The 57,671-nt window shown below is 50.0% G+C and carries 55 protein-coding genes and 1 other annotated feature (1 of these 56 cut by a window edge); of the genes, 44 read left to right on the forward strand and 11 right to left on the reverse strand.

All coding sequences use genetic code 11. The features are described 5' to 3' along the window. The first annotated feature begins 104 nt into the window (after nucleotides 1–104). From wcaE to ugd, 36 genes are all read left to right on the forward strand, one after another. Nucleotides 105–851 (forward strand): colanic acid biosynthesis glycosyltransferase WcaE, encoded by a 747-nt coding sequence (gene wcaE / locus ENTMO_RS0113800; protein WP_010431935.1) that lies wholly within the window; start codon nucleotides 105–107, stop codon nucleotides 849–851. 16 nt (nucleotides 852–867) lie between these two features. Continuing rightward, nucleotides 868–1,422, forward strand: coding sequence for a colanic acid biosynthesis acetyltransferase WcaF (gene wcaF, locus ENTMO_RS0113805; protein WP_010431937.1), 555 nt, complete (start codon nucleotides 868–870; stop codon nucleotides 1,420–1,422). A 21-nt stretch (nucleotides 1,423–1,443) separates the two neighbouring features. Beyond that, entirely contained in the window at nucleotides 1,444–2,565 is a 1,122-nt protein-coding gene (gene gmd, locus ENTMO_RS0113810) for a GDP-mannose 4,6-dehydratase (protein ID WP_010431938.1), read from the forward strand. Between the two features lie 2 nt (nucleotides 2,566–2,567). Continuing rightward, the gene (fcl, locus tag ENTMO_RS0113815; protein ID WP_010431940.1) at nucleotides 2,568–3,533 is read left to right on the forward strand and encodes a GDP-L-fucose synthase; all 966 of its coding nucleotides are present in this window, start codon (nucleotides 2,568–2,570) and stop codon (nucleotides 3,531–3,533) included. A 2-nt stretch (nucleotides 3,534–3,535) separates the two neighbouring features. Next, entirely contained in the window at nucleotides 3,536–4,015 is a 480-nt protein-coding gene (locus ENTMO_RS0113820; protein ID WP_010431942.1) for a GDP-mannose mannosyl hydrolase, read from the forward strand. Then, nucleotides 4,012–5,235, forward strand: coding sequence for a colanic acid biosynthesis fucosyltransferase WcaI (gene wcaI, locus ENTMO_RS0113825; protein WP_010431944.1), 1,224 nt, complete (start codon nucleotides 4,012–4,014; stop codon nucleotides 5,233–5,235). Before ENTMO_RS0113820 ends, wcaI begins: the two co-directional genes overlap by 4 nt. A 3-nt stretch (nucleotides 5,236–5,238) precedes the next feature. After that, complete coding sequence (cpsB, locus tag ENTMO_RS0113830; protein WP_010431948.1) at nucleotides 5,239–6,675, forward strand: mannose-1-phosphate guanyltransferase; 1,437 nt, start codon at nucleotides 5,239–5,241, stop codon at nucleotides 6,673–6,675. Between the two features lie 110 nt (nucleotides 6,676–6,785). Then, on the forward strand, nucleotides 6,786–8,156 hold the full coding sequence (gene cpsG, locus ENTMO_RS0113835) for a colanic acid biosynthesis phosphomannomutase CpsG (RefSeq protein WP_010431951.1): 1,371 nt from the start codon (nucleotides 6,786–6,788) through the stop codon (nucleotides 8,154–8,156). Nucleotides 8,157–8,202: 46 nt separating this feature from the next. Beyond that, nucleotides 8,203–9,597 (forward strand): undecaprenyl-phosphate glucose phosphotransferase, encoded by a 1,395-nt coding sequence (wcaJ, locus tag ENTMO_RS0113840; protein ID WP_010431954.1) that lies wholly within the window; start codon nucleotides 8,203–8,205, stop codon nucleotides 9,595–9,597. Nucleotide 9,598: 1 nt separating this feature from the next. Next, nucleotides 9,599–11,077 (forward strand): colanic acid undecaprenyl disphosphate flippase WzxC, encoded by a 1,479-nt coding sequence (gene wzxC, locus ENTMO_RS0113845; protein WP_010431957.1) that lies wholly within the window; start codon nucleotides 9,599–9,601, stop codon nucleotides 11,075–11,077. Nucleotides 11,078–11,092: 15 nt separating this feature from the next. Then, nucleotides 11,093–12,373 (forward strand): colanic acid biosynthesis pyruvyl transferase WcaK, encoded by a 1,281-nt coding sequence (gene wcaK / locus ENTMO_RS0113850; RefSeq protein ID WP_010431960.1) that lies wholly within the window; start codon nucleotides 11,093–11,095, stop codon nucleotides 12,371–12,373. Continuing rightward, complete coding sequence (gene wcaL, locus ENTMO_RS0113855) at nucleotides 12,370–13,590, forward strand: colanic acid biosynthesis glycosyltransferase WcaL (protein ID WP_010431964.1); 1,221 nt, start codon at nucleotides 12,370–12,372, stop codon at nucleotides 13,588–13,590. The genes wcaK and wcaL overlap by 4 nt, the downstream gene beginning before the upstream one ends. A 12-nt stretch (nucleotides 13,591–13,602) precedes the next feature. Next, nucleotides 13,603–14,994 carry a colanic acid biosynthesis protein WcaM gene (gene wcaM / locus ENTMO_RS0113860; RefSeq protein ID WP_010431967.1) on the forward strand — a complete coding sequence of 464 codons (1,392 nt, stop codon included), beginning with the start codon at nucleotides 13,603–13,605 and terminating at the stop codon, nucleotides 14,992–14,994. A gap of 177 nt (nucleotides 14,995–15,171) precedes the next feature. Then, a complete protein-coding gene (gene galF, locus ENTMO_RS0113865) occupies nucleotides 15,172–16,068 on the forward strand; it encodes a GalU regulator GalF (RefSeq protein ID WP_010431970.1) in 897 nt (298 codons plus the stop codon). A 433-nt stretch (nucleotides 16,069–16,501) separates the two neighbouring features. Then, nucleotides 16,502–17,692, forward strand: a complete 1,191-nt coding sequence (locus ENTMO_RS0113870) for a UDP-N-acetylglucosamine 4,6-dehydratase (RefSeq protein WP_010431973.1) — start codon at nucleotides 16,502–16,504, stop codon at nucleotides 17,690–17,692. A 15-nt stretch (nucleotides 17,693–17,707) separates the two neighbouring features. Beyond that, nucleotides 17,708–18,850 (forward strand): LegC family aminotransferase, encoded by a 1,143-nt coding sequence (locus ENTMO_RS0113875; RefSeq protein ID WP_010431976.1) that lies wholly within the window; start codon nucleotides 17,708–17,710, stop codon nucleotides 18,848–18,850. 5 nt (nucleotides 18,851–18,855) lie between these two features. Next, entirely contained in the window at nucleotides 18,856–20,019 is a 1,164-nt protein-coding gene (neuC, locus tag ENTMO_RS0113880; RefSeq protein ID WP_010431979.1) for a UDP-N-acetylglucosamine 2-epimerase, read from the forward strand. A gap of 6 nt (nucleotides 20,020–20,025) precedes the next feature. Next, nucleotides 20,026–21,099, forward strand: a complete 1,074-nt coding sequence (gene neuB / locus ENTMO_RS0113885) for an N-acetylneuraminate synthase (protein WP_010431983.1) — start codon at nucleotides 20,026–20,028, stop codon at nucleotides 21,097–21,099. Beyond that, a complete protein-coding gene (locus ENTMO_RS25305) occupies nucleotides 21,092–21,727 on the forward strand; it encodes an acetyltransferase (protein ID WP_010431986.1) in 636 nt (211 codons plus the stop codon). The genes neuB and ENTMO_RS25305 overlap by 8 nt, the downstream gene beginning before the upstream one ends. A 20-nt stretch (nucleotides 21,728–21,747) precedes the next feature. Then, nucleotides 21,748–22,806 carry a nucleotidyltransferase family protein gene (locus ENTMO_RS0113890; RefSeq protein WP_029485106.1) on the forward strand — a complete coding sequence of 353 codons (1,059 nt, stop codon included), beginning with the start codon at nucleotides 21,748–21,750 and terminating at the stop codon, nucleotides 22,804–22,806. After that, complete coding sequence (locus ENTMO_RS0113895) at nucleotides 22,806–23,768, forward strand: Gfo/Idh/MocA family protein (RefSeq protein ID WP_010431992.1); 963 nt, start codon at nucleotides 22,806–22,808, stop codon at nucleotides 23,766–23,768. The genes ENTMO_RS0113890 and ENTMO_RS0113895 overlap by 1 nt, the downstream gene beginning before the upstream one ends. Before the next feature lies 1 nt (nucleotide 23,769). Beyond that, entirely contained in the window at nucleotides 23,770–24,489 is a 720-nt protein-coding gene (locus ENTMO_RS0113900; RefSeq protein WP_010431994.1) for an acylneuraminate cytidylyltransferase family protein, read from the forward strand. Further along, a complete protein-coding gene (locus ENTMO_RS0113905; protein ID WP_010431996.1) occupies nucleotides 24,473–25,240 on the forward strand; it encodes an oxidoreductase in 768 nt (255 codons plus the stop codon). The genes ENTMO_RS0113900 and ENTMO_RS0113905 overlap by 17 nt, the downstream gene beginning before the upstream one ends. Nucleotides 25,241–25,334: 94 nt before the next feature. After that, nucleotides 25,335–26,924 (forward strand): capsular polysaccharide export protein, LipB/KpsS family, encoded by a 1,590-nt coding sequence (locus ENTMO_RS0113910; protein ID WP_010431999.1) that lies wholly within the window; start codon nucleotides 25,335–25,337, stop codon nucleotides 26,922–26,924. Next, nucleotides 26,917–28,119, forward strand: coding sequence for a lipopolysaccharide biosynthesis protein (locus tag ENTMO_RS0113915; protein WP_010432001.1), 1,203 nt, complete (start codon nucleotides 26,917–26,919; stop codon nucleotides 28,117–28,119). Before ENTMO_RS0113910 ends, ENTMO_RS0113915 begins: the two co-directional genes overlap by 8 nt. 19 nt (nucleotides 28,120–28,138) lie before the next feature. Next, complete coding sequence (locus ENTMO_RS0113920) at nucleotides 28,139–29,395, forward strand: O-antigen polymerase (protein ID WP_010432003.1); 1,257 nt, start codon at nucleotides 28,139–28,141, stop codon at nucleotides 29,393–29,395. A 53-nt stretch (nucleotides 29,396–29,448) separates the two neighbouring features. Beyond that, a complete protein-coding gene (locus ENTMO_RS0113925) occupies nucleotides 29,449–30,549 on the forward strand; it encodes a glycosyltransferase (protein WP_010432005.1) in 1,101 nt (366 codons plus the stop codon). Nucleotides 30,550–30,569: 20 nt separating this feature from the next. Next, on the forward strand, nucleotides 30,570–31,604 hold the full coding sequence (gene fnlA, locus ENTMO_RS0113930; RefSeq protein WP_010432006.1) for a UDP-N-acetylglucosamine 4,6-dehydratase/5-epimerase: 1,035 nt from the start codon (nucleotides 30,570–30,572) through the stop codon (nucleotides 31,602–31,604). Between the two features lies 1 nt (nucleotide 31,605). Then, nucleotides 31,606–32,709, forward strand: coding sequence for a UDP-2-acetamido-2,6-beta-L-arabino-hexul-4-ose reductase (wbjC, locus tag ENTMO_RS0113935; RefSeq protein ID WP_010432007.1), 1,104 nt, complete (start codon nucleotides 31,606–31,608; stop codon nucleotides 32,707–32,709). After that, nucleotides 32,709–33,839, forward strand: coding sequence for a non-hydrolyzing UDP-N-acetylglucosamine 2-epimerase (gene wecB, locus ENTMO_RS0113940; protein ID WP_010432008.1), 1,131 nt, complete (start codon nucleotides 32,709–32,711; stop codon nucleotides 33,837–33,839). Before wbjC ends, wecB begins: the two co-directional genes overlap by 1 nt. Then, nucleotides 33,839–35,050 carry a glycosyltransferase family 4 protein gene (locus ENTMO_RS0113945; RefSeq protein WP_010432009.1) on the forward strand — a complete coding sequence of 404 codons (1,212 nt, stop codon included), beginning with the start codon at nucleotides 33,839–33,841 and terminating at the stop codon, nucleotides 35,048–35,050. Before wecB ends, ENTMO_RS0113945 begins: the two co-directional genes overlap by 1 nt. Then, nucleotides 35,037–35,435: a WbuC family cupin fold metalloprotein gene (locus tag ENTMO_RS0113950; protein ID WP_010432010.1), complete on the forward strand. Its 399-nt coding sequence runs from the start codon at nucleotides 35,037–35,039 to the stop codon at nucleotides 35,433–35,435. Before ENTMO_RS0113945 ends, ENTMO_RS0113950 begins: the two co-directional genes overlap by 14 nt. A gap of 113 nt (nucleotides 35,436–35,548) precedes the next feature. After that, a complete protein-coding gene (gene gndA, locus ENTMO_RS0113955) occupies nucleotides 35,549–36,955 on the forward strand; it encodes an NADP-dependent phosphogluconate dehydrogenase (protein WP_010432011.1) in 1,407 nt (468 codons plus the stop codon). Nucleotides 36,956–37,049: 94 nt separating this feature from the next. Next, on the forward strand, nucleotides 37,050–38,138 hold the full coding sequence (rfbB, locus tag ENTMO_RS0113960) for a dTDP-glucose 4,6-dehydratase (protein ID WP_010432013.1): 1,089 nt from the start codon (nucleotides 37,050–37,052) through the stop codon (nucleotides 38,136–38,138). Continuing rightward, on the forward strand, nucleotides 38,135–39,016 hold the full coding sequence (rfbA, locus tag ENTMO_RS0113965; RefSeq protein WP_010432015.1) for a glucose-1-phosphate thymidylyltransferase RfbA: 882 nt from the start codon (nucleotides 38,135–38,137) through the stop codon (nucleotides 39,014–39,016). The genes rfbB and rfbA overlap by 4 nt, the downstream gene beginning before the upstream one ends. Nucleotides 39,017–39,255: 239 nt before the next feature. Next, nucleotides 39,256–40,422 (forward strand): UDP-glucose 6-dehydrogenase, encoded by a 1,167-nt coding sequence (gene ugd, locus ENTMO_RS0113970; RefSeq protein WP_010432017.1) that lies wholly within the window; start codon nucleotides 39,256–39,258, stop codon nucleotides 40,420–40,422. A 52-nt stretch (nucleotides 40,423–40,474) separates the two neighbouring features. Here ugd and ENTMO_RS0113975 read toward each other — a convergent pair whose 3' ends face one another. Next, complete coding sequence (locus ENTMO_RS0113975; protein WP_010432020.1) at nucleotides 40,475–41,479, reverse strand: NAD-dependent epimerase; 1,005 nt, start codon at nucleotides 41,477–41,479, stop codon at nucleotides 40,475–40,477. Between the two features lie 193 nt (nucleotides 41,480–41,672). On the opposite strand from ENTMO_RS0113975, the gene wzzB reads away from it, so the two are divergent. After that, a complete protein-coding gene (gene wzzB, locus ENTMO_RS0113980; RefSeq protein WP_010432023.1) occupies nucleotides 41,673–42,653 on the forward strand; it encodes an LPS O-antigen chain length determinant protein WzzB in 981 nt (326 codons plus the stop codon). 39 nt (nucleotides 42,654–42,692) lie between these two features. Here the strand turns inward: wzzB and hisIE are convergent, their stop codons facing one another. From hisIE to hisL, 9 genes are all read right to left on the reverse strand, one after another. Beyond that, nucleotides 42,693–43,304, reverse strand: coding sequence for a bifunctional phosphoribosyl-AMP cyclohydrolase/phosphoribosyl-ATP diphosphatase HisIE (hisIE, locus tag ENTMO_RS0113985; RefSeq protein WP_010432027.1), 612 nt, complete (start codon nucleotides 43,302–43,304; stop codon nucleotides 42,693–42,695). Beyond that, nucleotides 43,298–44,074, reverse strand: coding sequence for an imidazole glycerol phosphate synthase subunit HisF (hisF, locus tag ENTMO_RS0113990; RefSeq protein WP_010432029.1), 777 nt, complete (start codon nucleotides 44,072–44,074; stop codon nucleotides 43,298–43,300). The genes hisIE and hisF overlap by 7 nt, the downstream gene beginning before the upstream one ends. Then, nucleotides 44,056–44,793, reverse strand: coding sequence for a 1-(5-phosphoribosyl)-5-[(5-phosphoribosylamino)methylideneamino]imidazole-4-carboxamide isomerase (hisA, locus tag ENTMO_RS0113995; RefSeq protein WP_010432033.1), 738 nt, complete (start codon nucleotides 44,791–44,793; stop codon nucleotides 44,056–44,058). The genes hisF and hisA overlap by 19 nt, the downstream gene beginning before the upstream one ends. Beyond that, nucleotides 44,793–45,383, reverse strand: a complete 591-nt coding sequence (hisH, locus tag ENTMO_RS0114000) for an imidazole glycerol phosphate synthase subunit HisH (RefSeq protein ID WP_010432035.1) — start codon at nucleotides 45,381–45,383, stop codon at nucleotides 44,793–44,795. The genes hisA and hisH overlap by 1 nt, the downstream gene beginning before the upstream one ends. Beyond that, complete coding sequence (gene hisB, locus ENTMO_RS0114005) at nucleotides 45,383–46,450, reverse strand: bifunctional histidinol-phosphatase/imidazoleglycerol-phosphate dehydratase HisB (RefSeq protein WP_010432038.1); 1,068 nt, start codon at nucleotides 46,448–46,450, stop codon at nucleotides 45,383–45,385. Before hisB ends, hisH begins: the two co-directional genes overlap by 1 nt. Then, on the reverse strand, nucleotides 46,447–47,508 hold the full coding sequence (gene hisC, locus ENTMO_RS0114010; protein ID WP_010432041.1) for a histidinol-phosphate transaminase: 1,062 nt from the start codon (nucleotides 47,506–47,508) through the stop codon (nucleotides 46,447–46,449). The genes hisB and hisC overlap by 4 nt, the downstream gene beginning before the upstream one ends. Further along, nucleotides 47,505–48,809 (reverse strand): histidinol dehydrogenase, encoded by a 1,305-nt coding sequence (gene hisD / locus ENTMO_RS0114015; protein WP_010432044.1) that lies wholly within the window; start codon nucleotides 48,807–48,809, stop codon nucleotides 47,505–47,507. The genes hisC and hisD overlap by 4 nt, the downstream gene beginning before the upstream one ends. A 5-nt stretch (nucleotides 48,810–48,814) precedes the next feature. After that, complete coding sequence (gene hisG / locus ENTMO_RS0114020; RefSeq protein ID WP_010432047.1) at nucleotides 48,815–49,714, reverse strand: ATP phosphoribosyltransferase; 900 nt, start codon at nucleotides 49,712–49,714, stop codon at nucleotides 48,815–48,817. 45 nt (nucleotides 49,715–49,759) lie between these two features. Next, nucleotides 49,760–49,883 (reverse strand) — a sequence feature (His leader region). Beyond that, nucleotides 49,859–49,909: a his operon leader peptide gene (hisL, locus tag ENTMO_RS26170; protein ID WP_099516347.1), complete on the reverse strand. Its 51-nt coding sequence runs from the start codon at nucleotides 49,907–49,909 to the stop codon at nucleotides 49,859–49,861. It overlaps the preceding feature by 25 nt. Before the next feature lie 173 nt (nucleotides 49,910–50,082). On the opposite strand from hisL, the gene ENTMO_RS0114025 reads away from it, so the two are divergent. From ENTMO_RS0114025 to ENTMO_RS0114035, 4 genes are all read left to right on the forward strand, one after another. Beyond that, complete coding sequence (locus tag ENTMO_RS0114025) at nucleotides 50,083–50,907, forward strand: SDR family oxidoreductase (protein ID WP_010432050.1); 825 nt, start codon at nucleotides 50,083–50,085, stop codon at nucleotides 50,905–50,907. A 41-nt stretch (nucleotides 50,908–50,948) separates the two neighbouring features. After that, nucleotides 50,949–51,878, forward strand: coding sequence for a LysR substrate-binding domain-containing protein (locus ENTMO_RS0114030; protein ID WP_010432053.1), 930 nt, complete (start codon nucleotides 50,949–50,951; stop codon nucleotides 51,876–51,878). A 219-nt stretch (nucleotides 51,879–52,097) separates the two neighbouring features. Next, nucleotides 52,098–52,160 (forward strand): membrane protein YoeI, encoded by a 63-nt coding sequence (gene yoeI, locus ENTMO_RS26175; RefSeq protein ID WP_099458931.1) that lies wholly within the window; start codon nucleotides 52,098–52,100, stop codon nucleotides 52,158–52,160. After that, entirely contained in the window at nucleotides 52,150–53,508 is a 1,359-nt protein-coding gene (locus tag ENTMO_RS0114035; RefSeq protein ID WP_010432055.1) for an APC family permease, read from the forward strand. Before yoeI ends, ENTMO_RS0114035 begins: the two co-directional genes overlap by 11 nt. A 110-nt stretch (nucleotides 53,509–53,618) precedes the next feature. Here ENTMO_RS0114035 and sbcB read toward each other — a convergent pair whose 3' ends face one another. Further along, a complete protein-coding gene (gene sbcB, locus ENTMO_RS0114040; protein ID WP_375336639.1) occupies nucleotides 53,619–55,055 on the reverse strand; it encodes an exodeoxyribonuclease I in 1,437 nt (478 codons plus the stop codon). 198 nt (nucleotides 55,056–55,253) lie between these two features. Here sbcB and dacD point away from each other — a divergent pair, with 198 nt between their 5' ends. From dacD to ENTMO_RS0114055, 3 genes are all read left to right on the forward strand, one after another. Next, nucleotides 55,254–56,420: a serine-type D-Ala-D-Ala carboxypeptidase DacD gene (gene dacD, locus ENTMO_RS0114045; protein WP_010432061.1), complete on the forward strand. Its 1,167-nt coding sequence runs from the start codon at nucleotides 55,254–55,256 to the stop codon at nucleotides 56,418–56,420. Between the two features lie 118 nt (nucleotides 56,421–56,538). Further along, nucleotides 56,539–57,012, forward strand: a complete 474-nt coding sequence (gene sbmC / locus ENTMO_RS0114050) for a DNA gyrase inhibitor SbmC (RefSeq protein ID WP_010432063.1) — start codon at nucleotides 56,539–56,541, stop codon at nucleotides 57,010–57,012. Between the two features lie 91 nt (nucleotides 57,013–57,103). Further along, nucleotides 57,104–57,671 carry the 5' portion of an FUSC family protein gene (locus ENTMO_RS0114055; RefSeq protein WP_010432066.1) on the forward strand. The gene runs 491 nt beyond the window's last position, so 568 of the gene's 1,059 nt are visible here — the first part of the coding sequence; its start codon is at nucleotides 57,104–57,106; the stop codon falls past the right edge of the window.

The raw sequence follows: 57,671 nt of genomic DNA on the forward strand, positions 1-57,671 counted from the left end.
TAGCGAATCCTCAGGAGCGTACTTTAGTACGTGACTGGGGTGAGCGAGGAAGCCAACGCACAGGCAACTTGAAGTATGACGGGCATGACGAAATGAGGTGATTTATGTTTCTAAGCGTCATTACTGTCGCCTTTCGTAACTACGAAGGGGTGGTAAAAACCTGGCGCTCGCTGCGCAACCCGGCGCGCGATCCGAGCCTCACCTTTGAGTGGATCGTGGTTGATGGCGGTTCGAACGACGGTACGGCTGAGTTTCTGGAAAAACTCAACGGTGAGTTCAACTTACGTTACATCAGCGAGAAAGATAAAGGCATTTACGACGCGATGAATAAAGGCATCGCGATGGCGCAGGGGCGTTACGCCATCTTCCTGAATTCTGGCGATGTGTTCCATGACGACGTGGCCCTGTTTGCCCGTCAGCTCGCCCGCCAGAAAGAGGATGCCTTGTATATCGGCGATGCCCTGCTCGATTTTGGTGACGGAAATAAAGTGCTGCGCAGCGCCAAGCCGGGCTGGTATATCTACCACAGCCTGCCGGCAAGCCATCAGGCCATTTTCTTCCCGGTCGAGGGCCTGAAAAAACAGCCTTACGATTTGCAGTATAAAGTGTCTTCAGATTATGCACTGACTGCCAGCTTGTACAAATCAGGTTATCCATTCCGTCGAATTAAAGGGCTGGTATCTGAATTTTCCATGGGCGGTGTGTCAACTTCAAATAATCTGGAATTGTGCCAGGATGCAAAAAACGTGCAGCGTAAAATATTACGCGTGCCGGGGTTCTGGGCGGAATTGTCTTATTTTTTACGCCTGAAAACGACAGGTAAAGCGAAAGCCTTATATAACAAAGCCTGAAATATAAGGAAGCCTAATGCAGGAACTTAACGGATTCTCCGTGCCGAAAGGCTTTCGGGGCGGGAACGGTATTAAGGTGCAGTTGTGGTGGGCGGTTCAGGCGACATTATTTGCCTGGTCTCCGCAAATACTGTATCGCTGGCGAGCCTTTTTATTGCGTCTCTTTGGCGCAAAAATCGGAAAAAACGTAGTGATTCGCCCCTCGGTGAAAATTACCTATCCCTGGAAATTAACGCTTGGGGATTACGCCTGGGTAGGGGATGACGCGGTGTTATATACCCTGGGCGAGATTACGATTGGCGCAAATTCGGTGGTGTCGCAGAAGTGTTATTTGTGCACCGGCAGCCATGATTTTATGAGTCAGCATTTTGATATTACCGCTTCGCCAATTGTGATTGGTGAAAAATGCTGGCTGGCAACAGATGTCTTTGTTGCACCTGGTGTTTCTGTTGGCGATGGCACGGTAGTCGGTGCCCGCAGCAGCGTTTTTAAATCGCTACCGGCAAATACAATTTGCCGTGGCAACCCCGCAGTGGTGATACGCGAACGCGTTGAAACTGAAAAACTTTGATAAGTACAGAGGAATATAAACATGTCTAAAGTCGCTCTCATCACCGGCGTTACCGGACAAGATGGTTCTTACCTGGCAGAACTGCTGCTGGAAAAAGGGTATGAAGTACACGGTATTAAACGTCGTGCCTCTTCGTTCAACACCGAGCGTGTTGACCATATCTACCAGGATCCTCACTCCGCGAACCCGAAATTCCATCTGCATTACGGCGATCTGACCGATTCCTCAAACCTGACCCGCATCCTGCAGGAAGTGCAGCCGGATGAAGTGTACAACCTGGGCGCGATGAGCCACGTTGCGGTCTCCTTCGAATCCCCGGAATACACCGCCGACGTTGACGCCATGGGTACCCTGCGTCTGCTGGAAGCCATTCGCTTCCTGGGCCTCGAGAAGAAAACCCGTTTCTACCAGGCGTCCACCTCCGAGCTGTACGGCCTGGTGCAGGAAATTCCACAGAAAGAGACCACGCCGTTCTACCCGCGCTCTCCGTATGCGGTCGCTAAGCTGTACGCCTACTGGATCACCGTAAACTACCGTGAATCCTACGGCATGTACGCCTGTAACGGCATTCTGTTCAACCACGAATCCCCGCGTCGCGGCGAAACCTTCGTGACCCGTAAAATCACCCGCGCGATTGCCAACATCGCTCAGGGTCTGGAATCTTGCCTGCACCTCGGCAACATGGACTCCCTGCGTGACTGGGGCCATGCGAAAGACTACGTGAAAATGCAGTGGATGATGCTGCAGCAGGACAAACCAGAAGACTTCGTGATCGCGACAGGCGTGCAGTATTCCGTGCGTCAGTTCGTTGAAATGGCTGCCGCGCAGCTGGGCATCAAACTGCGCTTCGAAGGTACCGGCGTGGAAGAGAAGGGCATTGTGGTTTCCGTGACGGGTCACGACGCACCGGGCGTGAAGCCGGGCGACGTTATCGTTCAGGTTGACCCACGCTACTTCCGCCCTGCTGAAGTGGAAACCCTGCTGGGCGACCCAACCAAAGCGCATGAAACCCTGGGCTGGAAACCAGAGACCACTCTGCAGGAGATGGTTTCCGAGATGGTGGCCAAAGATCTTGAAGCAGCGAAAAAACACTCCCTGCTCAAGTCTCATGGCTACGAGGTTGCCATCGCGCTGGAGTCCTGAGAATGACAAAACAACGTATTTTTGTCGCCGGTCATCGCGGAATGGTGGGTTCCGCGATTGTTCGCCAGCTGGAACAGCGCGGTGACGCAGAGGTGATTGTCCGCACGCGCGACGAGCTGAATCTGCTCGACAGCAAAGCGGTGCAGGATTTCTTTGCCAACGAACGTATTGACCAGGTGTATCTGGCGGCGGCGAAAGTGGGCGGCATTGTTGCCAACAACACCTACCCGGCAGATTTCATCTACGAGAACATGATGATCGAGAGCAACATCATTCACGCGGCGCACCTGCACAACGTGAATAAGCTGCTGTTCCTCGGTTCATCCTGTATTTACCCGAAAATGGCGAAGCAGCCGATCGCCGAAAGCGAGCTGCTGCAGGGCACGCTGGAAGCGACCAACGAGCCGTACGCGATTGCCAAAATTGCCGGGATCAAGCTGTGTGAGTCCTACAACCGTCAGTACAACCGTGACTATCGCTCGGTGATGCCGACCAACCTGTACGGACCGCACGACAACTTCCACCCGAGCAATTCGCACGTGATCCCGGCGCTGCTGCGCCGCTTCCACGAGGCGACCGCCGAGAACGCGCCGGACGTGGTGGTGTGGGGGCGCGGTACGCCAATGCGTGAGTTCCTGCACGTGGACGACATGGCGGCGGCCAGTATTCACGTAATGGAGCTGGATCGCGAGGTGTGGCAGGAGAACACCGAGCCAATGCTGTCGCACATCAACGTCGGTACCGGCGTTGACTGCACCATCCGCGAGCTGGCGCAGACTATCGCGCAGGTGGTGGGCTACAAAGGCCGCGTGGTGTTTGACGCCACCAAGCCGGACGGCACGCCGCGCAAACTGCTGGACGTGACCCGCCTGCATCAGCTGGGCTGGTATCACGAGGTGTCACTGGAGCAGGGGCTGGCCAGCACCTACCAGTGGTTCCTGGAAAACCAGCACCGCTTCCGGGGGTAATGATGTTTTTAAGTCAGGAAGATTTTGCCACGGTAGTGCGTTCTACTCCGCTGATCTCAATCGATTTGATCGTGGAGAACGAACGCGGCGAGTTCTTGCTGGGGAAACGAACCAATCGTCCTGCACAGGGCTTTTGGTTCGTGCCCGGCGGGCGCGTGCAGAAGGATGAGACGCTCACCGATGCGTTTGAGCGTCTCACTCTGGCGGAGCTGGGCCTGCAGTTGCCGATGGCGGCTGGCCAGTTTTACGGGGTCTGGCAGCACTTCTATGACGATAACTTTTCAGGCACCGGGTTCTCCACGCACTACATCGTGCTGGGGTTCCGCCTGAAGGTGAATGAGGCAGTTCTGCATCTGCCTGATTCTCAGCATGACGACTACCGCTGGCAGACGCGAGAGGCGCTGCTGGCGAGCGATAACGTTCACGATAACAGTCGAGCGTACTTCCTCGCAGAACGTCAGGCCGAGGTGCCGGGTTTATGAAGATCCTTGTGTATGGCATTAACTATTCGCCGGAATTAACCGGCATCGGGAAATACACCGGCGAGATGGTCGAGTGGATGGCGAGCCAGGGACATGACGTGCGGGTCATTACCGCGCCGCCGTACTACCCGGAGTGGAAGGTGGGCGAGCGCTACTCAAGCTGGCGCTACCGCCGCGAAGAGGGCGCAGCGACCGTGTGGCGCTGCCCGCTCTACGTGCCAAAACAGCCTTCGACGCTGAAACGTTTAATTCATCTGGGCAGCTTTGCCCTGAGCAGTTTTTTCCCGCTGATGGCGCAGCGTCGCTGGAAGCCGGATCGCATTATCGGTGTGGTGCCGACGCTGTTTTGCACGCCAGGCATGCGCCTGCTGGGCAAACTTTCCGGCGCGCGCACCCTGCTGCACATTCAGGATTATGAAGTGGACGCCATGCTCGGCCTGGGAATGGCGGGCAAGGGCAAGGGCGGCAAGGTGGCGAAGCTCGCCAGCGCCTTTGAGCGCAGCGGGCTGCACAACGTGGATTACGTCTCGACCATCTCGCGCTCGATGATGAACAAGGCGCAGGAAAAGGGCGTCCCGGCGGAGAGAGTCATTTTCTTCCCGAACTGGTCCGAAGTGGCGCGTTTCCGCGATGTGACAGAGCAAGACGCTCATGCGCTCCGCGCGCAGCTCGGATTGCCTGAAGACCAAAAAATCATTCTTTACTCGGGCAACATCGGCGAAAAGCAGGGGCTGGAGAGCGTCATTGAAGCGGCGCAGCAGCTTAGCGAACATCCGTGGACGTTTGTGATTGTCGGGCAGGGCGGTGGAAAAGCGCGGCTGGAAAAAATGGCCCTCGAACGCGGCCTGACCAACGTGAAATTTTTCCCGCTCCAGTCTTACGAGGCGCTACCTGCCCTGCTGAAGATGGGCGACTGCCATCTGGTCGTGCAAAAGCGCGGCGCGGCGGATGCGGTGCTGCCGTCCAAGCTGACCAACATTCTGGCGGTGGGCGGCAACGCGGTGATTACGGCAGAAGCCGAAACAGAATTAGGCCAGCTGTGTAACAGCTATCCCGGCATTGCCGTTTGCGTGGAGCCAGAATCCGTTCCCGCGCTGGTAGCCGGTATTGAGCAGGCACTCGCCATGCCAAAAGAGAACACGGTGGCACGTGAATATGCCGAACGCACGCTCGAAAAAGAGAACGTGCTGAGCCAATTTATTGCAGATATACGGGGATAAATCATGAGTCAAACCACGTTGTATCCGGTTGTGATGGCAGGTGGCTCTGGTAGCCGGTTGTGGCCGCTGTCCCGCGTGCTCTATCCAAAACAGTTCCTCTGCCTGAAAGGGGACCTCACCATGCTGCAAACGACGGTCAACCGTCTGCACGGCGTGGAGTGTGAAAGTCCGGTCGTTATTTGTAACGAACAGCACCGTTTTATCGTTGCCGAGCAGCTGCGCCAGCTGAACAAACTCACAGAAAACATCATTCTGGAGCCTGCCGGTCGTAACACTGCCCCTGCGATCGCCCTGGCGGCGCTGGCGGCAAAACGCAGCAGCCCGAACTGCGACCCGCTGATGCTGGTACTGGCGGCTGACCACGTCATTCAGCAGGAAGAGGCGTTTCGCGACGCGGTCCGTGCGGCCATTCCTTACGCGGAAAGCGGCAAGCTGGTGACCTTCGGCATCGTGCCGGACCTGCCGGAAACCGGCTATGGCTACATCCGTCGCGGCAGCGTAACACCGGGCGAAGGCGACAGCGTGGCGTTTGACGTGGCGCAGTTCGTCGAGAAACCGAATCTGGAAACCGCGCAGGCCTACGTGGCCAGCGGGGAATATTACTGGAACAGCGGCATGTTCCTGTTCCGCGCCGGACGCTACCTGGAAGAGCTGGAAAAATACCGTCCGGACATCCTGAGCGCCTGCGCGAAAGCGATGGCGGTGGTCGATCCTGACCTCGACTTTATTCGAGTGGATGAGCAATCTTTCCTCGCCTGCCCGGAGGAGTCCATTGACTATGCGGTCATGGAGCGCACGGCGGATGCCGTCGTGGTTCCGATGGACGCGGGCTGGAGCGATGTGGGGTCCTGGTCATCCCTGTGGGAGATCAGCGCGCATACCCCGGAGGGTAACGTCCATCACGGTGATGTGATTAGCCACAAAACGGAAAACAGCTATGTTTATGCCGAATCCGGCCTGGTCACCACGGTTGGGGTGAAGGATCTGGTGGTCGTGCAGACCAAAGATGCGGTGCTGATTGCCGACCGTAACGCCGTGCAGGACGTTAAAAAAGTGGTTGAACAAATCAAGCCCGATGGTCGTCACGAGCCCCACATTCACCGCGAAGTCTACCGTCCGTGGGGCAAGTATGACTCCATCGACTCCGGCGACCGCTATCAGGTGAAGCGTATTACCGTGAAGCCGGGTGAAGGGCTGTCCGTACAGATGCACCACCATCGCGCCGAGCACTGGGTGGTGGTGGCGGGAACCGCAAAAGTCACCATCGACGGCGAAATCAAACTGCTGGGCGAAAACGAATCCATCTACATTCCGCTGGGGGCCACGCACTGTCTGGAGAACCCGGGGAAAATTCCGCTCGACTTAATTGAAGTGCGCTCCGGTTCGTATCTGGAGGAGGACGATATCGTTCGCTTCCAGGATCGTTACGGACGGGTGTAGCGCCTCTGCTTCCTGCCCGGTGGCGCTGCGCTAACCGGGCCTACGAATGAAAAAAAAGAATTTGGCCATTAATTGGTCAGGGCCAACTGTTGCCTGAAAAAGGGGTCATCATGGAAAAGTTAACCTGTTTTAAAGCCTACGATATTCGCGGCAAGCTGGGCGAAGAGCTGAATGAAGATATTGCGTGGCGCATTGGCCGCGCATACGGCGAATATTTAAAGCCACAAACTATCGTGCTGGGCGGCGACGTGCGCCTGACCAGCGAGTCCCTGAAGCTGGCTCTGGCGAAAGGGCTGCAGGATGCGGGCGTGGACGTGCTGGATATCGGCCTTTCCGGTACAGAAGAGATCTATTTTGCCACCTTCCACCTGGGCGTGGACGGCGGTATTGAAGTGACCGCCAGCCACAACCCGATGGACTACAACGGCATGAAGCTGGTGCGCAAGGGCGCGCGTCCGATCAGTGGCGATACCGGCCTGCGCGACGTGCAGCGTCTGGCCGAAGCCAACGACTTCCCGCCGGTGAACGACGCGAAGCGCGGCAGCTACAAGCAGATCAATTTGCAAAAAGAGTACATCGACCACCTGCTGGGCTACATCAACGTGGCAAACCTGAAGCCGCTGAAGCTGGTCATCAACTCCGGTAACGGCGCGGCCGGTCCGGTGGTGGATGCCCTGGAAGCCCGCTTTAAGGCGCTGAACGTGCCGGTCACCTTCATCAAAGTGCATAACACCCCGGACGGCAACTTCCCGAACGGTATTCCTAACCCGCTGCTGCCGGAGTGCCGCGACGACACCCGTAACGCGGTGATTGAGCACGGTGCCGATATGGGGATCGCCTTTGACGGTGACTTCGACCGCTGCTTCCTGTTCGACGAAAAAGGGCAGTTCATCGAGGGCTACTACATCGTCGGCCTGCTGGCGGAAGCCTTCCTCGAGAAAAACCCTGGGGCGAAGATCATTCACGATCCGCGCCTCTCCTGGAACACCGTCGATGTGGTGTCCGCGGCGGGCGGTACGCCGGTGATGTCCAAAACTGGGCACGCCTTTATCAAAGAGCGCATGCGTGAAGAAGACGCCATTTACGGCGGCGAGATGAGCGCTCACCACTACTTCCGTGATTTTGCCTACTGCGACAGCGGGATGATCCCGTGGCTGCTGGTGACCGAGCTGCTGTGCCTGAAAGGGCAGACCCTGGGCGAGCTGGTGCGTGATCGCATGGCGGCTTTCCCGGCGAGCGGTGAGATCAACAGCAAGCTGGCGCAGCCTGCCGACGCGATTGCCCGCGTGGAACAGCACTTTGCCATTCACGCGCTGGAAATTGACCGTACCGACGGCATCAGCATGGCGTTCCCGCAGTGGCGCTTCAACCTGCGCTCGTCCAATACCGAGCCGGTGGTGCGCCTGAACGTGGAATCCCGTGCCGACACGGCGCTGATGGAAGCACGAACGAAGGACATTCTGGCGCTGTTGAATCAGTAATATTTGCCCCTCCCGGTGGGAGGGGGAACCGAATACAGGAACAACGATGACGAATCTAAAAAAACGCGAACGAGCGAGAACGAATGCATCGTTAATCTCTATGGTGCAGCGTTTTTCTGATATCACCATCATGGTCGGCGGATTGTGGGCGGTGTGTCGGATTAGCGGGCAACCGTTCTTATATATGCATCTGCTGATGGCATTGATTGCGCTGGTCGTGTTTCAGATGATCGGCGGGATGACCGATTTTTCCCGCTCGTGGCGTGGGGTGAAAATCACCACCGAGCTGATGTTGTTGCTGCAAAACTGGACCTTAAGCCTGATTTTCAGCGCCGGGCTGGTGGCATTCAGCCATGATTTTGATAACCGCCTCGTGACCTATCTCTGCTGGTACCTGTTGACCAGCGTGGGCATGGTGGTGTGCCGTTCGCTGATCCGCTTCGGTGCGGGCTGGCTGCGCAATCGGGGTTACAACAGACGCTATGTGGCCGTAGCAGGGGATTTGCCCGTCGGCCAGGTGCTGCTCGACAGCTTCCGCAAAGAGCCTTGGTTAGGTTTTGAAGTAGTGGGGATCTACCACGACGCGAAGCCGGGCGGCGTCCCGTCTGAGTGGGCTGGCAACTACGAGCAGCTTATCGACGACGCGAAAGCAGGGAAGATCCACAACGTCTATATCGCCATGCAGATGAAAGACGAATCCCGCATTAAGAAACTGATGCGCGAGCTGGCGGATACCACCTGTTCGGTGATCCTGATCCCGGATGTCTTTACCTTCAACATCCTCCATTCTCGCATTGAAGAAGTGAACGGCGTGCCGGTAGTGCCGCTGTACGATACGCCGCTGTCCGGTATTAACCGCGTGCTCAAGCGCGTGGAAGATATTGTTCTCTCTTCGCTGATCCTGCTGCTGATTTCGCCTGTACTGTGCTGCATCGCGCTGGCGGTGAAAATCAGTTCACCCGGGCCGATTATCTTCCGCCAGACGCGCTACGGCATGGACGGCAAGCCGATCATGGCGTGGAAATTCCGCTCTATGAAGGTGATGGAAAACGACAAGGTGGTGACCCAGGCGACGCAGAACGATCCGCGCGTGACCCGCGTGGGGAACTTCCTGCGCCGGACCTCGCTGGACGAGCTGCCGCAGTTCATTAACGTCTTCACCGGCGGCATGTCGATTGTTGGCCCGCGTCCTCACGCGGTAGCCCATAACGAGCAGTACCGTTCACTGATTGAAGGCTACATGCTGCGCCATAAGGTGAAGCCAGGCATCACCGGCTGGGCGCAGATCAACGGCTGGCGCGGCGAGACCGACACGCTGGAAAAAATGGAAAAACGTATTGAGTTCGATCTGGAGTACATCCGTGAGTGGAGCCTCTGGTTCGATATCAAGATTGTTTTTCTGACTATCTTCAAAGGTTTCGTGAACAAAGCGGCGTACTAAGATGAGCTTACGTGAAAAAACCATCAGCGGCGCCAAGTGGTCGGCCATGGCCACCATCGTCATCATCGGCCTTGGGCTGGTGCAGATGACGGTGCTGGCGCGCATCATCGATAACCACCAGTTCGGTCTGCTGACCGTCTCGCTGGTGATTATCGCGCTGGCCGATACGCTGTCTGACTTCGGGATCGCCAACTCGATTATCCAGCGCAAAGAGATCAGTCATCTGGAGCTGACCACGCTCTACTGGCTTAACGTTGGGCTGGGGATCTTCGTGTTCGTACTGGTGTTCCTGCTGAGCGACACCATCGCCCGCGTGCTGCACAACCCGGATCTGGCTCCGCTGATGCGTACGCTGTCGTTTGCTTTTGTGGTGATCCCACACGGGCAGCAGTTCCGCGCGCTGATGCAAAAAGAGCTGGAGTTCAACAAGATCGGCATGATTGAAACAAGTGCCGTGCTGGCGGGCTTTACCTTCACCGTGGTGAGCGCCCATTTCTGGCCGCTGGCGATGACCGCCATCCTCGGTTACCTGGTTAACTCTGCCGTGCGTACGCTGCTGTTCGGCTACTTTGGCCGCAAGATTTACCGTCCGGGGCTGCATTTCTCTCTCGCTTCCGTCTCGTCCAACCTGCGCTTTGGCGCGTGGCTGACGGCGGACAGCATTATCAACTACGTTAATACCAACCTCTCGACGCTGGTGCTGGCGCGCATTCTGGGCGCGAGCGTGGCGGGGGGCTACAACCTGGCCTACAACGTCGCGGTCGTACCGCCGATGAAGCTGAACCCGATTATCACCCGCGTGCTGTTCCCGGCGTTTGCCAAGATTCAGGACGACACCGAAAAGCTGCGCGTTAACTTCTACAAGCTGCTTTCCGTAGTGGGGATTATTAACTTCCCGGTGCTGCTGGGGCTGATGGTGGTCTCCAGCAACTTCGTGCCGCTGGTGTTTGGTGAGAAGTGGAACGGCATCATCCCGATCCTGCAGCTGCTGTGTGTGGTAGGGCTACTGCGATCCGTGGGAAATCCGATTGGTTCCCTGCTGATGGCAAAAGCGCGCGTGGATATCAGCTTTAAGTTCAACGTGTTTAAAACCTTCCTGTTTATTCCGGCAATCATCGTGGGTGGACACATGGCGGGCGCTATCGGCGTTACGCTCGGGTTCCTGCTGGTACAAATTATCAACACCGTGCTGAGCTACTTCGTGATGATCAAGCCAGTGCTGGGCTCCAGCTACCGTCAGTACATCCTGAGCCTGTGGCTGCCGTTTTATCTCTCCTTACCGACGCTTGCGGTCAGCTATGGCCTGGGCGTGGTGCTCAGCGGTCATCTGCCGCTGGCGGCGCTGCTGGCGGTGCAGGTCGCCGCGGGTGCGCTGGCGTTCGGCGTGATGATTGTGCTGTCGCGCAACGCGCTGGTGGTTGAGATGAAGCGCCAGTTTTGCCGTAACGAAAAAATGAAAACGCTGCTTCGCGCAGGCTAATTTTAAGAGGCCATTATGAAATTACTTATTCTTGGCAACCATACCTGCGGCAACCGTGGCGACAGCGCCATCCTGCGCGGTTTATTGGATGCAATTAACACCCTTGAGCCCGAGACAGAAGTGGATGTGATGAGCCGTTATCCGGTCAGCTCATCCTGGTTACTGAACCGCCCGGTCATGGGCGACCCGCTCTACAGCCAGATGAAACAGCACAACAACGCCGCGGGCGTGATGGGGCGCGTGAAGAAAGTCCTGCGCCGTCGCTACCAGCATCAGGTGCTGCTTTCCCGCGTGACCGATACCGGCAAGCTGCGCAATATCGCCATTGCCCAGGGCTTTACGGATTTTGTCCGTCTGCTCTCCGGCTATGACGCCATTATTCAGGTCGGCGGTTCGTTCTTCGTCGATCTTTACGGTGTGCCGCAGTTTGAGCATGCGCTCTGCACCTTTATGGCGAAAAAGCCGCTGTTTATGATCGGCCACAGCGTCGGGCCATTCCAGGATCCGCAGTTTAACCAGCTGGCGAACTACGTGTTTGGTCATTGCGACGCGCTGATCCTGCGCGAGTCCGTGAGCCTGGACCTGATGAAGCGTAGCGAGATCGACACGTCAAAAGTTGAGCACGGCGTGGACACCGCCTGGCTGGTGGATCACCAGGTCGACAATTTCCAGCCGAGCTACGCGGTACAGCACTGGCTCGACGTAGCGGCGAAACAGAAAACCGTCGCCATCACCCTGCGCGAGCTCGCGCCATTTGATAAACGTCTTGGCACCACGCAGGCGGCGTATGAGAAAGCCTTCGCCGACGTGGTGAACCGCGTGCTGGACAGCGGATACCAGGTGCTGGCGCTCTCCACCTGTACCGGTATCGACAGCTACAACAAAGATGACCGCATGGTGGCACTTAACCTGAGTCACCTGGTGAACGATCCTTCGCGCTACCACGTGGTGATGGACGAGCTGAACGACCTGGAGATGGGCAAACTGCTCTCCGCCTGCGACCTCACCGTTGGCACGCGCCTGCACTCGGCCATTATCTCCATGAACTTCGGCACGCCAGCGATTGCCATTAACTACGAGCACAAATCAGCGGGCATTATGCAGCAGCTTGGCATGCCGGAAATGGCGGTCGATATTCGTCATCTTCTCGACGGTTCGCTGGGTGCTATGGTCGGCGACACGCTGGGACAGCTGCCTGCGATTAACGAACGCCTGGCCGTGGCGGTGAAAGCCGAGCGCGAAAAAGGGATCGGCATGGTGAAATCGGTGCTCGACCGCGTCGGGGAGGAGAAATGAAGGTTGGTTTCTTCTTACTGAAATTTCCGCTGTCGTCTGAGACCTTTGTACTGAACCAAATCACCGCGTTTATCGATATGGGATATGACGTGGAGATTATCGCCCTGCAAAAGGGGGATACGCAAAACACCCATGCGGCGTACACCCAGTATGGGCTGGAAGCCAAAACCCGCTGGCTGCAGGATGAGCCAGGTGGGCGGCTGAACAAACTGCGCTACCGCGCCAGCCAGACGCTGCGCGGGCTGCACCGTCCCTCGACGTGGCGAGCGCTGAACGTGTCACGCTACGGGGCGGAATCCCGCAATCTGATCCTCTCCGCCATTTGCGGGCAAACGGCGCAGCCGTATCGTGCGGATGTGTTTATCGCCCACTTCGGCCCGGCGGGCGTGACCGCCGCGAAGCTCCGCGAGCTGGGGGTAATTGACGGCAAAATCGCGACCATTTTCCACGGTATCGATATCTCCAGCCGGGAAGTGCTGAACCACTATACCCCGGAGTATCAGCAGCTTTTCCGCCGCGGTGACATGATGCTGCCCATCAGCGAACTGTGGGCCGGTCGGCTGAAAAAGATGGGCTGCCCGAGCGAAAAAATTACCGTTTCGCGGATGGGCGTCGATATGGAGCGCTTCACCCAGCGCCCGGTGAAGGTGCCGGGGAAACCGCTGCAGATTATCTCGGTCGCGCGTTTAACCGAGAAGAAAGGGCTGCACGTCGCGATTGAAGCCTGTCGTCAGCTAAAAGCGCGTGGGGTGGATTTCCACTATCGCATTTTAGGTATCGGCCCCTGGGAGCGCCGACTGCGCACGCTGATCGAACAGTACCAGCTGGAAGGCTGCGTGGAGATGCCGGGCTTCAAGCCAAGCCATGAGGTGAAGGCGATGCTCGACGAGGCGGATGTTTTCCTGCTGCCCTCCGTGACCGGTGCGGACGGTGATATGGAAGGTATTCCGGTCGCGCTGATGGAGGCCATGGCCGTGGGGATTCCTGTTGTATCTACGCTGCACAGCGGGATCCCGGAACTGATCAGATCGGAGTATTCCGGCTGGCTGGTGCCTGAAAATAATGCTTTCGCCCTGGCCGATCGCTTAGCGGCCTTCAGCGACATCGACCAGCAAGAGCTGGTACCGGTGCTGCAAAATGCCCGACAAAAAGTCGAAACAGAATTTAACCAGCAGGTGATTAATCGCCAGTTAGCGAGCCTGCTGCAAACGCTGTAACGCCGAGGTTGTATGCTGAAAAAGATTACCCGACGCCATTTTGTCTCTTCCTTATCCGTCCTGGCGGCAATGCCGTTGCTGTCGCCGCGCGCCGCGCGGGCAGCCACCGGGAGGACGGTCTCTGTGGAACAGTACAACAACAGCGACTGGATCGCCGCTTTTAAGCAGGCGTTCTCCGAGGCCGACACCGTTGTGGTACCCGCCGATCTCGTCTGCGATAACATCAATACCGGGATTTTTATCCCCGACGGTAAAACGCTCCTGATACGGGGTGGGCTCAAAGGCAACGGGCGCGGGCGCTTTGTGCTTCAGGAAGGCAGTAAAGTCATTGGTGAGGGAGATGGGCGCACGCACAACATCACGTTGGATGTCCGCGGCTCCGATTGCGTCATCAAAGGTCTGGCGATGAGCGGCTTTGGCCCCGTCACGCAGATCTACATCGGCGGCAAAAAGCCGAGGGTGATGCGCAACCTTCTCATCGATAATATCAACGTGAGCCAGGCCAACTACGCCATTTTGCGACAGGGCTTCCATAATCAGGTGGACGGTGCGCGCATTACCAACAGTCGATTTAGCCACCTGCAGGGTGACGCGATTGAGTGGAATGTGGCGATCAACGACCGTAACATTCTGATCTCTGACCATGTGATCGACAACATCAACTGCACCAACGGCAAAATCAACTGGGGGATTGGCATCGGGCTTGCGGGAAGTACCTACGACAATGACTACCCTGAAAAGCAGACCGTGAAGAACTTCGTGGTGGCCAATATAACGGGCAGCAACTGTCGTCAGTTAGTTCATGTCGAAAACGGTAAGCACTTTGTTATTCGCAATATTAAGGCTAAAAACATTACCCCCGACTTCAGCAAAAAAGCGGGAATAGATAACGCCACGGTAGCGATTTACGGCTGTGATAATTTCGTTATTGATAATGTCGACATGGTCAATAGTGCTGGAATGTTAATCGGTTACGGCGTAATTAAAGGCAACTACCTGTCGATACCGCAGAATTTTAAGCTCAACGATATTCGCCTGGATAATCGGCAACTTGCCTATAAGCTGCGCGGAATACAAATTTCATCCGGCAACGCGACCTCGTTTGTCGCCATCACTAACGTTGACATGCAGCGCGCGACGCTTGAGCTGCACAACAAGCCTCAGCATCTTTTCTTGCGTAACATCAACGTGATGCAGGAAGCGGCCGTGGGACCGGCGCTAAAAATCAAATTCGATTTGCGTAAGGACGTGCGGGGCAAGTTTATGGCCAAAGACGAAACGCTGCTGTCGCTGGCAAACATTAAGGCCGTCAATGAAAAGGGGCAAAGCTCGGTGGATATTGACCGGGTTGACCAGCATGTTGTGAATACGGAACGGCTGAATTTTGCGCTGCCGAGTAGATAATCACCCGCGGGTAATTTTTGCGACGATTCCTGGTTGGATAATGTGATCTATTCAGATTACAACTACTGTAATTTGTGGTGCCTGGGCGTAACATGAATCCAGAATTACAGCAAAACGTACTGGCGAAAACAGGTTTAAAAGCTATAATTCGTCAACCATTTTAAGGTGGAAGATATAATGATTAATTTGAAAGCAGTCATTCCGGTAGCGGGTCTGGGCATGCATATGCTGCCAGCCACCAAGGCAATTCCCAAAGAGATGCTGCCGATCGTCGACAAGCCGATGATTCAGTACATCGTCGACGAGATTGTTGCTGCAGGGATCAAAGAAATCGTTCTGGTCACGCACTCCTCGAAGAATGCGGTTGAAAACCACTTCGACACCTCTTACGAACTCGAAGCGTTGCTTGAGCAGCGCGTTAAGCGTCAGCTGTTGGCAGAAGTTCAATCTATCTGCCCGCCTGGCGTGACTATCATGAACGTGCGCCAGGCGCAGCCGCTGGGTCTGGGCCACTCGATTCTGTGCGCGCGTCCGGTCGTGGGTGATAACCCGTTCATCGTCGTTCTGCCGGATATCATTATTGATACCGCATCTGCGGACCCGCTGCGTTACAACCTGGCGGCAATGGTGGCGCGTTTCAACGAGACGGGCCGCAGCCAGGTGCTGGCGAAGCGCATGGATGGCGATCTCTCTGAGTACTCTGTCATTCAGACGAAAGAAGCGCTGGAGACGGAAGGGCAGGTGAGCCGCATTGTTGAGTTCATCGAAAAGCCGGATCAGCCTCAGACGCTGGACTCCGACCTGATGGCCGTTGGCCGCTATGTTCTGAACGCGGATATCTGGGCCGAGCTGGAAAAAACGGAGCCAGGCGCCTGGGACCGTATCCAGTTGACCGATGCGATCGCTGAACTGGCGAAAAAACAGTCCGTAGATGCCATGCTGATGACCGGCGACAGCTACGACTGCGGTAAGAAAATGGGGTATATGCAGGCGTTTGTGAACTACGGCCTGCGTAACCTGAAGGAAGGAGCGAAGTTCAGAAGCCGCATTGAGAAGTTGCTGGCTAACGACTGATTTGTCTCTGTCTGTTTGAAAAAGCGGCAGTTATCATTTGGTGTGTGTAAACATAACCAAAATGGTAACTGCCGTTTTTTGTTATTAATTCTAGTGATAACATGGAGTTATCTGATTCAAATGTGGACTGATTTGTAACGATTTGTGCTTGTTTCCGAGTCCATTTAGGACGACAATTAACGCCAGTTTTTCGAGTTGTCCAGTGCCGGCGATAGTCCAGTGGCAGACAACAAAAATGGAAGTTTCCAATCTCACTCAGTGCACTGGTAGCTGTTAAGCCAGGGGCGGTAGCGTGCCTAATTGTAAACGAAGGCTTTCGTGAAATCCCTGTTTGTGCGTAAAAATATCATGAGATCTATTGAGGCGACTTGAGTCAGTTAAATCTTACTCAAGCGGTTTTTATTGTAATAACTCGCAACCAACTGGATTAAAAATGGATAATATTCTCCAACTCATTGGGCGTAATAAAGCATTGTTCAGTGAAGATGTCTCAGGAAATGAAATAGAATTAAAGCGAATTGTTTCCGAATCTCGTTTTTTGGTGCTAGGTGGAGCGGGGTCTATTGGTCAGGCTGTTACTAAAGAAATATTTAAGCGTAACCCAAAAAAACTACACGTAGTTGATATAAGCGAAAACAATATGGTTGAATTGGTTCGTGATATCCGCAGTTCGTTTGGCTATATTGAAGGTGATTTTCAGACCTTTGCGCTTGATATCGGTTCTGTAGAGTATGATGCGTTCATCAAAGCTGATGGTAAATATGACTACGTGCTGAATTTATCTGCACTTAAACATGTTCGGAGTGAGAAAGATCCCTTTACCCTGATGCGTATGATTGAGGTCAATATCCTCAACACTGATAAAACCATTGAACAGTCTATTGCTGCGGGAGTTAAAAAATTCTTCTGCGTATCGACCGATAAGGCCGCGAACCCGGTCAATATGATGGGTGCTTCAAAGCGTATTATGGAGATGTTCCTGATGCGTAAAAGCGAGCAAATCGCCATTTCAACCGCACGTTTCGCGAACGTTGCCTTTTCTGATGGCTCTCTTCTGCATGGGTTTAATCAACGCCTTCAGAAGCAGCAGCCGCTAGTGGCACCCAATGATATCAAACGTTACTTTGTTACTCCTCAGGAGTCCGGTGAGCTCTGTCTGATGTCATGTATTTTTGGTGATAATCGTGATATTTTCTTCCCTAAACTGAGCGAAGCACTGCATCTCATCTCTTTTGCCGATATTGCCGTCCTTTACCTTAAGCAACGTGGCTACGAACCTCACCTTTGTGAAAATGAAGATGAGGCTCGCGAGCTGGCGAAGACGTTACCAGCCGAAGGAAAGTGGCCATGCTTGTTTACTTCAAGCGATACAACCGGTGAGAAAGATTTTGAGGAATTTTTCACCGAAAATGAGATGCTCGATATGGAACGTTTTACCAACCTGGGCATCATTAAAAATGAACCGTTATATGACCCAGCTCTACTGTCCCATTTTGAAAAACGAATTGAAGAGATGAAAAAATCTTTGGAATGGAATAAAGACGATATAGTTAAGCTGTTCTTTGAAATGATCCCTGACTTTGGTCATAAAGAAACAGGCAAATATCTCGATAGCAAAATGTAAGCAAGGCATCCCCGAATGAATATCAAATCAATTATCGAATTTGTTCGCGACGTATACAAGACGGATGAATTTATTCCTTTGCATGCGCCAATATTCAATGGCAACGAAAAAAATTATGTCTTGGATACACTGGACAGTACATTTGTATCAAGCGTCGGCAAATACGTCGATGATTTCGAGCGAAAGATGGAGTCATATACCGGAACGGCACGAGCTGTTGCAACGGTTAACGGAACGGCCGCTCTGAGTGCAGCGCTCTATCTTGCGGGTGTTAAGCGGGGCGATCTTGTCATCACCCAGGCATTAACTTTTGTCGCAACCTGCAATGCTCTTTATCATCTTGGCGCGGAACCGGTATTTACCGATGTTTCCCCAATAAGCTTAGGCCTGTGTCCTGTCGCGCTTGAGGACTGGTTATCTGAAAACACTGAACTGACAGAACAAGGCTGCGTACACCGCAAAACGCGGCAGGTTGTGCGAGCTGTAGTGCCTATGCATACCTTCGGTCATCCGGTTGAGCTTGATGAGCTTATTGCGGTATGTCAGAAGTGGCACCTTGTTCTTGTTGAGGATGCTGCAGAAAGTCTGGGATCATTCTACAAGGGCAAACATACCGGTACGCTCGGTGAGTATGGTGCGCTAAGTTTCAATGGCAATAAAATTATTACCACTGGTGGCGGCGGAATGGTGTTCTGTCGTTCACCAGAAGCGGGCGTTCGTGCAAAGCATGTCACAACAACTGCTAAGGTGCCGCATCCTTATGAGTTTTATCACGATGAACCGGGTTTCAACTATCGCATGCCGAATCTTAACGCAGCGCTTGGCTGTGGGCAGATGGAACGCCTGGATTCTTTCCTGAAACAGAAGCGCGATTTGGCAAAGCGTTATGAAGCGTTCTTTGCAGGTTCAGAATTTAATTTTGTTAAAGAGCCAGACTATGCACAATCTAATTATTGGTTGAATGCTGTCATTTGCGAAAACCTGGATGCGCGTGATGCCATGCTGGCAGAAATGAACGACGCTAAAGTTATGGTCCGCCCAATCTGGAAACTAATGCATCGCTTGCCAATGTTTGAAAAGGCAATGCGTGATGACCTCAAAAATTCTGAACAGATCGAAGCTCGTTTGATCAATATACCTAGCTCTCCGATGGAATGACAGAAATGGGATCAGCAAAACGCAAAGTAGCGGTATTCACAGGTACGCGTGCTGAATATGGCTTACTCTACTGGCTATTGAAAGATATCCAGGAGGACAACGAGCTGGAGCTTCAGCTACTCGTGAGTGGTATGCATCTCTCACCCGAGTTTGGAAATACCTGGCAGCAGATCGAGAAAGATGGATTTTTGATTGATGAAAAGATCGAAATTCTACTTTCTTCAGATACACCAGTAGGTACTGCGAAAAGTATGGGACTTGGGGTGTTGGGTTTTGCTGATGCTTTGAACAGATTAAAACCTGATGTTTTGGTCATACTCGGGGATCGTTTTGAAGCGCTTGCCGCAGCACAAACGGCCATGATCCTTCGCATTCCCATCGTGCACCTGCATGGTGGCGAAATTACTGAAGGTGCTTATGATGATGCGATCCGACATGCGATAACAAAACTAAGCTATTTACATGGGACCTCAACAGAGGTGTACCGGAATCGCGTTATACAGCTTGGTGAACATCCATCGCGTGTTGTTAACGTTGGTGCAATAGGGCTGGATCATCTTAAACGTGGGCATTTTATGTCCGTAGATGAATTAGGCCTGTCACTGAAATTTCCGCTTAAAAAGCCATTCTTGTTGGTGACATATCACCCTGTTACGCTGGGTAAAGAACCAGCAGAAGCGAGTTTTAATGCGTTATTAGCTGCACTTGATGAGTTCCCAGACCATCAGATCATCTTGACCTATCCCAATGCGGATGACGGTGGGAGAAAGATCATTCCATTGCTTGAAGCCTACGCGACTAAACAACCTGAGCGTGTGCTTGCGATTCCCTCGCTGGGTCAGGTGCGTTATCTAAGTGCCGTGAAGCACGCTGCTGCTGTGGTGGGTAACTCCTCCAGCGGCATTATTGAAGTTCCTGCATTTGACGTTCCTACTGTAAACATCGGTGACAGGCCAAAAGGTCGACTGGCTGCCCTTAGTGTGTTGAATTGTACTGCGACGACAGAATCGATAACCCAAGCTTTACATGTTGCAGTGTCGCGCAGTTACAAAAATCGCGATGAAGACATTGTGAATCCATATGGCCAGGGGAATGCAAGTTCAAAAATCATTGAAATGATAAAGTCCATGCATTTTGTTCCCGGTAAGACCTTTTACGATATTAAGTGAAACTCTATGACGCTTATCATTGCTGAAGCCGGTGTTAATCACAACGGCAACGAAAAACTGGCTTTTGAACTTGTTGATGCTGCTTACAAGGCCGGGGCTGATATTGTTAAATTCCAGACATTTAAAGCGAAGAACCTTGTGACTGAACAGGCGAAGCAGGCCGATTATCAGGTTGCGAATACTCAACGGCAGGAATCGCAGCTAGACATGTTGAGCCGCCTTGAGTTGTCCTGGGAAACGCATCATGCATTGATTAAGCATTGTAACGAATTGGGAATAGAATTTCTCTCTACGGCCTTTGACTCAGAAAGCCTGAATTTTTTGGTCAATGAACTGGGGATCAAACGCTTAAAATTACCTTCTGGTGAACTCACCAATGCCCCTCTGGTGCTTGAGCATGCCAGGACTGGTTGTGACATTATCGTATCAACGGGTATGGCCACCCTTTCTGAAATAGAAGCTGCATTGGGCGTGATCGCTTTTGGGTATACCTGTTCAGAGGGTGTTGTACCTTGTACCACCGCCTTTGAAAGTGCATATGCAAGCCTCGAAGGACAGAAGGCTCTGAAAGAAAAGGTAACTATCCTTCACTGCACAACTGAATATCCTGCGCCAATGAACGAGATTAACCTTAGGGCAATGGATTCCTTAAGAGAAGCGTTCGACCTGCCTGCTGGTTATTCCGATCACAGTGAAGGTATAACTATTCCTATCGCAGCAGTTGCACGAGGTGCGGTGATCGTTGAGAAACATTTCACCTTAGACAAAAACATGGAAGGTCCTGATCATAAAGCCTCACTGGAGCCTGACGAGTTGGCAGCAATGGTGAAAGCTATCCGGCAGATTGAAGTTGCGTTAGGAAACAAAGTTAAAAAACCAACTGTTTCAGAAATAAAAAACAAGTCGGTTGCAAGAAAAAGTCTGGTAGCCGCAAAGAAGATCAGTGCGGGAGAACCTTTCACATCATCGAATATTACGATCAAAAGACCTGGAAACGGTATGTCGCCTTATAGCTACTGGGATATGCTGGAGAAATTATCGACAAAAGAGTATTTACCGGGAGACTTGATTATTGAATAACAAACCTGTCGTTCTAATAGGCGGTGGTGGGCATGCCAGTGTACTTCTTGATATTCTGCATTCAAATAAGCGTGATGTTATTGCCGTCGTGAGCCCACAGGACGTTTCAGAACGGTCGATTTTTTCAGGATTGAAAATACTACACTCAGATGACGATATCTTCCATTACTCAAGTGAAGACATCGAATTAGCTAACGGCATTGGTTTGATTCCGCGATCATCACTCAGAAAGAATGTCTCAGAATTCTATGTTTCTCATGGATACCGGTTTGCAAGCATTATTGCGCCAGATGCATTAATATCAACACACGCCATCCTCACTGATGGCGTGCAGATTCTTTCCGGAGCGATAGTAAACGCAGGGACTACTATAGGTTGTCATTCAATCATTAATACCCGAGCAGTTATTGAGCACGATTGTCATTTAGGTGATTACTGTTTTATTGGTCCTGGAGCGGTGCTATGTGGTCAAGTAAACACCGGTGAATCAGTATTTGTTGGAGCGGGTTCCACAATAGTTCCAGGAATGAAACTAGGAAGTAACTCTATAGTGGGTGCAGGTGCCCTATTGGTACAGTCATTAGAAAATGGACAAGTTTGTTATCCGGCAAGATCGGTAATCAAATAATGTCTTACAAAAGGTAATTCATGATGCAGCATTGGAAAAATGTGCTGATCCGACCGGACAGTACACTGCGTGAAGCTCTAGAAATTATTAACCGTGAGGCTCTACGCGTCGCATTAGTTATTGATGATAATAACTACCTGTTAGGCGTTATCACTGATGGTGACATCAGAAGAGGACTACTGAATAATCTGGTTCTTTCAGCAAAAGCTGAGTTGGTAATGAATACTCAGCCTGTTACAGCGGCAAGTAACGTTTCTTCTGCTGAATTAAATTCAATGATGAAAGCAAAAGGAATTTTGTCTATACCCATTCTTGATGATGGGAAAGTTGTTGGTCTGGAAACTATCCAGTCAGTAAATGACAAGAAAAAATATCCAAACCCTGTCTTTATTATGGCCGGTGGTTTTGGAACAAGGTTAAAACCTTTAACTGATACCTGCCCAAAACCTATGCTGTGTATAGGCGGGAAGCCAATATTAGAAACTGTTATTCGTAGTTTTGTTAAGGCAGGCTTCAATAATTTCTATATTTCTACGCACTATATGCCTGAAACCATCAAAGAACATTTTGGCGATGGTGAACGTTTTGATTCCAAAATTAATTATGTCTATGAGGAAAACCCTTTAGGTACAGGTGGTGCTTTAGGTTTGCTGCCTGAGGATTTATCTAATGATCATCCTTTAATTATGATTAATGGGGACGTCTTGACCAATGTCGATTATGAGCGTTTGATCAAATTTCACATTGAAAGCAAAGCGGATGCAACAATGTGTGTACGAGAATACGACTACCAAATTCCTTATGGTGTTATCAAAGGAGAAGGTAATAAAATCGTATCGATGGAAGAGAAACCTGTACAAAGATTTTTTGTCAATGCAGGTATTTATGTCGTTTCACCAAACATTTTTAAAGCCGTTCCGAAAAATCATCGTGTTGATATGCCAACTCTACTTGAACAGCATATGGCTAATAACAAAAACATTCTTATGTTCCCAATACATGAGTACTGGCTGGATATCGGACGAATGGATGATTTCAAAAAAGCTCAGGTTGATTACTTTACCTTAGGTTTAGATTGATGAAAGCAGCAGCAGTCATAGGATTAGGTAATATTGCAGACAGGCATCGTCGTAATCTTAAAACACTTTATCCAGGCATTAAAGTTTATGCGATGTCTGCTTCTGGCCGTAAAGTTCAGGATGGAATAGATAATTGCGATCAGGTTGTAAATACTTTACCTGAACTCTTAAACGCTGTAGATATGGCAATCATTGCATCACCCGCAACCCTGCATGCTGAGCACGCCATACCCTTTATCAAAGCAGGCGTACCTGTTTTAATTGAAAAACCCGTTACAGTCTCGCTCCCTGACGCAGAAGCATTGCTGGATGCTGCAACTCGTTTTAACACCGTCGTTGCTGTTGGATATTGTTTGCGATATCTACCCTCTGCACTTTCAGTAAAAAAGGTATTAGAAGAGAAAAAAGCGGGCACGATTTTCAATGCATTTGTTGAGATAGGACAGTATCTGCCAGACTGGCGCGCGAGAAAAAACTATAAAGACAGCGTCTCAGCGAGTAAAGCCCTGGGGGGGGGAGCACTCCTCGAGTTAAGCCATGAATTCGATTACACGCGTTGGCTTTTCGGTGAGTTAGATGTTATTCATGCTTCAGTTCGTAATTGTGGTGTATTAGATATTGATGCCGAAGAAATTGCTGATATTGTTACCATCTCAAAAGATAACGTGATTATCAATATTCACCTTGATTTCCTGCAAAGAAAAGCATTTAGAAAGTGTAATTTGTTAGGCACGAATGGCCGTATTGAATGGGATCTGATTAACAATCAAGTCAAAATAATTAACAAATCAGATGAGTGCCTAGTATATAATGAGCCTCAATATGATAAAAATAAAATGTATTTGGATATGCTAAAGGACTTTGAAAATTATATGCATGGACGTGATAATCAATGCATCACTTTGACAGATGCAATTAAAACGTTAGCATTGATTAATAATATTAAAGGAACGGCAGAATAGAATGAAAAATTATGCATTTATATTCGCTCGTGGTGGTTCTAAAGGACTTCCTGGTAAAAATGTTAAAGAGTTATTAGGTAAACCACTGTTACATTATGCACTCGATATTGCTCAACAGTCTCCATCAATCGATAAGGTATTCGTTTCAACAGATGATGCTGAGATAAAAGAAAAAGCATTAGAATTAAAAGACGTCGTTGTCATTGACAGGCCTGATGATCTGTCTGGAGACAAAAGTCCGGAATGGTTTGCATGGCGACACGCAATTGGCTGGGTAACAGAGCATTATGGAGAATTTGATCAATTCATCAGTCTTCCTGCGACAAGTCCCCTGCGTGAAGTGCAGGATGTAGAATGCGCCATTGCAAAACGTGTTCAAACGAAGGCTGATATCTGTATTGCCGTAACACCAGCATCACGCAGTCCCTATTTTAATATGGTTAAGATTAACCGAGAAGGCATGAACCAACTGGTGATAAGCCCTGAGGGTGATGTCAGTAGACGTCAGGATTGTCCCGATGTGTTTGATATCACTACAGTAGTTTATGTTTCAACACCAGAATTCATCCTCAATAATGTTGGGTTATTCTCTGGGACGGTTACTTCGATAGAAGTACCCAAAGAAAGAGCTGTAGATATAGATGATATTTATGATTTTTATATGGCTGAAACAATTCTGAAAAGAAAAAAGAGATCCACTAAAAATGTTACTAGAAAATAAAAAGATTATTGTTTTGGGTGCTGGTGGGCTTTTAGGAGCTTGTTTAACGAAAGCATGTATTGAAAATGGAGCTAAGGTCATTGCTGTTGATCTTGATATCAATCATATTAAGAGCAAATTACAGGCCCAGGGCGTAGTAACCTCTTCTGATGCCGATATCACTTATGCTGAAGTAGATGTGACTAATGAACAGTCTGTCATGGACTTTTTTAACAGCCTCGTAAATATTGACGGAATTGTCAATGCTACCTATCCAAGAAATAAATCGTATGGTAGCAAATTATTTGATGTTAGTCTTGCTAGTTTCAACGAAAACTTATCTTTGCATTTGGGCAGTTCATTTTTAATTAGTCAGCAAGCCGCAAAATTATTCTTGCGTCTAAAATCCCCGCTGTCTATGGTCAATATATCTTCAATATATGGTGTTATTGCCCCTAAGTTTGGTATTTACGATAATACACAAATGACAATGCCGGTAGAATATGCTGCGATAAAATCAGCATTATTGCATTTGAATAAATATATAGTTACCTATGTTAATGATAGTGGATTCAGAATTAACTCTGTTAGTCCTGGTGGGATTTTTGACAACCAGCCAGCAGCATTTTGTGAAGCATATAGAAAGAATACTCACGGAGCGGGGATGCTGGATGTAACTGAAATGACAGGATCAATTGTTTTTCTTCTTTCAGAACAATCAAGATATGTCACAGGTCAAAATATTATAGTTGATGATGGCTTTTCACTCTAACAATATTCATGTTTATACTAAATAGTGAGTCTGTTTACTTCATCTGCTTTTAATTCTGTTCTATATATAGAAAGTACAGGGGTGGTTAAATTTAATGTTTTCTAAAATAAAAACGATTCTTCGCTATCTTATGCCCTATCAGCCAGATGTTATTGAAAATAAGTTTGTGGAGTTGAACAGTAAATTATGGAAGGCAGAGCCATTAAAAACCCAGACTGATACCGATAATAAATCATTTTGTCTGGTTGAGGGCATTATTGCCTGCCCGGCCAGTATCATGGATAAAGCAAGGATAGCAAAGGCCATACAGCAAGAAACAGGCTCCGAACCAGTCGTTTTTGTTCGCGGCTTTAATATTGCAGGGAGTAATGTAAGTCACATATATCAATCCTTTAATATTAATCATTTCTATTGCTGGTGGCGTGGGTTCTTTCATCCGAAAGTCTTTATCCCAGCTATAGTTGCTACTTCGAAAATAATGTTAGGGGCCAGGTCTGGAGAGGCATTAATCAATTTGAACTACCGAGGTGTGGATATTGGGGATCTTATCTACGATACTTTAATTCGATTTCGACCAAACGAATACACGGTAAAAAAAATACAATTTAAGCATCTGAGATTGATTTTTAGATCTTTTTTGACATTTCATAATAATGAACTAATGTTGGCTAAATACAACCCAAAATACCTTGTGACAAGCCACAATGTGTATGCTGAATTTGGCATGCTACCACGTCAGATAAGACATCATAATGCTGGGGTTATATTCCTCAAGGATATTTATGCTTATAAGTGTTACGGTTCTCAAATTAATGTTAAAGAACACTTTCTTAAGCCAGATTATGAAGGGTTTTTACTGAATCTTAAATCAAGCGAATACGTCAACAAGGCGCATAAATACTTTCATGATCGCCTTGAAGGCAATGTCGATCAAATAGATGTAAAAAATGCATTTAAAAATAAAAAGAAATATAGCATAGAACAATTGAAAGCGATCTACCCAAGCATTGATACTGAAAAGAAAAATGTTGTTGTTATGTCCCATGCATTTTCAGATTCTCCACATGTTGGAGAGGGGCTACTATTCAATGACTATTATGATTTCCTTGAGAAAACATTAATTCGACTTAATAAAAATACTAATATCAATTGTTTTGTAAAAGCACATCCCAGTTCTTATATGTGGAATGAAAAAGGAGGTGTTGAGAGTTTGATTGAAGCTAATAAATTGGATCATATCCATATGATGCCGGTCGACTTGAATACCAATTCTATTGCAGATTTTGCCGATATTATCGTGACGGCGAAAGGGACTGCTGGTCTGGAATTTTCATGTCTAGGTATTCCCGCTGTAACTGCTGGAAAAGGATATTATGCTGGGTTCGGTATTACACTTGAACCTGAATCTGTGGAATTATATTATGATATTTTAGACTCGGTTTCGGATCTGACAAATCTTAGTGACGAAACTCGACAACGAGCCATGGTATTGCTTTATATGGTTTCTTTAAGCAGGAGACATTCTGCAATTCTGCCTAAACAGCACATCATGCCACATGAAAATTATAGTGACGTCTATCTTGATAAATACAAAGAAATCATTGCTAATATCGAAAGTGAAATCCCAATACGTGATGAATTCTATCAGGAGATTATTAAGGATGTGGTGAAAAATCATGTTTAAAAAGGGCTTGTTATATATACTCGTAAATTATGCCATTCAATTTATTAATATATTTCTTAGCCTGGTCATGATGAAATATCTTCCAACTGCCCAGCTTGGAGATCTTGCACTTGCAAGAACATGGCAGCAGTTCGTCGATTACTCACACCTTGGCTCTCGTTTTTCTTTAGACCGCTTTATTCCGTTAAGCAAAAATAGGGAAAAAAAATTATTAGTTACAACAGTATTGCTAACGAATATTATAGGGGCATTAACTGTTCTAATAGTTGCATTAATTTTCAACCATTCCAATATTACTGTGCTTATTCTTACTCTTTGTGGATTATTCATTTCGATTAGCAATATTGTTAAAGCTTATTATCGAGCAACTAATCGGATCGATGAAATGTTATGGCTTGTGATATATTCACAATTTCTGCCAGTTCTTCTTCCGCTTATTATATATATAATTACACATAGTTTTGAAATTTATCTTTACACAAGTTTAGGATGTTATGGATTAGCTATAATAAGATTATATCGGATTGAAAGGAATTTAAAAAAGTATCTTATCCTGAAATTATTGTTTAATAGATTGAAATTCTTATTTAAACCTTCTCTTTTGTTATTTTTAAACGCAATTTTCACTTTCCTATACCTTGTTATGGATAGATTTTTTATTGATGGCACAGGTGGTCGTGATCAGTTGGGCAATTTTAGTGTTATCATATTTGCTTTCAGCGCGCTTATGATTATACCTTCAACTTGTGCTGAGTTGCTTTTCGTCAAAGTTATTAAACAGTGTAGTCAGACTGGAAGATGTTTATTCATTAAAGAATGTCTTATTATGTTTTCTGTTACTCTGTTGGGTGTGATAATTGCGAATGTAGTAATGAAGTTTTTCATTGAAAACTTCACAAAATATGGATATCTTATTCCTGAATTACATTTAGCCACTCTTGCTGTAATTCCCTTTGCATTTACAGCAATTTACTATCATGTGATGAATGGATTAGATCTTCGTAAGCAAATGGTAGCTGTTAGTGCTGCGGTCTGTCTTATTTTAATTGCGTATTATTGTATTCCTGTGTTCACTCATGTGAAATTTGAGCTTCATGATTATTTGTATGCGAAGCTGGCAACAGGATGGTTAGTATTGCTTGGCTATGTTTTTTTTATTTTGCGTGTAAAAATTGGTGCGCATCATAAAAAATAAATTCTCGGTAGAATTTAATATGATCTCAATTGCTTTCTTCGTACTAGCCCTAACCATTTATTCACTAATAGTATTTAAAACAAAAGATATAATTCATCCCATAGGTATTGGGATCATCTTTTGGTTTTTTTCTGCATCTCTTTCCACAATAGATGTTCTTTATGATCCTCAGTTGCAGTCAGAGTTAAGTTTTGAGACGCTAGCGGCTATTTTTCTTGCTGGCTTATTCTTTACGCTTCCTTTTTTATTCTCAAAGAGAATAGATAAAGCTATTTTTAGTTATCAGCGGTTCGATTTTAATCTTATCTATCGCGTAGTATTTAACTTTATCGTCCTTTTATCTATAATTACATTTTTAATGCGATTTGGTACGATGCTAACTCACCCTCCGCTCCTCTCCGGTGCCGGTAGTGATTTGAAATCATTGGTTCCTAATGCGCCTCCGTTATTAAATTTTATCGATGTATCTATGCCGTACATCGCTCTGACTGCTCTTTTCGAACTCAAATACTCATATCGACTAAGACGCGGACGAAGGATTCTACTTATTTTCTTTGCCATTTTCACAATTGTTGCTGCGTTAATTTATAAAGTTTCCAGAGGCGAGTTTTTAGTATTTATGATGGGTGCTATTTATATTCTTTTAATTCCACGTAAAATTACCTTAGGATTCAAGCAATTAATGATGGTAATGCTGCCGATGGCGCTACTCTTATATATTGGTGCAATGCGAATTTCTGAAACAAGCCGTGCATCAACTCAATTTGGCGAGGGAGTGGCGAATTCGCTCTTCAGTCAAATTTACACCTATGTGGCAATGAACTTCCAGAATCTGAATTTGCTGGTTAATTCATCTTTCGAACCGACTTATATATGGGGAGGGCTTAAGTTTTTACTCAAACCATTCTTTGGTTCTTATTATGATAATAACTCAATAGGTTTCTCGGATTATGAAGTTAGTTTTTTCAATGCCAAAACCTTTATCTACTATTTTTATAACGACCTAGGATTGGCTGGGGTGATAATTTATTCATTTGTAATTGGTCTTTTGCTTCAGGTGATTTATAACAAAACGGCTTGCAATGTTAAGTATTGTCTTTTACAGGCATGCTTTATGAAGGCTATTATTTTTATGTTGTTCGGTAATTATTTTTTTGGAGAGTTTGTGTTAATTATCCCTTACGGCATTGTACTTTTCCTTTTACTGCTTATTCCTAAAGTCGAAGTTAAGAGGATAGAAGCTAAACCTATCCCTAATCATTTCAATAATAATTAATGAGTATTTATGGCAGGAAGATATCTAAGCTATTTCAGTAAAAGGACATATTGATGAGTTTGCTGATTAATGCATCGAACCTGTATGTAGGTGGTGGTGTTCAGGTCGCAGTTTCTGTATTAGAGGAATTAACTAATTCTAAGCGACAGTTTATTGCAGCGGTTTCCCCCTTAGTTGCAAGACAACTTTCGGAAGCAGCATTGATAAATTGTCTAATCATTGACAAGACACCATCAAATATTTTTAACTTTAAATCAAGAAGAACCTTAGATAAAATAGTAGCTGAAAATAACATCAGCAAGGTGTTCACTATTTTTGGCCCCAGTTACTGGAACCCCAAAGGCGTTAAACATGCCGTAGGCTTTGCTTTGCCATGGTTGATTTATGATACACGCCGAGTGTTTTCTAAATTGACTTTTGCTGAAAAAGCAAAGAAAATTTTATTAATGTGGTTACAGCCTTATTTCTTTAAAAAAAATGCAGACCTTATCTTTGTTGAAACCGACGATGCTAAAGATAAAATTATTGAGCGTTATCATTTTCCGCAGAGTCATGTCGTCACTGTTTCAAATACTATAAATGCGATTCTTCAAAACGCTAAATTATATGATAATAGCGTCATTAGCTCTTTACCGGTAAAGGAGGACGGTGATGTTTACCTTTTGACAATATCACATGATTATCCGCACAAAAATTTAAATGTTATTCCTATGTTACTCGACAGATTGCCTAGTAATTATAAGTTCGTAGTTACGCTGCGTACTCCAATGGAAAATATCCCACAGCAATACCAGCATCGTATAATTAACGTCGGCCCAATCAAAGTTAATCAATGCCCGGCGTTATATCATTTTTGTGATGCTCTATTTTTACCTACGTTACTGGAATGCTTTAGTGCCAGTTATGTAGAGGCTATGTATTTCAAAAAAACTATCTTTACATCAGATTTATCGTTTGCGCATACAGTATGCCATGATAGCGCATTCTACTTCGATCCCTATTGTGTTAATGATATCTGCGATAAGATCATTTCCGGGATGGAGAATGTGAAGGATAGAGCGATAAAACAAGAAAAGGCCGATCAGCTTTTTTGCCAGCTACCAACGGCGAGGGAAAGGGCCTTAATGTATATGCACAGTATTGACAAGTTATAAGATTTCATAAGAGGTGTTAAATGTTTTCAGATAAAGTGCTTTTGATTACTGGTGGTACAGGTTCATTTGGCAATGCGGTATTAAAACGATTTCTTAATACCGATATTAAAGAAATTCGAGTTTTCTCGCGCGATGAAAAAAAGCAAGACGATATGCGCAAGAAATATAATAGTGAGAAACTTAAATTTTATATAGGGGATGTGAGGGATTATCGCAGTATTCTCAATGCCAGTCGTGGCGCTGACTTCATCTACCACGCCGCAGCACTTAAACAAGCGCCATCATGCGAGTTCCATCCGATGGAGGCAGTTAAGACTAACGTCCTCGGAACTGAAAATGTTCTTGAAGCTGCGATTGCCAACGAAGTTAAACGTGTCGTTTGCTTAAGCACTGATAAAGCTGTTTATCCTATCAATGCTATGGGTATTTCGAAAGCAATGATGGAAAAAGTGATGGTCGCAAAATCACGTAATGTTAATAGCGACAAAACTGTGATTTGCGGTACTCGTTACGGCAACGTGATGGCTTCCCGTGGTTCAGTCATTCCCTTGTTCGTTGATCTGATCAAAGCGGGTAAGGCGCTGACGATCACTGACCCAAATATGACCCGTTTCATGATGACGCTTGAAGATGCTGTTGATTTGGTCCTATATGCGTTTGAGCATGGCAATAATGGTGATATTTTTGTTCAAAAAGCACCAGCCGCAACGATTGAAACATTAGCTATTGCTCTGAAAGAGCTTCTTTACGTTGAGCAACATCCCGTCAATGTTATCGGTACGCGGCATGGTGAGAAACTTTATGAAGCGCTGCTCAGCCGTGAAGAGATGATTGCCGCCATCGACATGGGTGATTATTACCGTGTTCCACCTGACCTGCGCGATCTTAACTATGGAAAATATGTTGAACAAGGTGATAGCCGTATCTCTGTTGTTGAGGATTATAACTCGCACAATACGCAGAGACTGGATGTTGAAGGGATGAAAACACTTCTTCTGAAATTACCATTTATTCGCGCATTGCGCGCGGGTGAACATTACGATCTGGACGCCTGACATGAAAATCCTGATTACTGGAGCTGATGGCTTTATCGGACGTAACCTGTGCTTACGCCTTCAGGAAGCAGGGTACAGTGACCTTGTTAAGATTGACCGTGGTTCAAGTGCGGCTGAGCTGGAAAATGGCCTACAAGAAGCTGAATTTGTCTATCATCTCGCGGGTATCAATCGACCTAAAAACGTCGAAGAGTTTGCCGAGGGGAATAGCAATCTGACTCAACAGATTGTGGATACTCTTTTAGCCAAGCATAAAAGCATACCTATTATGATCAGTTCTTCCATTCAGGCTGAACTGGATAATGCTTATGGTCAAAGTAAAGCTGCAGCTGAAAAACAGATTGAACGCTATGCAGCTGAAAGCGGTGCAGCATACTTTATTTATCGTTACCCGAATGTTTTTGGTAAATGGTGCAAGCCTAATTACAATTCGTTCGTGGCAACCTTCTGTCATAATATTGCCAATAACATCAATATTACGATCAACGATTCTTCCGCGCCTGTAAATCTTGTATATATTGATGATGTTTGTACTGATGCTATAAAGCTCTTGTCTGAAAAGGTTAAAAGCGGGTACAAAACTGTCGAGCCAGTATATTCGACGACAGTAGGTGAGGTGGCGGATTTACTTTATCGCTTCAAAGAAAGTCGTTCCACTCTTGTCACCGAGGCTGTAGGTACAGGGTTCACCCGCGCGCTTTATTCGACGTGGTTAAGTTATCTACCTGCCGATATGTTTGCGTACTCAGTTCCCTCTTACGAGGACGCCCGAGGGGTCTTTTGCGAGATGTTAAAAACCCCTTCAGCGGGGCAGTTTTCATTTTTCACCGCACATCCCGGCATTACACGTGGTGGTCATTATCATCACACAAAAAATGAAAAGTTTCTGGTCATTCGCGGCCAGGCATGCTTCAAGTTTGAACATGTGATTACCGGCGAGCGATATGAACTGAATGTTACCTCAGATAATTTCAAAATCGTTGAAACAGTTCCCGGCTGGACGCATGACGTTACAAATATTGGAAATGATGAATTGATAGTTATGCTCTGGGCAAACGAAATTTTCAATCGTGATGAGCCTGATACTATTGCGAGACCTCTGTAATGAAAAAATTAAAAATTATGTCTGTTGTTGGCACGCGTCCTGAGATTATCCGTCTGTCACGCGTTCTTGCTAAGCTTGATGAACACTGCGAACATATTCTTGTCCATACTGGTCAAAACTATGATTATGAGCTCAACGAAGTGTTCTTTAATGACCTTGGTGTACGAAAACCCGATTACTTTTTAAATGCTGCCGGGAAAAATGCTGCAGAAACTATCGGTCAGGTTATCATCAAAGTGGATGAGGTACTCGAATCCGAAAAGCCTGAAGCAATGTTGGTGCTAGGTGATACTAACTCTTGTATTTCTGCTATCCCGGCCAAGCGTCGTAAAGTGCCTATCTTCCATATGGAAGCCGGCAACCGTTGTTTCGATCAGCGCGTCCCGGAAGAGACCAATCGACGCATCGTCGACCATACCGCTGACATCAATATGACCTATAGTGATATCGCACGTGAATATCTTCTGGCTGAAGGCCTCCCAGCAGCTCGAATTATTAAAACCGGTAGCCCAATGTTTGAGGTACTTACGCATTACATGCCTCAAATCGATAATTCGGATGTCCTCTCGCGACTGAACCTGCGTCCGGGCGAATTCTTTGTCGTTAGCGCGCATCGTGAAGAGAATGTTGATTCTCCCAAACAACTCGTCAAGCTTGCAACCATTCTCAATACTATTGCTGAAAAATATGATTTGCCGGTTATTGTATCCACTCATCCGCGGACACGTAATCGTATTAACGAGCAAGGGATTGAATTCCACCCAAATATTAATCTGCTGAAACCTTTAGGTTTCCATGATTACAATCATCTGCAGAAAAACTCTCGTGCTGTGCTGTCTGACAGCGGTACGATCACTGAAGAATCCTCCATTATGAATTTCCCAGCGGTAAATATTCGGGAAGCACATGAGCGTCCAGAGGGCTTTGAAGAAGCCTCTGTCATGATGGTGGGTCTGGAGTGTGAACGTGTTTTACAGGCACTGGATATTCTGGCAACACAGCCTCGTGGAGAAGACCGTCTTTTACGACAAGTCAGTGACTACAGCATGCCTAATGTGTCGGATAAAGTCGTCAGAATCGTTCACTCTTATACAGATTATGTCAAGCGAGTCGTCTGGAAAGAATACTGATGAAACTTGCTTTAATCATAGATGATTACCTGCCCAATAGTACGCGAGTTGGTGCAAAAATGTTTCATGAGTTGGCTCAGGAATTTATTCTCCGTGGGCATGATGTTACTGTAATTACACCTGACACCCGTCTCCAGGAAGATGTGTCTTTTGACACCTTCCAGGGGGTCAAAACATGGCGTTTCAAAAGCGGGCCTCTCAAGGATGTGAGTAAAATTCAACGTGCCATTAATGAAACGCTTCTTTCCTATCGGGCCTGGAACGCCATTAAAGGCCAGATAAAAAAAGAAACTTTCGATGGGGTAGTTTATTATTCGCCATCCATTTTCTGGGGGCACTTAGTTAAGAAAATTAAATTCCGTTGCCAGTGTCCGGCTTACCTGATTTTGAGGGATATGTTCCCGCAATGGGTGATAGACGCTGGCATGTTAAAAGCCGGTTCTCTCATCGAACGCTATTTCCGTCTTTTCGAAAGAACGTCTTATCGTCAGGCAAACCGTATTGGGCTGATGTCAGATAAGAATCTTGACGTCTTTCGGATGACCAATAAAGGTTATCCTTGTGAGGTTTTGCGTAACTGGGCTTCTCTTACGCCGTCGGTACCACCACAGGGTTATATATCATTGCGTCAGCGTCTTGGCCTTGAAGATAAAGTTATTTTCTTCTATGGAGGGAATATCGGTCATGCGCAGGATATGGGGAATCTGATGCGTCTTGCCCGAAAAATGGCTGTGCATCCGCAAGCCCACTTTTTATTTATTGGGCAGGGAGATGAAGTTGAATTAATCAATTCTTTAGCTGCCGAGTGGGCATTGCCTAACTTCACGTACATGGCATCTGTCAATCAGGATGAATTTAAATTTATCCTGTCGGAAATGGATGTTGGCCTTTTTTCACTTTCCGCCAGACATTCATCTCACAATTTTCCAGGAAAATTGCTAGGATATATGGTTCAGTCCTTACCTATATTGGGCAGTGTGAATGCTGGTAATGATTTGCTTGATGTCGTTAATCAAAATAATGCCGGATTAATTCATATTAATGGTGAGGATGACAAACTGCATGAGTCCGCACTGCTAATGCTTAAAGATGTTTCCGCGCGTCGCCAATTCGGCTTAGGTGCGAATGTATTGTTGAAAGAACAGTTCTCAGTCGAGTCTGCGGCCCAGACTATAGAAATGAGGTTAGAGGCGTTTAATGCGACTAATTGATACTCATCAGCTTGAAGCCTTATACGAACAAGCCAGGCATTCTGCACGCTTGCGCGCTCATCTTCTAATGCATAACTCACACCAGGATAAAGTGCAGAGGTTGCTCATTGCTCTGGTTCAGGGCAGTTATGTCGACCCGCATTTCCACGAACTCCCTCATCAATGGGAAATGTTTATCGTTATCCAAGGGCAAGTGCAGGTTTGCTTGTATGGCAAAGATGGCGAAATAATTAATCAGTTTGTCGCCGGAGAGAATACGGCAATAAACGTAGTCGAGTTTTCTCCGGGTGATATACACAGTGTTGAATGTCTATCTCCGAGAGCACTAATGATGGAAGTGAAAGAGGGACCTTTTGATCCTTCCTTTGCCAAGGCGTTCATCTAACGCCCCTCTGAATCGCATCTTCCGCTATCTACTCAGGCTCATCCTGAGTTAACATCTAAGCCACATTTCAAGCCGCGCACAGTCGCGGCGACCACACCTGACAGGAGTATGTAATGTCCAAGCAACAGATCGGCGTTGTCGGTATGGCAGTGATGGGGCGCAACCTGGCGCTCAATATCGAAAGCCGTGGTTATACCGTCTCCGTTTTCAACCGCTCCCGTGAAAAAACCGAAGAAGTGATTGCCGAGAACCCAGGTAAGAAACTGGTTCCTTTCTATACGGTTAAAGAGTTTGTTGAGTCTCTCGAAACGCCACGTCGTATCCTGTTAATGGTGAAAGCGGGCGCGGGTACCGATGCTGCTATCGATTCACTGAAACCGTATTTGGATAAAGGCGACATCATTATTGATGGCGGCAATACTTTCTACCATGACACTATTCGTCGTAACCGTGAATTGTCAGCTGAAGGCTTCAACTTCATCGGTACCGGTGTGTCCGGTGGTGAAGAGGGTGCCTTGAAAGGCCCATCTATCATGCCTGGCGGTCAGAAAGAAGCGTATGAGCTGGTCGCACCAATCCTGACTAAAATTGCAGCTGTTGCTGAGGACGGCGAGCCGTGCGTGACCTACATCGGTGCTGATGGTGCTGGCCACTACGTTAAGATGGTTCACAACGGTATCGAATACGGCGACATGCAGCTTATTGCAGAAGCGTACTCCCTGCTGAAAGGCGGCCTGAACCTTTCTAATGAAGAGCTGGCTGAGACCTTCACCGAGTGGAATAAAGGCGAACTGAACAGCTACCTGATCGACATCACCAAAGATATCTTCACCAAGAAAGATGAAGAGGGGAAATACCTGGTTGATGTGATTCTGGATGAAGCAGCGAACAAAGGCACCGGTAAATGGACTAGCCAGAGCTCGCTGGATCTGGGCGAGCCTCTGTCTCTGATCACTGAATCCGTATTTGCTCGCTACATCTCCTCTTTGAAAGAGCAGCGCGTTGCGGCATCTAAAGTGCTGTCTGGTCCGCAGGCCAAGCCGGCTGGTGATAAAGCTGAATTCGTTGAGAAAGTTCGTCGTGCTCTGTATCTGGGTAAAATCGTCTCTTATGCACAAGGTTTCTCTCAGCTGCGTGCCGCTTCAGACGAAAACAACTGGGATCTGAACTACGGCGAAATCGCGAAGATCTTCCGTGCTGGCTGCATAATTCGCGCCCAGTTCCTGCAGAAAATCACAGATGCCTACGCTGAAAATGCCGGCATCGCGAATCTGCTGCTGGCACCGTACTTCAAGAAAATCGCGGACGAATACCAGCAGGCGCTGCGTGACGTGGTTGCTTACGCCGTGCAGAACGGTATTCCGGTGCCGACCTTCTCCGCTGCGGTGGCGTACTATGACAGCTACCGTGCCGCCGTACTGCCAGCGAACCTGATTCAGGCACAGCGTGATTACTTTGGTGCGCATACGTATAAACGTACGGATAAAGAAGGTGTTTTCCACACCGAATGGCTGGATTAATCTGATTTAGTTTTGCCATATCATCAAGCCCGGTAGAGATACCGGGCTTTTTTATCACACCCAATCCACTTACTTTATAAACGGACTAGATTGCGTGAAAATTCTTGTTACTGGCGGTGCCGGTTTTATCGGTTCTGCAGTTATCCGACATATCATCAGCAATACTCGGGATAGCGTTGTTAACGTTGATAAATTGACCTATGCCGGTAATCTGGAATCCTTGCGTGAGGTAAGCGATAGCGAACGCTATGTCTTTGAGCATGCTGATATATGCGACAAAGAGGCAATGGAGCGGATTTTCGCCATGCATCAGCCTGATGCCGTCATGCATTTGGCAGCGGAGAGCCACGTTGATCGTTCTATTACCGGTCCTGCTGCATTTATTGAAACCAATATTGTGGGTACCTATGTCCTGTTGGACATCAGTCGCGCTTACTGGTCCTCATTGGATGAGTCGGCAAAATCCGCATTTCGTTTTCACCACATTTCAACAGATGAAGTATATGGCGATTTACCCCATCCTGATGAGCATCAGGACGGAAATCCGTTGCCGCTCTTTACAGAGAAAACGTCATACGCGCCAAGTAGCCCTTATTCAGCCTCAAAAGCATCCAGCGATCACCTGGTTCGCGCGTGGATCCGCACCTACGGCCTGCCAGGGATAGTGACAAACTGTTCAAATAACTACGGCCCTTTCCATTTTCCGGAAAAACTTATCCCGCTTGTCATATTGAATGCACTTGAAAACAAAGCCTTACCCATTTACGGCAAGGGAGATCAAATCCGTGATTGGCTGTATGTGGAAGATCACGCGCGAGCCCTCTATACCGTCCTGACCACTGGTCAGCCCGGCGAAACGTACAATATCGGTGGGCATAATGAGAAGAAAAATATCGACGTTGTACATGCGATTTGCGATCTGCTGGATGAAATTGTCCCTAAGGAAAAATCCTACCGGGAACAGATAACCTATGTGGCTGACCGCCCCGGCCACGATCGCCGTTACGCGATAGATGCTCATAAAATCGGAACAGAGTTAGGCTGGAAGCCAGAGGAAACGTTTGAAAGTGGGATTCGCAAAACGATTGAGTGGTATTTGAACAACGCTGAATGGGTCTCTAATGTTAAAAGTGGTGCCTATAAGGCATGGATTGAGCAGAATTATGGGGAGCGTAAGTCATGACGAAGCGTAAAGGCATCATCCTCGCTGGCGGATCTGGCACGCGTCTTTACCCGGTGACGATGGCGGTGAGTAAGCAGCTGCTGCCGATTTATGATAAGCCAATGATCTACTACCCGCTTTCCACACTGATGCTCGCGGGCATTAGAGACATTCTGATTATCAGTACTCCACAAGATACGCCGCGTTTTGAACAACTGCTTGGCGATGGGAGTCAGTGGGGACTTAACCTACAATACAAAGTACAACCAAGCCCAGACGGTCTGGCGCAGGCTTTTATTCTTGGCGAAGAGTTTATCGGTGAGGACAATTGTGCGCTGGTCCTGGGGGACAACATTTTTTATGGGCATGATCTTCCGAAACTGCTTGAAGGTGCGGCTGGACAGGAAGAGGGCGCGACCGTGTTCGCTTATCATGTAAGCGACCCAGAGCGGTATGGCGTTGTTGAGTTTGACAAAGACGGTACAGCGATTGGCCTTGAGGAGAAACCTCAACACCCCAAAAGTAACTACGCGATTACGGGTCTCTATTTTTACGATAACGATGTCATAGAGATGGCCAAAAGTTTACGTCCATCCGATCGTGGCGAGCTGGAAATCACCGACATCAACCGCCTCTATATGCAGCAGGGGCGGTTATCTGTGGCGCTGATGAGACGCGGTTATGCATGGCTGGATACGGGAACCCACCAAAGCATGATTGAGGCAAGTAATTTTATTGCCACCATCGAAGAGCGTCAGGGTCTCAAGGTGTCTTGCCCGGAAGAGATAGCATTCCGCAGAGGCTTTATCGATTCGGATCAACTTCGGCTTTTAGCGGAGCCACTCAAGAAAACGGGTTACGGGCAATATCTATTAAATCTGACCAAGGGATTAGTCTGATTTGAATCTTGCCATCATTGATCATTTTTGGGCATGTGTAATCGTTGAAAGCAGCATTGAGGCTGGTGAGAAGGCAGTTTATCCGTCGTGTTGACGGCCTGTGCTTATGAATTTATCCACTGCCCAGACAGGACATGAACCTTGACAGCGAAATGGCATTAGCGATAAAAAACCACCAGTTAACTATTGTGGTGGGATTTTGAATGTCACCAGAAACTCATACTGAAGAAGTCAAGTAAATGAAAATAACAATCTCCGGAACCGGTTATGTTGGTCTCTCAAACGGTATTCTTATCGCACAACACCATGAGGTGGTTGCGCTTGATATCATTCAGGCCAAAGTGGATATGCTTAATCAGAAGAAGTCTCCGATTATCGATAAAGAAATCCAGGACTATCTGTCAAACAAACCGTTAAATTTCCGTGCCACAACGGACAAAGAAGATGCCTACCGCGACGCAGATTTCGTCATCATCGCTACACCAACGGATTACGACCCTAAAACCAACTACTTCAACACATCAACCGTAGAAGCGGTGATCAAAGATGTTATCGCAATCAACCCAAATGCGGTGATGATCATCAAATCGACCATTCCGGTAGGCTTCACCAAATCGATTAAAGAAGAGTTGGGTATTGATAATGTCTTCTTCTCGCCTGAGTTTCTGCGCGAGGGCAGGGCGTTATACGATAACCTGCACCCATCCCGAATCGTGATCGGTGAGCGTTCTGAGCGTGCGGAGCGCTTCGCCGCACTGCTGCAGGAAGGCGCAATCAAGAAGGATATTCCGGTACTGTTCACTGACTCCACCGAAGCTGAGGCGATCAAGCTCTTTGCCAATACCTATCTGGCAATGCGCGTGGCCTACTTCAACGAGCTGGACAGCTATGCAGAGAGTCTGGGCCTGAACACCCGCCAGATCATCGAAGGCGCGTGCCTCGACCCCCGTATCGGTAACCATTACAACAACCCGTCGTTTGGTTACGGCGGCTCCTGTCTGCCCAAAGATACCAAGCAGTTGTTGGCAAACTATCAGGCGGTGCCAAACAACCTGATTTCTGCCATTGTCGATGCCAACCGCACGCGTAAAGACTTCATCTCTGATTCGATCCTTGCGCGTCAGCCGAAAGTGGTGGGCGTCTATCGTCTGATCATGAAGAGCGGCTCTGATAACTTCCGCGCTTCTTCTATTCAGGGGATCATGAAGCGTATTAAGGCGAAAGGCGTGCAGGTCATTATCTATGAACCAGCGATGCAGGAAGACGAGTTCTTCCATTCTCGCGTAGTTCGCGATCTGGACGTTTTCAAGAAAGAAGCGGATGTGATTATCTCGAATCGTATGGCGGAAGAGCTGGCAGACGTGGCGGATAAGGTTTACACCCGCGATCTGTTTGGTAGCGACTAATCTCCCGTCTACCGCACACAAAAAACCCGGCTCATGCGCCGGGTTTTTTGTATTAAACCTTATAGAAATTACGGTACCAGTCGACAAAGTTCTTCACTCCGTCTTTTACCGAGGTCTGCGGTTTAAAACCAATCACGTCATATAACGCCTTCGTATCGGCGCTGGTTTCCAGCACGTCACCGGGCTGGATGGGCATCATGTTTTTCTCTGCCACTTTACCTAACGCGTCTTCCAGCGCGGTAATGTAATCCATCAGCTCGACAGGCGAGCTGTTGCCGATGTTGTAGACGCGATACGGTGCGGAGCTGGTCGCTGGCGAACCGGCCTCGACGGTCCAGTTCGCATCGGCCTGAGGGATCACATCCTGCAGACGGATGATCGCTTCAGCGATATCATCGATGTAGGTGAAGTCACGCTTCATCTTGCCGTAGTTGTAGACGTCAATACTCTTGCCTTCAATCATCGCTTTGGTGAACTTGAACAGCGCCATGTCCGGGCGTCCCCAAGGACCGTACACCGTAAAGAAGCGAAGCCCGGTTGTCGGCAGGTTGTAGAGATGCGAGTAAGTGTGCGACATCAGCTCGTTGGCTTTTTTGGTCGCTGCATACAGTGAAACCGGGTGATCCACTGAGTCGTCAGTTGAGAACGGCATCTTACGGTTCAGGCCGTAAACGGAGCTGGAAGAGGCATACAGGAGGTGCTGAACCTTGTTATGGCGGCAGCCTTCCAGCACGTTGAGATGGCCAACCAGGTTAGCATCTGCATAGGCGTGCGGGTTTTCCAGCGAGTAGCGAACGCCTGCCTGCGCGGCCAGATGGATCACACGGTCAAATTTCTCATTGGCGAAGAGTGCGGCCATGCCTTCACGATCGGCTAAATCCAGCTTTTGGAAGGAGAAATTCTCGGATGTGAGCAGATCAAGACGCGCCAGCTTGAGATTAACGTCGTAGTAGTCATTCAGATTATCAATCCCAATGACGTGATGACCTGCCTCCAGAAGCCGCTTGCTAACATGCGAACCGATAAAACCTGCTGCGCCAGTAACCAAAAATTTCATATCTTTCCTCGTTAACGCTTCGTTCCTGTTGATGCTCAGCGCATCAGATTATGTCTATGATAACCCGTTGCTCATAAGTTACATAACCCATCTTTCCGATATAACTCATCGTATTCCTATAGAAAAATTGCCAGCAACAGATACACTATGGGAACATGATTTCTTTTGCCCTTTTTGATCTGTTAGGGATTGTATGACGCAAAACAACAATAACCTGGTCCCGCGCAGTAACGACCCGGAGCAAATTGATTTACTTGATTTAGTGCTACAGCTGTGGCGTGGGAAGTGGATTGTCGGTGCTTTTATCGTTGTATTTATTGTGCTTGCCGCAGGTTATTTAACCGTAGCTAAAGAGAAATGGACCTCTTCAGCGATCATTGCCCAGCCTGACGCTGCACAAATTGCAACATATTCTAACGCGCTGAACATCCTCTATGGCGGTGCCGCACCTTCAATGCTTGATATTCAGACCCGCGCTATTGGTCGTTTTAACTCTTCCTTTTCTGCCTTATCTCAGGCACTTGAAAATCAGGCTGCCCCAGAGAAATTGACCATTGAGCCGACGGTTAAGGGGCAATCTCTGCCGTTAACTGTCTCCTATACGAGCGAATCCGCAGAAGCCGCGCAAAAACAACTCGCTCAGTATATCCAGCAGGTTGATGAGCAAACTGCAAAAGAGCTGACGCTCGACCTCAGGGATAACCTCAAACAACAGATCACAACCCTGAATGATTCTCTGGAAAACCAGGAGAAGGTGTCTCAGGAGCAAAAAGATCTTCGTATCAAACAGATTGCGGAAGCGCTTAAAAACGCGGAAGCGACAAAAATCACCACCCCGCAGATCCAACAAACGCAGGATGTGACGCAAGAAACCATGTTCCTGTTAGGAAGCGAAGCCTTAAAATCAATGTTAGACAACGAAGCATCGCGTCCTCTTGTCTTCTCAGGCACATACTATCAGACCAAACAGAATTTACTCGATATCCAGAACCTGAACGTGAACCCCGAAACTATCCATGTCTATCGCTACGTGATGAAGCCGAATCTGCCTGTTACTCGCGATAGCCCGAAAAAAGCCATCACCCTGATTCTTGCCGTACTGCTGGGCGGGATTATCGGTTCTGGTGTAGTACTGGGCCGCAACGCGCTGCGTAACTACAAGCCAAAAGCCTGATTCGCAGACAAAAAAAGACCGGGTTTCCCCGGTCTTTTTTTATTTATGGCGCTTACGTAAGTTCTCAATCACCGCCGTTAAATCCAGCTCCTGATCCTGCAGCAGCACCAGCAGGTGGTACATCAAATCCGATGCCTCGTTAGTCAGCTCGTCCCGGTCATGCACCGTCGCCGCCAGCGCCGTTTCGACGCCTTCTTCGCCCACTTTCTGCGCTATGCGCTTGGTTCCGCTGGCGTACAGCTTCGCGGTATACGAACTTTCAGGGTCAGCCGTTTTACGTTCAGCCAGAAGCTGCTCAAGCTGGTAAAGGAACAGCCACTGGTGGCTCGCCTCACCAAAGCAACTGCTGGTCCCTTTGTGGCACGTCGGCCCAATCGGGTTTGCCAGCACCAGCAAGGTATCGTTATCGCAGTCAGGGGTAATGCTGACCACGTTCAGGAAATGACCCGAGGTTTCGCCTTTGGCCCACAGGCGTTGTTTGGTGCGCGAGAAAAAGGTCACCTTACCGCTGTCGAGCGTTTTTGCCAGCGCGTCCTGGTTCATATACCCCAGCATCAGCACTTCTCCTGAAACAGCATGCTGTACAACTACCGGCAATAATCCGTCAGTCTTTTCCCAGTCCAGCTGCGCCTGTTGTTGCTCTGTTAACATACCCTAATCTCCACGCCCTGGTCGGCCAGGTACGTTTTTAACTCACCAATATTGATAATTTGTTTGTGGAACACGGACGCGGCCAGCGCGCCGTCCACGTTCGCAGCGCGGAAGGCTTCCAGGAAGTGCGACATGGTGCCCGCGCCGCCGGAGGCGATCAGCGGCACATGGCACACGGCACGCACTTTTTTCAACTGCTCCAGGTCATAGCCGTTACGCACGCCGTCCTGGTTCATCATGTTCAGGACAATCTCGCCCGCGCCGCGCTTCTGCACTTCCTGCACCCAGTCCAGCGTCTCCCATTGGGTAACGCGGGTGCGGCTTTCGTCGCCCGTGTACTGGTTAACGTGGTACTTGCCGGTGGTATCGTCAAACCAGGTGTCGATACCGACCACAATACACTGCACGCCAAAGCGATCGGCCAGGCGGGTGATGAGTTCCGGATCGGCCAGCGCAGGGGAGTTGATAGAAATTTTATCCGCGCCAAACGAGAGAATTTTGGCCGCGTCGTCAGCGGATTTGATTCCGCCCGCCACGCAGAACGGGATGTCGATCACTTCTGCCACGCGTGCGACCCAGCTTTTGTCGACCACGCGTCCATCGCTGGAGGCGGTGATGTCATAAAATACCAGCTCATCGGCACCTTCATCGGCATAGCGTTTCGCCAGCGGAACGATGTCGCCAATGATCTCGTGGTTGCGGAACTGCACGCCTTTCACCACCTGGCCGTCACGTACGTCCAGGCAAGGGATTATCCGTTTTGCCAGCATTGAATCGCCTCCGTCACCGTAAATTTGCCTTCCAGTAAGGCCCGTCCCACAATCACACCCTGCACACCGGTACCGCGCAGCGCGGCCACGTCGCCAATATCACCGATACCGCCAGAAGACCGGAACGCCACCTGCGGATAACGCGCGCAGACCTCTTCGTACAGCGAAACGTTAGAGCCGGCCAGCGTGCCATCGCGTGAGATATCCGTGCACAGCACGTGCTTCAGGCCGACAGGAAGATAAATATCGACCAGCTCTTCCAGCGTTACGCCGGAGTTTTCCTGCCAGCCGCTAACGGCAACCTGCTTGTTACCCTGTTCATCAATGCGAACGTCCAGCGCCAGCACCAGCGCATCGGCGCCGAAGCGGCGGAACCAGCCCTTCACCGTATCAGGATCTTTCACGGCGGTAGAACCGACCACCACGCGCGCCACGCCCGCGTCCAGCAGGGCGGCAACATCGTCTTCCGTACGCACGCCGCCGCCAACCTGCACGGGGACATCCACGCCAGCAACCAGTTTTTTGAGCAGAGGGATTTGGCGTTTCGCCGGATCTTTCGCGCCGGTCAGGTCGACCAGGTGCAGCACCTCAGCGCCCTGCGCCGCGTAGTCCTGCAGGCGCGGCAGCGGGTCGTTACCGTAGTCGCGCTGCTGGCCGTAATCGCCCTGGTGGAGACGAACAACCGTGCCGTCAATTAAATCTAAAGCGGGAATAATCATCACATCTCCAGGAAGTTTTTCAGCAGCTGTGCGCCCGCGGCACCAGAGCGTTCCGGGTGAAACTGCACACCGTAAAAATTATCTTTCTGTACTGCTGCGGTAAACGCCTCGCCGTAGTTGCACTGGGCAATGGTGTTCGCGTTCACCGGCATGGCGTAGCTGTGGACGAAGTAAAAGTACGCGCCGTCTTCGATGCCGCGAAACAGCCGGTCGCCCGCTTTGGCGTAAACGCGATTCCAGCCCATGTGCGGCAGCGGTAAACCGTGGTCGTTCATTTTCGGCACGTCTTCGTCAATAATGCCCAGCAGGTCGACGCCGTTGCTCTCTTCGCTGCGGCGGCCCAGGATCTGCATACCCAGGCAAATGCCGAGCACCGGTTGGGTACAGGCTTTGATCAGATCGACCAGCTCGCGTTCGCGGATCTGATCCATCGCCGCCTGCGCGGTGCCCACGCCGGGTAAAAAGAGTTTGTCGGCGCGCAGCACCACGTCCGGGTCACGGCTCACCACCGGCTCGTAGCCGTGGCGGGCAATCGCCGACTTCACGGAGTTCAGGTTGGCGCATCCTGTATCCAGAATCACCACGTTCATTACAACACTCCTTTCGACGAGGGAAGGGCGTCACCTTCAACGCGGATCGCCTGGCGCAGCGTACGACCAAAGGCTTTGAACAGGCTCTCCACTCGGTGGTGATCGTTCTTGCCTTTGGTTTTCAGGTGCAGCGTCAGGCCCATAGTGTAAGTGAGCGAACGGAAGAAGTGCTCCACCATTTCGGTGCTGAGATCGCCTACGCGCTGGTAGGTGAAATCGGCTTTATATTCCAGGTGCGGGCGACCCGAGATGTCCATGGCGCAGCGTGCCAGGCACTCGTCCATCGGCAGGACGAAGCCGAAACGGTTGATGCCGCGTTTGTCACCGAGCGCCAGCTTCAGGGCTTCGCCCAGCGCCAGGCCGGTGTCTTCCACGGTGTGGTGATCGTCAATGTAAAGGTCGCCTTTTACCGTAATTTCCATGCGGAAACCGCCGTGGGTCGCAATCTGGTCCAGCATGTGGTCAAAGAATCCGACGCCGGTGTGGATCTTGCTGCCGCCTTCGCGGTCCAGCCAGACCTTCACGTCAATCTGCGTCTCTTTGGTGTTGCGCTCAACGTGTGAGTAACGGTCGCGTTTGGTCAGCTGTTCGCCAATTTTCGCCCAGTTGAGATCGCTGCTGCTGTAACGCAGGCCCGTGATGCCCATGTTTTCGGCGAGAGTGATGTCGGTGGCGCGATCGCCAATCACATAGCTGTTGGCTTTATCGAGCGCTTCTTCCGCCAGATAACGCTCAACCAGCTTCACTTTCGGTTTACGGCAGTCGCACTCGTCGGCTGGCAGGTGAGGGCAAATCAGCACTTCATCAAACGCCACGCCCTGCGAGGTGAGGATCTGCATCATCAGGTTGTGCGGGCCGTCGAAGTCGGCCTGCGGGAAGCTGTCCGTACCCAGCCCGTCCTGATTGGTGATCATCACCAGCTTAAAGCCAGCCTTCTGCAGTTTGAGCAGAACCGGGATTACGTCGGGTTCAAAAGCCAGCTTGTCGAAACGATCGACCTGAAAATCGGTAGGTGGCTCCGAAATGAGGGTGCCGTCACGATCGATAAAGAGATACTTCTGACTCATACTTTCTCCGCTTTCAGGGCGTCAATTACGCGCTGGCTCTCTGCACGGGTGCCGACGGTAATACGCAGGCAGCCGCTTAAGGATGGTTGTTTATTTTGGTCTCGTAAGATAATGCCTTGATCCCATAAAGATTTAAATACGGAGCTTGAGGCAGTAAAGCGCACCAGAATGTAGTTGGTTTCAGAGTCAAACACCTGCTCTACGCAGGGGATCGCTTTCAGGGCCGTCACCAGGTACTGACGCTCTTCCAGAATTTGCGCCACGCGTTCACGCATGGCGTTAATACCCTGCGGCGCCAGCGCCTGTGCGGCAATGTCGGCAACCGGCGTGGAGAGCGGGTAAGGGGCAATGACTTTCAGCAGCAGGTCGATGACCTCTTTGTTGGCCAGCGTAAAGCCGCAGCGCAGGCCCGCAAGGGCGAAAGCCTTCGACAGCGTACGCAGCACCACCAGTTGCGGGTACTCTTCAATCCAGCCTGCCAGCGTCGCCTGCGGGCAGAATTCAATATAGGCTTCATCCGCCACCACCAGCGCCTTGCCGCGGGTCATTTCCAGCAGGGTACGAATATCCTGCGGGTTGATAATCTGGCCGGTCGGGTTATTTGGGCTGCAGACGAAGACCACCTTCACGTCGTCGAGGTTGTCGGCGATACCCTGCAGATCGAGCTGCCAGTCTTCCAGGGACAGCACGTTGCGGCACGCCACGCCGAAGGTTTCCGCGCTGACGCTGTACATGCCGTAAGTAGGCTGACAGTACATCACCGCATCTTTACCTGGCTCGCAGAACGCGCGGATCAGCAGTTCAATACCTTCATCCGCGCCGCGGCTGACCAGCACCTGCTCCGGCTTCACGCCCGCATACTGGGCGTAGTTTTCGATAACCGCTTTCGGCTGGCACTCCGGATAGCGGTTCAGCGTTTGCTGCGACAGCTCGAACTGCACCGCCGTCGGAAATTCGTTGGCGTTCAGCCAGACATCGCCGTTACCACCCAGGCGACGGGCAGACTGATACGGAGTCAGTCGACGGACATTTTCGCGGGCTAATTCTTCAATGTTCATGCTTGCTCCTTCAGGGCGGCAACGCGCAGCGTCACGGCATTTTTGTGGGCGGTCAGGCGCTCGGCGGCGGCCAGGGTTTCAATGGTGGAAGCCAGTGATGCAAACCCCTCGCGGGAGAGTTCCTGCACGGTCATCCGTTTCTGGAAATCCGCGAGGCCCAGGCTTGAGCAAGTTGAGGTATAGCCGTACGTTGGCAGCACGTGGTTGGTGCCGGAGGCGTAATCGCCCGCGGACTCCGGTGACCAGTCGCCGAGGAACACCGAGCCCGCGCTGGTGATGCTGTCGACCAGATCGCGCGCGTTGCGGGTCTGAATGATCAGGTGCTCGGGACCGTACTGGTTAGAGATGGCAATACACTGGTCGAGATCGCGCGCCACAATCAGGCGGCTGGCGGACAACGCCTGGCGTGCGGTTTCGGCACGCGGCAGGTCCGCAAGCTGGCGCTCAACGGCTTCGCCTACGCGTTTCGCCATATCGGCATCCGGCGTCAGCAGGATGACCTGCGAGTCCGGGCCGTGTTCCGCCTGAGATAACAGGTCGGAGGCCACGAAATCCGGCGTCGCGCCGCTGTCTGCGATCACCAGCACTTCAGACGGACCGGCTGGCATGTCAATTGCCGCGCCGTCCAGACGCTGGCTGACCTGGCGCTTGGCTTCGGTCACAAAGGCATTGCCCGGGCCAAAAATCTTGTCAACCTTCGGGATGGACTCTGTGCCAAAGGCCAGCGCGGAAATGGCCTGCGCACCGCCCACGTTAAACACCTCCTGCACGCCGCACAGTTTCGCGGCGTAAAGGATCTCGTCGGCAATCGGCGGTGGCGAGCAGAGCACCACTTTCTGACACCCGGCGATACGCGCAGGGGTAGCCAGCATGAGTACGGTGGAAAACAGTGGGGCAGAGCCGCCAGGGATATAAAGGCCGACCGATGCAACCGGGCGCGTCACCTGCTGGCAGCGCACGCCGGGCAGGGTTTCCACATCAACGGTCTGTAATTTCTGCGCGGTGTGGAAGGTATCAATGTTTTTCACCGCGACGGCCATCGCCTGTTTGATCTCGTCACCAAGACGGCTTTCCGCTGCCGCGATTTCCTCTTCGGTGACCCTTAACGCGCCAACTTCGGTTTTATCAAACTTCGCGCTGTATTCACGCAGCGCATCGTCGCCACGGGTTTTGACGTTGTTGAGGATCTCGGCCACGGTACGGGTAATGCTTTCCGACGCGGAAATCGCCGGACGCATCAGCAGCTCGCGCTGTTGTGCGTCGCTACAGTTATTCCAGTCGATGATTGTGTTAAAGCTCATGGCCATTACTCCATCATCTTCTCAATTGGCAGCACCAGAATAGAGCTTGCGCCCAGTGACTTCAGCTTTTCCATGGTTTCCCAGAACAGGGTTTCGCTGCTCACCATGTGCATCGCCACGCGCTGCTGATCGCCTGCCAGCGGCAGAATGGTTGGACGCTCAGCACCCGGGAGCAGGGCAATCACTTCGTCCAGGCGCTCGGTCGGCGCGTGCATCATGATGTATTTGGATTCACGCGCCTGAATCACGCCCTGAATACGGGTCAGCAGTTTGTCGATGAGCTGCTGCTTGGCATCGGCCATGTCGCCGTCGCGCTGAATCAGGCAGGCTTTGGAGCGGTAGATAACCTCCACTTCGCGCAGACCGTTCGCTTCCAGCGTCGCGCCGGTAGAGACCAGGTCACAAATGGCGTCAGCCAGACCCGCACGGGGTGCCACTTCAACAGAGCCGTTCAGCAGGCAGGATTTAAACTGCACGCCTTTCTGGTCGAGGTAACGCTTTAACAGGTGAGGGTAAGAGGTGGCGATACGCTTGCCGTTCAGCGCAGCCGGGCCGTCCCACGCTTCATCGACCGGCGTAGCCAGCGACAGGCGGCAGCCGCCGAAGTCCAGACGACGCAGGGTGAAGTAACGCGGGTCTTCGCCCTGCGCGCGGCGGGTCAGCAGCTCTTCTTCCAGCACGTTTTCGCCAATGATGCCGAGATCAACGACGCCATCCATCACCAGGCCAGGAATATCGTCATCACGCACGCGCAGAATATCGATAGGCATATTTTCAGCCAGGGCAATCAGGCGCTGGGTGTGCAGGTTGATTTTAATCCCGCAGCGGGCCAGCAGTTCGCGTGAATCGTCACTCAAACGGCCTGATTTTTGAATAGCTATGCGTAAACGTGAGTTATCTAACATTCTTTATTCCTCGTTAACCTGTTTTAACCTGTCTGAATGCGGTCCAAAAAAAAGCCCCCGGAAGATGATCTTCCGGGGGCTTTCTCTTGCGTTCGCGCACCACTGGAAGATCCAAACGTCTTCCAGCACACATCGCCTGAAAGACTAGTCAGGATGATGGTGGTGATGGTGGTTTTTAAATGGAACGCGTGTCATATAAATTCTCGTTGAATGCTTATGCATCTGATGTCTTTTAACCTAAACCACTTGCCCGGCAGATTGCAAGGGCTTTTTGTGATCATTAATTCATTTCATATTGATGCTATGAATTGTGTGTTCTGCCGGGCTGGCGTAGCCTTAATACAAGCATGTGTAAGCGGAGAGTTTTCATGAAAAAGGTCGCAATTGTCGGTTTAGGATGGTTAGGAATGCCGCTGGCGATGTCATTAGCCGCGAAAGGCTGGCAGGTGACCGGGAGCAAAACCACGTCGGATGGGGTAGAAGCCGCACGCATGTGTGGCATCGAGGGCGTTGAGCTGCGCCTTGAGCCCGAACTGGTTTGTGATGCTGACGATCTGGATGCGCTGATGGATGTCGATGCGCTGGTCATTACCTTACCCGCCCGTCGCAGCGGGCCGGGAGAGTCTTTTTATCTGCAGGCGATGCAGGAGATTGTTGACAGCGCGCTGGCGCATCACATCCCGCGCATCATTTTCACCAGTTCCACCTCAGTCTACGGTGACGTTGAGGGAACGGTGAAGGAAAACAGTGAACGTCAACCGGTAACCGCGAGTGGTCGGGTGCTGAAAGAGCTGGAGGACTGGCTGCATAACCTGCCGGGCACTCAGGTAGATATCCTGCGTCTGGCCGGGCTGGTGGGGCCGGGTCGTCATCCTGGACGGTTCTTTGCCGGAAAATCGGCTCCGGATGGACAACATGGCGTCAATCTCGTCCATCTTGAGGATGTTATTGGGGCAATTGAGTTGCTATTACAGGCTCCGAAGGGTGGGCACATCTATAATATATGTGCACCCTCTCATCCATCGAGAAGTACCTTCTATCCGCTGATGGCTCGTCAATTGGGTCTGGCTCCGCCAGTCTTTGGCGATGCGAAAGGGGAAGGGAATGGCAAAATTGTTGATGGCAATCGAATTTGTCATGAACTGGGATTTGAGTATCAGTATCCCGATCCGCTGGTGATGCCCATGGAATAATGCCATCGGCGGAGACGATCGCACACCGTAAGGGGGCGAAGATGAAACCGCTGCTGGATGTTCTTATTATTCTGGATGCGCTGGAAAAAGAGGGAAGCTTCGCCGCGGCGTCAGCGAAGCTTTATAAAACGCCTTCGGCGCTCAGCTATACCGTGCATAAACTTGAAAGCGATCTGAACATTGAACTGCTGGATCGTTCCGGGCATCGCGCGCGTTTTACGCGAACCGGACAGATGCTGCTGGAAAAGGGGCGTGACGTTCTCCATACGGTTCGCGAACTGGAAAAACAGGCCATCAAACTTCATCAGGGCTGGGAAAACGAACTGGTGATCGGCGTGGATGATACCTTTCCCTTTTCTCTCCTGACGCCGCTGATCGAAGCGTTCTATCAGCGCCACAGCGTGACCCGGTTAATATTCATTAATGGTGTGCTGGGCGGCTCCTGGGATGCCCTGACGCGGGGCAGGGCGGATATCATCGTTGGGGCACTGCATGAGCCCCCCCAGTTGAGCGATTTTGGCTTTGCGCGACTGGGTATACTGGAGCAAATTTTTGCCGTCGCGCCCCATCATCCGCTGGCGAATGAACCGGAGCCCATTAACCGCCGTATTATTAAAAACTACCGTGCCATTGTGGTGGGTGACAGCTCCCGGCCTGAATGTGGCGTCTCTTCGCAGCTGCTTGATGAGCAAGAGGCGATTACCGTGTTTGATTTTAAAACTAAGCTGGAGTTGCAAATAAGCGGTCTGGGGTGCGGCTATTTGCCGCGCTATCTGGCGCAGCGCTTTATTGATAGCGGTGCGCTTGTTGAAAAACAGGTACTTGCTCAAAGCAGCAACGAATCGGTTTGGGTGGGCTGGAATGAACAAACTGCCGGGCTTCCCAGCGCATGGTGGCGGGACGAAATTTTAGCAAATAGTGCTATCGCTGCAGTTTACTCTCAGGGCAGCGTCGAGAAATCAGCCAGTTAGAAAAAAGAAAATTGCCCGGTGCGTTGCAAACTATTGCCTTTTGTATCTGATGTGGGGCAAAATGCCGCCGCTGCAAACAAATGAATAATCGACGATATAAAAGGCGTCGGTTATTTTTTTTTGCATGTACGAAACGAAACTAAAAACCAAGAGGCCGGGCTTCGTACCGGATAGATATTTACTAAAATCCGACAGTTGTTGTCGCTGAGGAAGAAAGAAATGGGGCAATTTTTCGCTTACGTGGCGGTTATTACCGTAAAGGAGAATAACTATGTCGCATAACGCAACTCCAAACACCTCTCGCGTGGAATTACGTAAAACGCTTACGTTGATTCCGGTTGTTATGATGGGCCTTGCCTATATGCAACCGATGACGCTGTTCGATACATTCGGTATCGTATCAGGCCTTACTGACGGTCACGTTGCAACGGCGTACGCCTTTGCGCTGGTCGCCATTCTCTTTACAGCGCTGAGCTACGGAAAACTGGTTCGCCGTTTCCCGTCTGCAGGCTCTGCCTACACCTATGCTCAGAAATCCATTAGCCCGGCGGTTGGCTTTATGGTGGGCTGGTCATCTCTGCTGGACTACCTGTTCATGCCGATGATCAACATTCTGCTGGCAAAAATTTACTTCGAAGCGCTGGTACCTTCCGTACCGTCGTGGATCTTCGTGGTGGCGCTGGTGGCCTTTATGACCATCTCTAACCTGCGCAGCATCAAGACCGTGGCTAACTTCAACACCCTGATTGTTATTCTGCAGATGGGTATCGTTGCGGTTATCGTGGGGTTGATCATTTACGGCGTGTCCCACGGTGAAGGCGCAGGTACGCTGGCCAGCACCCGTCCGTTCTGGTCTGAAGGCGCGCACGTTGTGCCGATGATCACCGGTGCGACCATCCTGTGCTTCTCGTTCCTGGGCTTCGACGGTATCTCTTCTCTGTCTGAAGAGACCAAAGACGCCGAGCGCGTGATCCCAAGAGCAATTTTCCTGACCGCGCTGATTGGCGGCATGATCTTTATCGGTGCTTCCTACTTCCTGCAGCTGTACTTCCCGGACATCTCTCGCTTTAAAGAGCCGGACGCATCACAGCCTGAAATCATGCTGTATGTTGCAGGGAAAACCTTCCAGTGGGGTGTGCTTATCTTCTCCAGCGTCACCGTACTGGCATCCGGTATGGCGGCACACGCAGGTGTTTCTCGCCTGATGTACGTTATGGGTCGTGACGGTGTGTTCCCAACCCGTTTCTTCGGCTACGTTCATCCGAAATGGCGTACCCCGGCGTGGAACGTACTGCTGGTTGGCGCAATTGCACTGATGGCCATTAAGTTTGACCTGGTGACTGCAACCGCGCTGATTAACTTTGGTGCGCTGGTGGCGTTTACCTTTGTTAACCTCTCGGTGATCTCTCAGTTCTGGATCCGCGAGAAGCGTAATAAAACGCTGAAGGACCACTTCAACTATCTGGTGCTGCCAATGTGTGGCGCGCTGACGGTGGGTGCGCTGTGGATTAACCTGGAAGAGAGCTCAATGGTTCTGGGTCTGATCTGGGGTGCTATCGGTCTGATCTATCTGGCTTGCGTAACCAAAAGCTTCCGCAACCCGGTACCTCAGTACGAAGATGTTGCGTAATAGTGTGTCGGGTGGCGGCTACGCCTTACCCGACCTACAAAACACGTAGACCCGCGCCAGCGGGCAAAAAAAGCCGGAGACAATGTCTCCGGCTTTTTTGTACCCATCACTCAAACAATCTCTTGCGCATACTGGAACAGGGATTTCAACAGCGCCTGTTTCTCAGCATTCCCTTCATACTGGCCGTAAAGCATTTCCAGCTCTTGCGCATAGCTGTTGAGAAATTCCGGTGTAAACACGTTACGTCGATGCTGCAGCCAGCGTTCCTGCTCCACTTCGTCCAGAGTACCCGGGTAGTTTCGCGCCCGGTAATTGAACATCAGCTTTTCAATGCGCTTATCTGCAAAGGTAATATCCAGTGCCGGTAAATTACGCGGCTCGGTTTGCAGGACGATATTCATCGCTGCGCGATCGGCATCGCTGAAGAAACCGTTATAAAGCTGTGCGTCGACGTTCTCAGACGGTACAAACGGCTCGGCTTCCGCAAAGATAGCGACCACTTTTTCCCGTACCTGCGGGTTGTCGCGCAGCACCTTCAGGTTATCCAGACAGTGCTGACGATTAATACCCAGCCTGTCAGCATCTTCCGGTCGCAGCGTATTGGCCTGCGCCAGCACCGGACATTTATTGATGTGAACCAGCTTCACCGGTACCGCAGGTAGATCGCCGAGCTCGTTTTTCGGTGTGTAAAGCCGTTCACGCAGCGTATCGCTGTCCAGTTCCAGCAGCGGGGAGATATCGCCCGCCAAATCCACCATGATAACGGCATTACGATTGTCGGGATGCCATGCCAGCGGCGCAACCCAGCTGGTATTGCCGCGCCACGCACCGAACATCCCGGAGATGTGTACCAGCGGCTTCATCTGCGGTACATCAATGAGCGTAGTCAGCTTCTGTTTGCTGCGGTGACTCAACAGATACTCAAACAGACGCGGCTGGGCGGTTTTCACCAGCTTTGCCATGGCAATGGTGGCATAGACGTCTGCCATCGCGTCGTGAGCATTGCTGTGCTCGATGCCGTTGGCGCGCGTCAGGTGTTCAAGCCTGAAACTCGGTAGGCCATCCTCGTTCTCCGGCCAGTTAATGCCTTCAGGACGCAGGGCATAACAGGCGCGCATAATATCGAGTAAATCCCAGCGCGAATTGCGGTTCTGCCAGCTCCAGGCATAGGGGTCGTAGAAGTTGCGGTAGAAGATATTGCGCGTCACTTCATCATCGAAACGGATGTTGTTGTAACCGACCACGCAGGTATGGGGAACGGTAAACAGATCGTGGATGCGGCGGGCAAACTCCGCTTCGCTCACGCCTTTTTCCCGTGCTTCCTGCGGTGTAATGCCCGTAACCATCACCGCGCCCGGCTGCGGCAGATAATCATCCGCGGGCCTGCAGTAAAAGACCTCTGGCTCGCCAATGATGTTGAATTCGTCGTCGGTACGGATGGCAGCAAACTGCGCCGGTCTGTCCAGCGCCGGGTGGGTGCCAAAGGTTTCGTAATCGTGGAACAAAAAAGTTGGGCGCGCGGCAGAATCAGACACCAGTAATATCATCCTGTAAAAAATTCACGACGCTATGGTAAACGATCGCGCTAAGCAGTCCGAATAAAAAGCGCGGTCATGCGTGAAATTTGCGAGACAGCGTCAGAGAAAAATATGCTCTCTGTCACATTTTTTTGCAATTAAGGCAGGTAACGACAGCAGAACTCCCGTAAAAAGGTCATCGATTTTTAATGACCTGAGGATATACCGTTGAAACGCCGTCTGTTTATTGCTGTTTCTTTACTTGCTTCGAGTATCACATCTGCGCTGGCTGCCGATCCGCTGGATTTCTCCCCGCAGCCACCTGCCATCCAGGCGGGGTCCTGGGTGCTGATGGATTACACTACTGGTCAGATATTAACGGCGGGCAACGAACATCAACAGCGTAATCCGGCAAGCCTGACCAAGCTGATGACGGGCTACGTCGTCGACCGCGCTATCGACAGCCATCGCATCAGCCCGGATGATATCGTCACGGTTGGGCGCGACGCGTGGGCGAAAGGTAACCCGGTATTTGACGGATCGTCTCTGATGTTTCTGAAAGAGGGCGATCGCGTTTCCGTTCGCGATCTCAGCCGGGGCCTGATTGTCGACTCCGGTAACGATGCCTGCGTGGCGCTGGCCGATCACGTCGCGGGTGGCCAGCCGCAGTTCGTGAATATGATGAATGACTATGTGCAAAAGCTGAACCTGCGCGACACCCATTTCGAAACCGTTCACGGACTGGATGCGCCTGGGCAGCACAGCTCCGCTTACGATCTGGCCGTTCTCTCCCGCGCGATCATTCACGGTGAGCCAGAATTTTATCATATGTACAGCGAGAAGAGCCTGACCTGGAACGGGATCACCCAGCAGAACCGCAATGGCCTGCTGTGGGATAAAACCATGAATGTGGACGGTCTGAAAACGGGGCATACCTCCGGTGCGGGCTTTAACCTGATTGCCTCCGCGGTGGACGGGCAGCGTCGCTTGATCGCCGTGGTAATGGGCGCAGACAGCCCGAAGGGGCGTGAAGATCAGGCGCGCAAGCTCCTCCACTGGGGACAACAGAACTTTGATACGGTGCAGATCCTGCACAGCGGTAAAAAAGTGGGGACCGAGCGGATCTGGTACGGTGATAAAGAACAGGTAAACCTGGGAACCGATCAGGACTTCTGGCTGGCCTTGCCAAAAGCGGAAGTACCGAACATTAAGGCTAAATACGTACTGGATACAAAAGCGCTGGAAGCCCCAATTGCCGCCCATCAGCGGGTCGGTGAAATTCAGCTGTACGACCGCGATAAGCTGGTGGCGCACTGGCCGCTGGTCACGCTGGAACGCGCTGATAAAGGCGGTATTTTCTCCCGCCTGAGTGATTATCTGCATCACACCATCTAACCATTTTGAGCAGACTGGCAGGGTTGCGAGTCTGCTCACATAATAAACACTCCTCGTTTGCCGATAATATTCATTCTGCTTTATAGTGTATAAATATACAGTAATAAATGGAGGCAGTATGGACTACAGCATCAAGCAGCAACAGAAACGTAAAATCGCAGGTTTTCACCTTGTTGGGCCGTGGGAAAAAACCGTTAAGCAGGGCTTTGAACAACTGGTCATGTGGGTGGATGGGCGTCACATTCAGCCGCTGGAGTGGGTAGCGGTTTACTACGATAATCCTGATGAGGTCCCGGCAGAAAAACTGCGCTGTGACACTGCCGTCACGGTACCCGACGACTTTATCATTCCCGATAACAGTGAAGGGGTGATGATGACCGAAATTGTGGCCGGGGATTATGCGGTCGCGACGGCACGTGTTGAAAATTACGACTTTGCGACCCCGTGGTATCAGTTCTTTAATTCCCTCCTGCAGGACAATAAGTACCAGATTGCTCCAAAACCCTGCTTCGAACGCTATCTTAATGATGGTAATGCAGATGGCTACTGGGACATTGAGATGTTCGTCGCGGTAGAGCATAAAGCGGGTTAACCCTGTAAAAAGTGGGATTTTTAGCCGGGGGCGATCCACCCGGCTGAAAACACAGTACAATTGTGATTTGCCGTGTAGCTGGAGAGCGGGTGTGCGTCCCGACAAATCATTAACGCCGTTTGAAATTCGGTTGTACAAACACTACCGCGTGGTGCATGGGTGTCGCATCGCGCTGGCGTTCGTGTTGACGTTTGTACTGGTTCGCTTGCTGGATGTTCCTGAGGGGACGTGGCCGCTGATTACGCTGGTGGTCGTGATGGGGCCCATCTCCTTTTGGGGAAACGTTGTTCCGCGCGCGCTTGAGCGAATTGGCGGGACCGTTTTAGGCTCCGCCCTTGGGCTAATCGCCCTGAAACTGGAGCTGATCTCCTTTCCTGTCATGCTGGCATGGTGCGGTGCCGCCATGTTCCTCTGCGGCTGGCTGGCGTTGGGCAAAAGACCGTATCAGGCATTGCTGATTGGGATTACTCTCGCGGTGGTGGTCGGTGCGCCCGCCGGGGATATGACTACGGCGCTGTGGCGAAGCGGGGATGTGGTGCTCGGCTCGTTGCTGGCGATGCTGTTTACGGGGATCTGGCCGCAACGCGCCTTTCTGCACTGGCGCATCCAGATGGCGAATTACGTGACGGCATTTAACCGTGTCTATCAGGCCGGCTTTT

This window comes from Enterobacter mori LMG 25706 (assembly GCF_000211415.1).
Classification (GTDB): Bacteria; Pseudomonadota; Gammaproteobacteria; order Enterobacterales; family Enterobacteriaceae; genus Enterobacter; species Enterobacter mori.

Coding starts and splice junctions, on each gene's coding strand:
- wcaE (WP_010431935.1), top strand. CDS start 105: ATGTTTCTAAGCGTCATTACTGTCGCCTTTCGTAACTACGAAGGGGTG.
- wcaF (WP_010431937.1), top strand. CDS start 868: ATGCAGGAACTTAACGGATTCTCCGTGCCGAAAGGCTTTCGGGGCGGG.
- gmd (WP_010431938.1), top strand. CDS start 1,444: ATGTCTAAAGTCGCTCTCATCACCGGCGTTACCGGACAAGATGGTTCT.
- fcl (WP_010431940.1), top strand. CDS start 2,568: ATGACAAAACAACGTATTTTTGTCGCCGGTCATCGCGGAATGGTGGGT.
- ENTMO_RS0113820 (WP_010431942.1), top strand. CDS start 3,536: ATGTTTTTAAGTCAGGAAGATTTTGCCACGGTAGTGCGTTCTACTCCG.
- wcaI (WP_010431944.1), top strand. CDS start 4,012: ATGAAGATCCTTGTGTATGGCATTAACTATTCGCCGGAATTAACCGGC.
- cpsB (WP_010431948.1), top strand. CDS start 5,239: ATGAGTCAAACCACGTTGTATCCGGTTGTGATGGCAGGTGGCTCTGGT.
- cpsG (WP_010431951.1), top strand. CDS start 6,786: ATGGAAAAGTTAACCTGTTTTAAAGCCTACGATATTCGCGGCAAGCTG.
- wcaJ (WP_010431954.1), top strand. CDS start 8,203: ATGACGAATCTAAAAAAACGCGAACGAGCGAGAACGAATGCATCGTTA.
- wzxC (WP_010431957.1), top strand. CDS start 9,599: ATGAGCTTACGTGAAAAAACCATCAGCGGCGCCAAGTGGTCGGCCATG.
- wcaK (WP_010431960.1), top strand. CDS start 11,093: ATGAAATTACTTATTCTTGGCAACCATACCTGCGGCAACCGTGGCGAC.
- wcaL (WP_010431964.1), top strand. CDS start 12,370: ATGAAGGTTGGTTTCTTCTTACTGAAATTTCCGCTGTCGTCTGAGACC.
- wcaM (WP_010431967.1), top strand. CDS start 13,603: ATGCTGAAAAAGATTACCCGACGCCATTTTGTCTCTTCCTTATCCGTC.
- galF (WP_010431970.1), top strand. CDS start 15,172: ATGATTAATTTGAAAGCAGTCATTCCGGTAGCGGGTCTGGGCATGCAT.
- ENTMO_RS0113870 (WP_010431973.1), top strand. CDS start 16,502: ATGGATAATATTCTCCAACTCATTGGGCGTAATAAAGCATTGTTCAGT.
- ENTMO_RS0113875 (WP_010431976.1), top strand. CDS start 17,708: ATGAATATCAAATCAATTATCGAATTTGTTCGCGACGTATACAAGACG.
- neuC (WP_010431979.1), top strand. CDS start 18,856: ATGGGATCAGCAAAACGCAAAGTAGCGGTATTCACAGGTACGCGTGCT.
- neuB (WP_010431983.1), top strand. CDS start 20,026: ATGACGCTTATCATTGCTGAAGCCGGTGTTAATCACAACGGCAACGAA.
- ENTMO_RS0113890 (WP_029485106.1), top strand. CDS start 21,748: ATGATGCAGCATTGGAAAAATGTGCTGATCCGACCGGACAGTACACTG.
- ENTMO_RS0113895 (WP_010431992.1), top strand. CDS start 22,806: ATGAAAGCAGCAGCAGTCATAGGATTAGGTAATATTGCAGACAGGCAT.
- ENTMO_RS0113900 (WP_010431994.1), top strand. CDS start 23,770: ATGAAAAATTATGCATTTATATTCGCTCGTGGTGGTTCTAAAGGACTT.
- ENTMO_RS0113905 (WP_010431996.1), top strand. CDS start 24,473: ATGTTACTAGAAAATAAAAAGATTATTGTTTTGGGTGCTGGTGGGCTT.
- ENTMO_RS0113910 (WP_010431999.1), top strand. CDS start 25,335: ATGTTTTCTAAAATAAAAACGATTCTTCGCTATCTTATGCCCTATCAG.
- ENTMO_RS0113915 (WP_010432001.1), top strand. CDS start 26,917: ATGTTTAAAAAGGGCTTGTTATATATACTCGTAAATTATGCCATTCAA.
- ENTMO_RS0113920 (WP_010432003.1), top strand. CDS start 28,139: ATGATCTCAATTGCTTTCTTCGTACTAGCCCTAACCATTTATTCACTA.
- ENTMO_RS0113925 (WP_010432005.1), top strand. CDS start 29,449: ATGAGTTTGCTGATTAATGCATCGAACCTGTATGTAGGTGGTGGTGTT.
- fnlA (WP_010432006.1), top strand. CDS start 30,570: ATGTTTTCAGATAAAGTGCTTTTGATTACTGGTGGTACAGGTTCATTT.
- wbjC (WP_010432007.1), top strand. CDS start 31,606: ATGAAAATCCTGATTACTGGAGCTGATGGCTTTATCGGACGTAACCTG.
- wecB (WP_010432008.1), top strand. CDS start 32,709: ATGAAAAAATTAAAAATTATGTCTGTTGTTGGCACGCGTCCTGAGATT.
- ENTMO_RS0113945 (WP_010432009.1), top strand. CDS start 33,839: ATGAAACTTGCTTTAATCATAGATGATTACCTGCCCAATAGTACGCGA.
- ENTMO_RS0113950 (WP_010432010.1), top strand. CDS start 35,037: ATGCGACTAATTGATACTCATCAGCTTGAAGCCTTATACGAACAAGCC.
- gndA (WP_010432011.1), top strand. CDS start 35,549: ATGTCCAAGCAACAGATCGGCGTTGTCGGTATGGCAGTGATGGGGCGC.
- rfbA (WP_010432015.1), top strand. CDS start 38,135: ATGACGAAGCGTAAAGGCATCATCCTCGCTGGCGGATCTGGCACGCGT.
- ugd (WP_010432017.1), top strand. CDS start 39,256: ATGAAAATAACAATCTCCGGAACCGGTTATGTTGGTCTCTCAAACGGT.
- ENTMO_RS0113975 (WP_010432020.1), bottom strand. CDS start 41,479: ATGAAATTTTTGGTTACTGGCGCAGCAGGTTTTATCGGTTCGCATGTT.
- wzzB (WP_010432023.1), top strand. CDS start 41,673: ATGACGCAAAACAACAATAACCTGGTCCCGCGCAGTAACGACCCGGAG.
- hisIE (WP_010432027.1), bottom strand. CDS start 43,304: ATGTTAACAGAGCAACAACAGGCGCAGCTGGACTGGGAAAAGACTGAC.
- hisF (WP_010432029.1), bottom strand. CDS start 44,074: ATGCTGGCAAAACGGATAATCCCTTGCCTGGACGTACGTGACGGCCAG.
- hisA (WP_010432033.1), bottom strand. CDS start 44,793: ATGATTATTCCCGCTTTAGATTTAATTGACGGCACGGTTGTTCGTCTC.
- hisH (WP_010432035.1), bottom strand. CDS start 45,383: ATGAACGTGGTGATTCTGGATACAGGATGCGCCAACCTGAACTCCGTG.
- hisB (WP_010432038.1), bottom strand. CDS start 46,450: ATGAGTCAGAAGTATCTCTTTATCGATCGTGACGGCACCCTCATTTCG.
- hisC (WP_010432041.1), bottom strand. CDS start 47,508: ATGAACATTGAAGAATTAGCCCGCGAAAATGTCCGTCGACTGACTCCG.
- hisD (WP_010432044.1), bottom strand. CDS start 48,809: ATGAGCTTTAACACAATCATCGACTGGAATAACTGTAGCGACGCACAA.
- hisG (WP_010432047.1), bottom strand. CDS start 49,714: ATGTTAGATAACTCACGTTTACGCATAGCTATTCAAAAATCAGGCCGT.
- ENTMO_RS0114025 (WP_010432050.1), top strand. CDS start 50,083: ATGAAAAAGGTCGCAATTGTCGGTTTAGGATGGTTAGGAATGCCGCTG.
- ENTMO_RS0114030 (WP_010432053.1), top strand. CDS start 50,949: ATGAAACCGCTGCTGGATGTTCTTATTATTCTGGATGCGCTGGAAAAA.
- ENTMO_RS0114035 (WP_010432055.1), top strand. CDS start 52,150: ATGTCGCATAACGCAACTCCAAACACCTCTCGCGTGGAATTACGTAAA.
- sbcB (WP_375336639.1), bottom strand. CDS start 55,055: ATGATATTACTGGTGTCTGATTCTGCCGCGCGCCCAACTTTTTTGTTC.
- sbmC (WP_010432063.1), top strand. CDS start 56,539: ATGGACTACAGCATCAAGCAGCAACAGAAACGTAAAATCGCAGGTTTT.